The 56,917-nt window shown below is 63.9% G+C and carries 52 protein-coding genes (1 of these 52 cut by a window edge); 31 read left to right on the top strand and 21 right to left on the bottom strand.

Going from position 1 to position 56,917, the window contains the following annotated elements:
* The 4 genes from B0T39_RS04755 to B0T39_RS04740 all read right to left on the bottom strand — a co-directional run.
* Positions 1 to 465, bottom strand: partial view of a helix-turn-helix transcriptional regulator gene (locus B0T39_RS04755; protein ID WP_081545165.1) — the 5' portion only. It extends 255 nt beyond the left edge of the window; the window shows 465 of its 720 coding nt (coding positions 1-465); its start codon is at positions 463 to 465; the stop codon falls past the left edge of the window.
* Between the two features lie 11 nt (positions 466 to 476).
* Positions 477 to 902 (bottom strand): DUF2000 domain-containing protein, encoded by a 426-nt coding sequence (locus B0T39_RS04750; protein ID WP_081545044.1) that lies wholly within the window; start codon positions 900 to 902, stop codon positions 477 to 479.
* Positions 895 to 1,440: a GNAT family N-acetyltransferase gene (locus B0T39_RS04745; RefSeq protein WP_081545043.1), complete on the bottom strand. Its 546-nt coding sequence runs from the start codon at positions 1,438 to 1,440 to the stop codon at positions 895 to 897. Before B0T39_RS04745 ends, B0T39_RS04750 begins: the two co-directional genes overlap by 8 nt.
* A gap of 169 nt (positions 1,441 to 1,609) precedes the next feature.
* Positions 1,610 to 2,629, bottom strand: coding sequence for a threonine aldolase family protein (locus tag B0T39_RS04740; protein WP_081545042.1), 1,020 nt, complete (start codon positions 2,627 to 2,629; stop codon positions 1,610 to 1,612).
* Positions 2,630 to 2,878: 249 nt separating this feature from the next.
* Between B0T39_RS04740 and B0T39_RS04735 the strand changes: the two genes are divergently transcribed.
* Complete coding sequence (locus B0T39_RS04735; protein WP_141111088.1) at positions 2,879 to 4,141, top strand: hypothetical protein; 1,263 nt, start codon at positions 2,879 to 2,881, stop codon at positions 4,139 to 4,141.
* Positions 4,142 to 4,182: 41 nt separating this feature from the next.
* On the opposite strand, the gene B0T39_RS04730 is transcribed toward B0T39_RS04735, so the two are convergent.
* The 4 genes from B0T39_RS04730 to B0T39_RS04715 all read right to left on the bottom strand — a co-directional run bounded on the left by B0T39_RS04730 (position 4,183) and on the right by B0T39_RS04715 (position 8,295).
* Positions 4,183 to 5,127, bottom strand: coding sequence for an ornithine cyclodeaminase family protein (locus B0T39_RS04730; protein ID WP_081545040.1), 945 nt, complete (start codon positions 5,125 to 5,127; stop codon positions 4,183 to 4,185).
* Positions 5,124 to 6,086: a threonine/serine dehydratase gene (locus tag B0T39_RS04725; protein ID WP_081545039.1), complete on the bottom strand. Its 963-nt coding sequence runs from the start codon at positions 6,084 to 6,086 to the stop codon at positions 5,124 to 5,126. The genes B0T39_RS04730 and B0T39_RS04725 overlap by 4 nt, the downstream gene beginning before the upstream one ends.
* Positions 6,083 to 6,688 (bottom strand): helix-turn-helix transcriptional regulator, encoded by a 606-nt coding sequence (locus tag B0T39_RS04720; protein ID WP_081545038.1) that lies wholly within the window; start codon positions 6,686 to 6,688, stop codon positions 6,083 to 6,085. The genes B0T39_RS04725 and B0T39_RS04720 overlap by 4 nt, the downstream gene beginning before the upstream one ends.
* A gap of 167 nt (positions 6,689 to 6,855) precedes the next feature.
* A complete protein-coding gene (locus tag B0T39_RS04715) occupies positions 6,856 to 8,295 on the bottom strand; it encodes a PhoPQ-activated protein PqaA family protein (protein ID WP_081545037.1) in 1,440 nt (479 codons plus the stop codon).
* Between the two features lie 326 nt (positions 8,296 to 8,621).
* Between B0T39_RS04715 and B0T39_RS04710 the strand changes: the two genes are divergently transcribed.
* Both B0T39_RS04710 and B0T39_RS04705 read left to right on the top strand, forming a co-directional pair.
* A complete protein-coding gene (locus B0T39_RS04710; RefSeq protein ID WP_081545036.1) occupies positions 8,622 to 9,056 on the top strand; it encodes a hypothetical protein in 435 nt (144 codons plus the stop codon).
* Positions 9,057 to 9,711: 655 nt separating this feature from the next.
* Positions 9,712 to 10,560 carry a glycoside hydrolase family 16 protein gene (locus B0T39_RS04705; RefSeq protein WP_081545035.1) on the top strand — a complete coding sequence of 283 codons (849 nt, stop codon included), beginning with the start codon at positions 9,712 to 9,714 and terminating at the stop codon, positions 10,558 to 10,560.
* Between the two features lie 25 nt (positions 10,561 to 10,585).
* Here the strand turns inward: B0T39_RS04705 and B0T39_RS04700 are convergent, their stop codons facing one another.
* From B0T39_RS04700 to B0T39_RS04690, 3 genes are all read right to left on the bottom strand, one after another.
* The gene (locus B0T39_RS04700) at positions 10,586 to 10,849 is read right to left on the bottom strand and encodes a hypothetical protein (RefSeq protein ID WP_081545034.1); all 264 of its coding nucleotides are present in this window, start codon (positions 10,847 to 10,849) and stop codon (positions 10,586 to 10,588) included.
* Between the two features lie 306 nt (positions 10,850 to 11,155).
* The gene (locus B0T39_RS04695) at positions 11,156 to 11,785 is read right to left on the bottom strand and encodes a LysE family translocator (protein WP_081545033.1); all 630 of its coding nucleotides are present in this window, start codon (positions 11,783 to 11,785) and stop codon (positions 11,156 to 11,158) included.
* A 294-nt stretch (positions 11,786 to 12,079) separates the two neighbouring features.
* Complete coding sequence (locus tag B0T39_RS04690) at positions 12,080 to 12,526, bottom strand: GNAT family N-acetyltransferase (RefSeq protein ID WP_081545032.1); 447 nt, start codon at positions 12,524 to 12,526, stop codon at positions 12,080 to 12,082.
* Between the two features lie 199 nt (positions 12,527 to 12,725).
* Between B0T39_RS04690 and B0T39_RS04685 the strand changes: the two genes are divergently transcribed.
* The 9 genes from B0T39_RS04685 to B0T39_RS04645 all read left to right on the top strand — a co-directional run bounded on the left by B0T39_RS04685 (position 12,726) and on the right by B0T39_RS04645 (position 25,137).
* Positions 12,726 to 13,040, top strand: a complete 315-nt coding sequence (locus B0T39_RS04685; protein WP_081545031.1) for a DnaJ domain-containing protein — start codon at positions 12,726 to 12,728, stop codon at positions 13,038 to 13,040.
* A gap of 130 nt (positions 13,041 to 13,170) precedes the next feature.
* Positions 13,171 to 14,619: an alkaline phosphatase gene (locus B0T39_RS04680; protein WP_081545164.1), complete on the top strand. Its 1,449-nt coding sequence runs from the start codon at positions 13,171 to 13,173 to the stop codon at positions 14,617 to 14,619.
* A 42-nt stretch (positions 14,620 to 14,661) separates the two neighbouring features.
* Positions 14,662 to 16,023 carry an alkaline phosphatase gene (locus tag B0T39_RS04675; protein ID WP_254894489.1) on the top strand — a complete coding sequence of 454 codons (1,362 nt, stop codon included), beginning with the start codon at positions 14,662 to 14,664 and terminating at the stop codon, positions 16,021 to 16,023.
* 268 nt (positions 16,024 to 16,291) lie between these two features.
* Positions 16,292 to 16,957, top strand: coding sequence for a hypothetical protein (locus B0T39_RS04670; protein WP_081545029.1), 666 nt, complete (start codon positions 16,292 to 16,294; stop codon positions 16,955 to 16,957).
* Positions 16,958 to 17,217: 260 nt separating this feature from the next.
* A complete protein-coding gene (locus tag B0T39_RS04665) occupies positions 17,218 to 20,145 on the top strand; it encodes a type VI secretion system Vgr family protein (RefSeq protein ID WP_081545028.1) in 2,928 nt (975 codons plus the stop codon).
* Entirely contained in the window at positions 20,138 to 22,063 is a 1,926-nt protein-coding gene (locus tag B0T39_RS04660; RefSeq protein WP_081545027.1) for a phospholipase D-like domain-containing protein, read from the top strand. The genes B0T39_RS04665 and B0T39_RS04660 overlap by 8 nt, the downstream gene beginning before the upstream one ends.
* A 69-nt stretch (positions 22,064 to 22,132) precedes the next feature.
* A complete protein-coding gene (locus B0T39_RS04655; protein WP_081545026.1) occupies positions 22,133 to 23,089 on the top strand; it encodes an SEL1-like repeat protein in 957 nt (318 codons plus the stop codon).
* The gene (locus tag B0T39_RS04650; protein ID WP_081545025.1) at positions 23,073 to 24,113 is read left to right on the top strand and encodes an SEL1-like repeat protein; all 1,041 of its coding nucleotides are present in this window, start codon (positions 23,073 to 23,075) and stop codon (positions 24,111 to 24,113) included. Before B0T39_RS04655 ends, B0T39_RS04650 begins: the two co-directional genes overlap by 17 nt.
* Positions 24,114 to 24,120: 7 nt before the next feature.
* Positions 24,121 to 25,137 carry an SEL1-like repeat protein gene (locus tag B0T39_RS04645; protein WP_081545024.1) on the top strand — a complete coding sequence of 339 codons (1,017 nt, stop codon included), beginning with the start codon at positions 24,121 to 24,123 and terminating at the stop codon, positions 25,135 to 25,137.
* Between the two features lie 117 nt (positions 25,138 to 25,254).
* Here the strand turns inward: B0T39_RS04645 and B0T39_RS04640 are convergent, their stop codons facing one another.
* Positions 25,255 to 25,560 (bottom strand): hypothetical protein, encoded by a 306-nt coding sequence (locus B0T39_RS04640; RefSeq protein WP_081545023.1) that lies wholly within the window; start codon positions 25,558 to 25,560, stop codon positions 25,255 to 25,257.
* A 994-nt stretch (positions 25,561 to 26,554) separates the two neighbouring features.
* Between B0T39_RS04640 and B0T39_RS04635 the strand changes: the two genes are divergently transcribed.
* Positions 26,555 to 26,935, top strand: coding sequence for a DUF1484 family protein (locus tag B0T39_RS04635; protein ID WP_081545022.1), 381 nt, complete (start codon positions 26,555 to 26,557; stop codon positions 26,933 to 26,935).
* 17 nt (positions 26,936 to 26,952) lie between these two features.
* Positions 26,953 to 27,342, top strand: a complete 390-nt coding sequence (locus B0T39_RS04630) for a hypothetical protein (protein ID WP_081545021.1) — start codon at positions 26,953 to 26,955, stop codon at positions 27,340 to 27,342.
* Positions 27,343 to 27,497: 155 nt separating this feature from the next.
* On the opposite strand, the gene tssA is transcribed toward B0T39_RS04630, so the two are convergent.
* The 5 genes from tssA to B0T39_RS04605 are packed head-to-tail and all read right to left on the bottom strand — an operon-like array spanning position 27,498 to position 35,067.
* Positions 27,498 to 28,601, bottom strand: a complete 1,104-nt coding sequence (gene tssA, locus B0T39_RS04625) for a type VI secretion system protein TssA (RefSeq protein ID WP_081545020.1) — start codon at positions 28,599 to 28,601, stop codon at positions 27,498 to 27,500.
* Between the two features lie 31 nt (positions 28,602 to 28,632).
* Positions 28,633 to 32,484, bottom strand: a complete 3,852-nt coding sequence (locus B0T39_RS04620; RefSeq protein ID WP_081545019.1) for a type VI secretion protein IcmF/TssM N-terminal domain-containing protein — start codon at positions 32,482 to 32,484, stop codon at positions 28,633 to 28,635.
* Positions 32,481 to 33,245 carry a DotU family type IV/VI secretion system protein gene (locus tag B0T39_RS04615; RefSeq protein WP_081545018.1) on the bottom strand — a complete coding sequence of 255 codons (765 nt, stop codon included), beginning with the start codon at positions 33,243 to 33,245 and terminating at the stop codon, positions 32,481 to 32,483. The genes B0T39_RS04620 and B0T39_RS04615 overlap by 4 nt, the downstream gene beginning before the upstream one ends.
* Positions 33,235 to 34,581, bottom strand: a complete 1,347-nt coding sequence (gene tssK, locus B0T39_RS04610) for a type VI secretion system baseplate subunit TssK (RefSeq protein ID WP_254894496.1) — start codon at positions 34,579 to 34,581, stop codon at positions 33,235 to 33,237. Before tssK ends, B0T39_RS04615 begins: the two co-directional genes overlap by 11 nt.
* A 24-nt stretch (positions 34,582 to 34,605) precedes the next feature.
* The gene (locus B0T39_RS04605) at positions 34,606 to 35,067 is read right to left on the bottom strand and encodes a type VI secretion protein (RefSeq protein ID WP_141111086.1); all 462 of its coding nucleotides are present in this window, start codon (positions 35,065 to 35,067) and stop codon (positions 34,606 to 34,608) included.
* A 275-nt stretch (positions 35,068 to 35,342) separates the two neighbouring features.
* Here B0T39_RS04605 and tssB point away from each other — a divergent pair, with 275 nt between their 5' ends.
* From tssB to B0T39_RS04540, 15 genes are all read left to right on the top strand, one after another.
* Positions 35,343 to 35,888 carry a type VI secretion system contractile sheath small subunit gene (gene tssB / locus B0T39_RS04600; RefSeq protein WP_081545015.1) on the top strand — a complete coding sequence of 182 codons (546 nt, stop codon included), beginning with the start codon at positions 35,343 to 35,345 and terminating at the stop codon, positions 35,886 to 35,888.
* Positions 35,889 to 35,923: 35 nt separating this feature from the next.
* The gene (gene tssC / locus B0T39_RS04595) at positions 35,924 to 37,402 is read left to right on the top strand and encodes a type VI secretion system contractile sheath large subunit (protein ID WP_081545014.1); all 1,479 of its coding nucleotides are present in this window, start codon (positions 35,924 to 35,926) and stop codon (positions 37,400 to 37,402) included.
* Positions 37,403 to 37,467: 65 nt separating this feature from the next.
* Complete coding sequence (locus B0T39_RS04590) at positions 37,468 to 37,965, top strand: Hcp family type VI secretion system effector (protein ID WP_048409970.1); 498 nt, start codon at positions 37,468 to 37,470, stop codon at positions 37,963 to 37,965.
* Positions 37,966 to 37,968: 3 nt separating this feature from the next.
* A complete protein-coding gene (tssE, locus tag B0T39_RS04585) occupies positions 37,969 to 38,436 on the top strand; it encodes a type VI secretion system baseplate subunit TssE (protein WP_081545013.1) in 468 nt (155 codons plus the stop codon).
* Complete coding sequence (tssF, locus tag B0T39_RS04580; RefSeq protein ID WP_217806196.1) at positions 38,436 to 40,235, top strand: type VI secretion system baseplate subunit TssF; 1,800 nt, start codon at positions 38,436 to 38,438, stop codon at positions 40,233 to 40,235. The genes tssE and tssF overlap by 1 nt, the downstream gene beginning before the upstream one ends.
* The gene (gene tssG, locus B0T39_RS04575) at positions 40,199 to 41,248 is read left to right on the top strand and encodes a type VI secretion system baseplate subunit TssG (protein ID WP_081545011.1); all 1,050 of its coding nucleotides are present in this window, start codon (positions 40,199 to 40,201) and stop codon (positions 41,246 to 41,248) included. The genes tssF and tssG overlap by 37 nt, the downstream gene beginning before the upstream one ends.
* Positions 41,245 to 43,824 carry a type VI secretion system ATPase TssH gene (gene tssH, locus B0T39_RS04570; protein WP_081545010.1) on the top strand — a complete coding sequence of 860 codons (2,580 nt, stop codon included), beginning with the start codon at positions 41,245 to 41,247 and terminating at the stop codon, positions 43,822 to 43,824. Before tssG ends, tssH begins: the two co-directional genes overlap by 4 nt.
* A gap of 77 nt (positions 43,825 to 43,901) precedes the next feature.
* Positions 43,902 to 44,708 (top strand): hypothetical protein, encoded by an 807-nt coding sequence (locus B0T39_RS24815; protein WP_141111085.1) that lies wholly within the window; start codon positions 43,902 to 43,904, stop codon positions 44,706 to 44,708.
* Between the two features lie 264 nt (positions 44,709 to 44,972).
* Entirely contained in the window at positions 44,973 to 45,116 is a 144-nt protein-coding gene (locus tag B0T39_RS25560; protein WP_176219482.1) for a hypothetical protein, read from the top strand.
* Positions 45,117 to 45,238: 122 nt separating this feature from the next.
* The gene (locus B0T39_RS04565) at positions 45,239 to 46,186 is read left to right on the top strand and encodes a hypothetical protein (protein WP_141111084.1); all 948 of its coding nucleotides are present in this window, start codon (positions 45,239 to 45,241) and stop codon (positions 46,184 to 46,186) included.
* 37 nt (positions 46,187 to 46,223) lie between these two features.
* Positions 46,224 to 46,892 (top strand): endonuclease/exonuclease/phosphatase family protein, encoded by a 669-nt coding sequence (locus B0T39_RS04560; RefSeq protein ID WP_081545008.1) that lies wholly within the window; start codon positions 46,224 to 46,226, stop codon positions 46,890 to 46,892.
* A gap of 202 nt (positions 46,893 to 47,094) precedes the next feature.
* Complete coding sequence (locus B0T39_RS04555) at positions 47,095 to 48,144, top strand: hypothetical protein (protein WP_081545007.1); 1,050 nt, start codon at positions 47,095 to 47,097, stop codon at positions 48,142 to 48,144.
* A gap of 85 nt (positions 48,145 to 48,229) precedes the next feature.
* On the top strand, positions 48,230 to 48,811 hold the full coding sequence (locus tag B0T39_RS04550; protein ID WP_141111083.1) for a hypothetical protein: 582 nt from the start codon (positions 48,230 to 48,232) through the stop codon (positions 48,809 to 48,811).
* A 210-nt stretch (positions 48,812 to 49,021) separates the two neighbouring features.
* Entirely contained in the window at positions 49,022 to 51,028 is a 2,007-nt protein-coding gene (locus B0T39_RS04545; RefSeq protein ID WP_081545005.1) for a type VI secretion system Vgr family protein, read from the top strand.
* A 4-nt stretch (positions 51,029 to 51,032) separates the two neighbouring features.
* Positions 51,033 to 51,560, top strand: a complete 528-nt coding sequence (locus B0T39_RS04540; RefSeq protein WP_081545004.1) for a toxin-antitoxin system YwqK family antitoxin — start codon at positions 51,033 to 51,035, stop codon at positions 51,558 to 51,560.
* Positions 51,561 to 51,563: 3 nt separating this feature from the next.
* Here B0T39_RS04540 and B0T39_RS04535 read toward each other — a convergent pair whose 3' ends face one another.
* Entirely contained in the window at positions 51,564 to 52,205 is a 642-nt protein-coding gene (locus B0T39_RS04535; RefSeq protein WP_176219481.1) for a S24 family peptidase, read from the bottom strand.
* Positions 52,206 to 52,572: 367 nt separating this feature from the next.
* On the opposite strand from B0T39_RS04535, the gene B0T39_RS04530 reads away from it, so the two are divergent.
* Positions 52,573 to 52,914: a hypothetical protein gene (locus B0T39_RS04530; protein WP_043590140.1), complete on the top strand. Its 342-nt coding sequence runs from the start codon at positions 52,573 to 52,575 to the stop codon at positions 52,912 to 52,914.
* Between the two features lie 183 nt (positions 52,915 to 53,097).
* Here the strand turns inward: B0T39_RS04530 and B0T39_RS04525 are convergent, their stop codons facing one another.
* Both B0T39_RS04525 and B0T39_RS04520 read right to left on the bottom strand, forming a co-directional pair.
* The gene (locus B0T39_RS04525) at positions 53,098 to 54,051 is read right to left on the bottom strand and encodes a LysR family transcriptional regulator (protein ID WP_081545002.1); all 954 of its coding nucleotides are present in this window, start codon (positions 54,049 to 54,051) and stop codon (positions 53,098 to 53,100) included.
* 239 nt (positions 54,052 to 54,290) lie between these two features.
* Positions 54,291 to 55,382: an agmatine deiminase family protein gene (locus B0T39_RS04520; RefSeq protein WP_081545001.1), complete on the bottom strand. Its 1,092-nt coding sequence runs from the start codon at positions 55,380 to 55,382 to the stop codon at positions 54,291 to 54,293.
* 182 nt (positions 55,383 to 55,564) lie between these two features.
* Here B0T39_RS04520 and B0T39_RS04515 point away from each other — a divergent pair, with 182 nt between their 5' ends.
* Positions 55,565 to 56,389, top strand: a complete 825-nt coding sequence (locus B0T39_RS04515; RefSeq protein ID WP_081545000.1) for a substrate-binding periplasmic protein — start codon at positions 55,565 to 55,567, stop codon at positions 56,387 to 56,389.
* Positions 56,390 to 56,768: 379 nt separating this feature from the next.
* Here B0T39_RS04515 and B0T39_RS04510 read toward each other — a convergent pair.
* Positions 56,769 to 56,917: transposase (locus tag B0T39_RS04510; RefSeq protein ID WP_141111082.1), on the bottom strand; the 149-nt coding region annotated here is incomplete at its 5' end.

Below are 56,917 nucleotides of genomic sequence, written 5' to 3'. Positions count from 1 at the left end.
CCGTTGCGGCGGCGGCGCGCGGCCCACCAGCGCCTGCAGGCAGGCCAGCGCCGCTTCCAGCTGACTGCGGTCGCTGTTCAGGCACAGCGCGGCGAAGGGTTCGCCGGCGGCGGTCTTGAAAACGGCGCTGGCGGACAGCAGCCTCCGGCCGTCGCGGCTCAGCGTGTGGTAGCCGGACACCAGCGCCGGCTCGGCGCCGCCCTGACGCATGGCCTGTTCGATGGCGGCGAAGCCCCGATCCCCTGCCGGCCCCCCCAGGATGGCATCACCTAGCCGGCGGCCGGATACATGGCCGTTCTCGATGGCGACGATGGAACATTCCGGCCGGCTCAGATCATGCAACACCACCTCGGTGTGCGCGTCCACCATTCCGCCCGCCAGCTTGACCACGGCGCTCAGCGCGCGCAGCACCGCTTGTTTTTCCGCCAGGGACGGATCCGCCGTCCGCGCTTGCTCTTCTGCCATTTCGCCGCCCTTCAACGATAAAGGCTGAACTTGCGCGTCAGCGCGCCCAGCTCCGCCTCGGAGCCGCACAAGGCCACGCCCCAGTATTCCAGCGCGGTGGCCGGAGTGGCCGCGGTGCGCCGCAGTTGTTCTGCGCTGCCGCCCTCCCCCATGGTGTCGGTGAAATCCACGCAGGCCACGCCGGCCTCAGCCGCGGCCTGCCGCAGCTGGGCCAATTTGGCGGAGTTGTCAGCGCGCAGCACGATGAAGGGATCCGCCGAGATCGCCGGGTGCACGCCGCCGTCGGCGTCCACATAGTCCACGTGGCTTGTCGCCGCGTCCGCGCGCCGCAGCCGGCAAGCCAGGGCCAGCGCCAGATGGCCCAGCACATTCATCGCCCGGCCCGGCTCCAGCCGCTTATGGATCACCGCCACGTATTTGCGTGCCGTCTCACTCATCGCCGCCGCCCTCCGCCTCATGCTCGGCACGCAACAAGGCGTAATTGGCCAGCGACAGATAGCGGCCGTCTTTCCATTCGCACTCACGACTGACGCCTTCCAGGGTAAAGCCGACGCTCCGCAACAGTTTGCCGGAACCCAGATTGTCCACCTCCACTTGCGCGTAGACGCGGTTGAGCGGGAAGCGGCGATAAGCCAGCCTCAGGAAACCACGCAAGGCTTCCTGCATATAGCCGCGGCCCCAGTGTTCCGGCAGCAGCCAATAGCCCAGTTCGGCGCAATGGTGCTGCTCCGACCGGGAACTGATGCCCACCGCGCCCAGGAAGCGCCGGTCCTCCAGCGTTTCCAGCGCCAGCCACAAGCCGCTGCCGTCGGCTCGGATGTCGTCGAACCAGCGCATCTGCGCGCGGCAGTCCTCCTCGCTGGCGTATTGGATGCCGTAATGCTTGATCACCTCCGGGTGCGACAGCCCGTAAAACACATTGGGCAAATCCTCGGCGCGAAATTCACGCAGCGCGAGCCGTTCCAATTGCAACATTGTTTCCCCTTCATGCCAGCGGCCCAAGCGCGAATCTCTCCGGGCTTGGGCCGCTTAAATTCAACAATATGTTGAAATTTACATTTTTGGTTGAACTATTGCAAGCGCAGCGCTACGCCGTACACCGCGTCGCGCAAATCGGCCGGGAAGCCGCGATGTCGTCAGCCGATCACAGGCTGGCGCGTATGATGTCCGCCGCCCGCTCCAGCTCCCGCCGCGTCACCAGGCTGCTGCAAGTGAAACGCAGCAGGTTCGGCTTCCAGGCCAGCGCCAGCACGCCCCGCGCAGCCAAGCGCGCCGCAACGCCCTTGGCGTCCGCCGCCTCGATGAACACCATATTGGTCTCCACCGGGTATTTCAGCCGCGCCGCCTCGCCCAGCCTGCGCCCCAGCCATTCGGCATTATCGTTGTCCTGCTGCGTCACCCGCTGCCAGTGCCGCATCTTGTCCAGCGCCACGCCGGCCATCAAGCCGGATTGATGCAGGCAGCCGCCATGCCATTTTCGGAATACCCTGGCGGCTTCTATTTTTTCCGCCGGGCCGGCCAGGATGGAGCCGAACGGCGCGCCCACGCCCTTGGAGAAGCAAAAGTTCAACATGTCCGCCGGCCGCACGTAGCGCGCCGGCGGCATGTCCAGCCGGGTGCAGGCATTGAGTACACGCGCGCCGTCCAGGTACAGGCTCAGGCCCATTTCGTCGCACAGCGCGCGCATGCGCCTCATCTCGTCCACCGGATAGACAATGCCGCCGTAGCTGTTGATGCTGCTTTCTATCGCCACCACCTTGGGCGCCGCGTAGAGATTGGACCAGCGCGCCTTGGCCTGGATGGCGATACACGCATCGGCGGCGGTGAGAATGCCCTCCGCGCTATGGTAGGGGTTCAGCACCAGGCCGCTGTTGACGCTGACCGCCGAGGATTCGAAGAAGTTGATGTGATAGCCCACCTCTGTGACGACTTCGTCGCCGGGCGCGGCCAGACAGCGCAGCCCTACCTGATTGCTCATGGTGCCGGAGGGCATGAACAGCGCCGCCTCCTTGCCGAACAGCTCGGCGCAGTACGCCTCCAGCTCGCGTACATAGCGGTCTTCGCCGTAACAGTCGTCGCCTATCTTGGCGAAGTCCAGCGTCTCCACGTCGCTTTTGCAGATCCGCGTCAAGGTGTCGCTTCTCAAATCGATGATGTCCGGCATGTCTGGTCCCGTTCCTGAAGATAGGTTGGAGGAGGCGGCAAGGGAGGCGTCCGGCGAGCGGCGGCAAAGACATGCTTGCGCCTTGGCGTGCCAATGAAATGCGAGGCAAATGCTAGGGGCCGGACATCAATGATTCAACACGACTTTCGATAAGGTTGACGCTGCCCAAGCGGCTAGTTATTCGTACGGAGTGCGATTTTATGCTGGAGAACTAACATGGTAGCCACGCCGTCAATCAGCGAGGCCATCATGAGAAACCTGAAATATCACGGCTTGTGGATAGGCCTGTTGCTGCTGGACATCGCCGCGCTGTACGGGCTGTCGCTACTGATGACGCCGCCTTTCTCCCGTTCACAGCTTGTCAGCCATTTCGCGCTAGGCCTGTTGGCCACCGCACTGGTGGGCGCGCCGATGATCCGCTTTCTGGTCATAGGCTGGGGCGCCCGTTACGAGGAATTCCGCAACCGGCTCAACAACGGCGCGCTGATCTATTACCTGCGCCAATTCTGGCAGCCGCGAACCGACAAGCACCCGCAGTTGAACACCTGGCCGCTGCCGGAAAACGAAGAAGTGGAAGCCGCCGCCGAGCAACTGTTCGAGCAGATCTACCGCGAGCACTATGGCCGCGCCGCCTTTCTCACACCGATGGCGCTGATGCTGATCGCCACCCTGTGCATGAGCATGCTCTACCTGCTCGCCGCCAACGGACAGCTGGTCATGCCCTTCAGCACGCAGATCGTCTGCGCCGCCATCGCCGGCGCCTATCTGTTCGTGGTCAGCGATATGGTGCTGAGCGTGCGCAAGCGCAGCCTCAATGTGGCGGACGTATACTGGTACGCGCTGCGCATGATGCTGGCCATTCCCATCGGCGCGGCCGTCAGCGCCGCCGGGTCCGCCGAGGCCGCTTCCGCCGCGCAGACCGTGTCCGCCTTCGCCGTCGGCGCCTTTCCGATGGACACCCTGTTCAAGCTCTTGCGCCGGCTGGCGACGCTGAACCTGAACGCCAAGGAACAACCGCAGGAAAACGACCAGTTGATCCAGCTGGAAGGCGTCACCGCCAATATCTCCGCCACGCTGGCGGCCGAGGGCGTCAATTCCATAGAACAATTGGTGTGCCTAGACCCGGTGCTGCTCTCCATCCGCACCGGCTTTCCGTTCAAATTCGTGCTGAGGCTGGGCTCCCAGGCCATCGTCTGGCGGCACTTCGGCCAGCACGCCGCCGCCCTGTCCGCCATGGGGCTGGCGGACGCGCCCGCCATCGTCACCCTCAACGAGATGCTGAAAAAAGAAGCGGGCTCAGCGCTGCGCCAGCAGGCGGACAATGTGATTGCCGACATCGTCGCCCGGCTGCAAGCCAAAGACGGCGTCGCGCTCTCTGCCGACACCGTCAAATTCAACTTCCGCCAGATAGGCAAGGAAAACTACACCCGCTTTCTGATGGCGGCGCAAAAACAGGGCGGCCACGCCCGGCCGCCCTTGCGGCCGGTGCACGGTTTCCCGCACGCGGCCTGAGAACCTGTTCATAGTCTGCCGCGCATCGGCGATACGGCGTCTCAGGCCTGGGCCTCCAGCACGCATTTGGCGATCTGCGCGTCCTGCACCGCCAGTCCGGTCAGGTCCGCCAGCGTGATCTCGTCCTCGCTTTGCCGGCCCGGCCGCTCTCCGGCCAGCACCTGGCCCAGCTCCGCCAAGCGTTCGCGGTCCAGCAGGCCGGCGGCCAGCGCGTGCGACGCCTCGCCATAAGCCGCGCACTGCGCGACGGAGTCCACCACGATGCGGTCCGCGCCGGCCACCAGTTCCGCCGCCAGCTCCTGCTTGCCGGCGGCGTCCGCGCCCACCGCGGTGACATGGGTGCCGGGCCGCAACCAGCCGGCTTGCAGAATGGGCCGGGTGGACGGCGTGCAGCTGACGATCAGCCGGCAGGCGCGCGCCAGCGGCTCCGCGTCCAGCGTGGTCCGCAGCCGGTAGCCCAGCGGCTCGAACTCGGCGGCGAAAGCCGCCAACGCCGCCTCGGAGCGCCCCCACACCCACGCCTCGCGGCACGGCGTGACCGCCTGCAAGGCGCGCAATTGCAAGCGCGCCTGCAAACCGGTGCCGACAATGCCTATCGCCTCCACCCGGCGTGGGGCCAACACCCGCGCCGCCAGCCTCCCGGCCAGCGCGGTGCGCCAAGCGGTGAGCCAGCCCTCGTCCCGCAGCAGCGCCAGCGGCGCGCCGGTATGGGCGCAGAAGCACAGCACCAGGCCCTGATTGCTGGGCAGGCCTCGCTTGGAATTATCGTAAAAACCGGACGACACCTTGACCGCGAACAGGCTCTCGCCCTCCACATAGCCGGATTTCACGCAGCAATCGCCGTTGGCTGCGGCAAAGGCGAAATGCTGGACCGGCGGCAGTTGTGTACGCCCGGCGGAATAGGCGATGAAGCCCTGCCGCAGCAGCGCCTCCGCCCGCTCCAGATCCAGCCGCGCCAGGATTTCATCCTTGTTGAAGATTTTCATGACACCGCCTTCAAAAACTTATCCAGCACGATGTTGCGGCCGCACAGCACCACCGCCACCTTCTTGCCCTGATAGCTCGGCGCCAGTTGCAGCAAACCCGCCAGCGCCAACCCGGCCGCGCCCTCCACCATCCAGCGTTCGGTTTGCGCCAGCAGCCGCAGCGCCGCGCGGATGTCCGCCTCGCTCACCAGCGCGCCATGGCGGATCAAGGCCTGGCACAGCTCGAAGGTCACCGCGCCCGGCTCCAGCCCGCCGGCGGTGCCGTCGGACAGGGTGTCGCCCTCGTCCACCTCGACGATGCGGCCGGCCTGCAGGCTGGCGTGCAGGGTGGCCGCCGTCTCCGGCCAGCAACCCACCATTTCCGCGCCCGGCGCCAGCCGCCGCATGGCCGCGCCGATGCCGGAAATCAGACCGCCGCCGCCCACGGAGACGAAAACCGCGTCCAGCTCCGGGCATTGCTCCGCCAGCTCCATGCCCACCGTGCCCTGGCCGGCCACCACCTCCAGATCGTTGTAGGGCGACACAAAGGGCAGGCCCGCCTGCCGCGCCGCCTCGCCGGCGCTCAGCTCCGCCGCCAGCGCATCGCCGTCCACCAGCTTCAGCTCCGCGCCCAAAGCGCGGATGGCGTCCAGCTTCACCGCGGCGGCGGACGCCGGCGCGTACACCGTCACCGGCACACCCAACAAGCGGCCGGCCAGCGCCACCGCCTGACCGTGGTTGCCAGTGGACGCGGCGATCACCCCGTCCCGCCGCGCCGCCGGGTCCATCAGCCGCAGCTTGTTGCTGGCGCCGCGGAACTTGAACGAGCCGGTGCGCTGCAGATGCTCGCACTTCAGATACACCTCGCAACCGGTCAAGGCGGACAAGGCCGGGCTGTGCTCCAACGGCGTGACCGACACCTGCGGGCGAATGGCCAGATGGGCGGCGGCGATGTCCTCAAACAGGGAATCCAGTTTCATGCTTGCTCCTTCAACTCTTTCAAATGCTTGAAAACCGTGGCGCGGCCCATGCCCAGCACATTGGCCACATAGTTGGCGGCGTTCTTGCCGCGAAACGCGCCCTCGTGCAGCAACGCCTCCACCAGCTCGCGCTTATGCTCGCGGTTGAGGATGGACAGGCTGAGCTGGCGCTGTTGCAGCCAGCCGTGGATGAAGCGGTTTATGCGTTCCTGCCAGTCGTCCTCGAACAACAAAGCCGGCTGCGCCACCAGCTTGCTGCCGGACAGGAACAAGTCCAGCGCCGCCCGCGCGCCCTCGAACACCGAAATGTCCAGGTTCACGCACATCATTCCAAGCGCGGCCCCGGCGTCGTCGCGCACCACCACGCTGATGGAGCGCAGTTTGCGGCCGTCCCAGTTCAGTTTTTCGTAAGGGCCGATCACCGTCGCGTCCGGCGTGTTTTCCAGCTCGTCCAGGCCGGAATCGTCGCCCAGCTCGCGCTTGGAGAAATTGTTGGCGATATAGGCCACGGACTGGGTGGCCAGGTCGTGCAACACCACCTCGGCATAGGGATAGAACAAGGTGGCGATGGCGTCGGCGATGGACTGGTAACGGGACAGCATGGCGGCACTCGCATTGGATCAATGAATCCATCGTAGACTTTTCAATCCAGAATGTAAATAAAAAAGTCCATACTGGACTAAAAAATACAAATCATCGTAAAAATAAAAGCCGGCTCAGCCGGCTTCGGGATCAGGCGCAGGCGGCAAACCGCCCGCCCCAAGCGCGATCAGCGCCCCAATTGCAAACGCGGCGCGCCAAACGGCACCGGCTCGCCGTTGGGATAGGCGTGCGGCCACACCAAGGGCGGCGTGCTCCAGGCGAAGTCCTGTCCTTCGAACTCGATGAAATAAGCCTGCCAGCCCGGCTGCGAGGCGTCCGGCTTGAACTCGAAGCGGCAGCTGCCGCGGCGGCACTGGCCCTCTATCCCCTTGGGCTGATAACGAATGCCGGAGTTAAAGCGGAAATCCCGGCTCGCGGGGTTATGCGCCAGCCACAGCGTCGCCTTGCCCGCCTCGCGCTCCGCCACGCTGACGCGCAGCCTGCCGCTGGCCGGGTCCGCGTCCACCTGGGCCCGCGGCATGGGCTTGCCGGCCAGCCAGCGCCGCATGAACTGCCGCAAGGCCTTGCCGATCTGATCGCCCTTCACATAGTGCGACTGATTGGGCAGATAGCGCAGCTGGGTGGGGCCGGTGAAAGCCGGTAGATAGCTCCAGGCCGAATCCGGCACCGCGAAATCATCGCCGGAGGCGGAAATCATGTACTTGCTCAAACGCGCCATGTCGGCGCGGTAATTCACTACGTCCTCAAACCGCAACAGGGCGTCCAGGCCGGCCCCGCCCTGCAGCACGTCCTCGGTGATGCCGTTGCGCTGATAATCGCGCAACGCCACCGGCCACTGCTGGCCGTAGCTGTTGTAAACATGGGTGAAGTTGTCGCGCACATTCCAGAAATCCGCCACCACCGGCACGATGGCGCGCACCCGCTTGTCGTTCAGACCGGCCAGCCAAGTGGCCCAGCCGCGCTTGGACGCGCCGGCCACCACAAAACGCTCGCTGCCCGGCAGGCTGCGCTGCAAGGCGTCCATCGCCGCGCTCACCGCCTGCGTCATCGGCAGGTGCAGGGAGCTGAAACGCTCCGCCTGCGGCTGATCCACCGTCTTGCGCCAGGTATAGGCCACCAGCGCGTCTTCGCGGCCGGTGGGCTGCTCGTCCAACTGCAATTCCTGGTTGGGCACGAAATACAGCTCGGCTACCGGCACGCCCAGATCGCGCGCCAGCGCTTCCGCCGGCAAGCGGTCCGGCAGCTTGGGCGGCTGCGCGTGATTGCTGCCGCCGTTGACGTACAGCAACACCGGCGCGCCCGGCTTGCGATTCAAAGGCAGAGCCAGCTTGTACTGCTGCTCCCACAGCGGCGCGTTGCTGACAATGCCGCTGCCGGCTCCCGGCCATTGCTGCGACACCATCCGGTACATCCGCACCTCCACTCCGTCCTCCACCACAGAGCTGAGCAGCTCGGCCGGTTGCTGACTGGCCTTGGCCTGTTGCAAATAGTCGGCGACCACGGTGGAGGCGGGCTGAACCGGCAAGGACTTGGCCGGCACAACGGCGGGCCATGACAAGCACAACGCGGCGCAGGCGCGCAGCGCGAGGGGGAGAGGAATGTTCATCGGCGGAATGTATTAATTGTTAGAGAGTGGGTGCTCGATTCTGCAATGTTTAGGGTAAAGACTCAAGACGTTTTCTGGCGTCGATATGTCAGCCGATACGTGACACCGTCCCGTCCACCTCCAGCCAGAGCGATCCCGTCCTATGCCTTGCACTCGCTTGACCCGCACGCTTGCCCCAAGCAGAATAGCCCAGTGCCGGCTAAGCCCCGGCACTGGGCTTGGAACCCCAAACCACGTATGGCGACGCAAGCGCTTCTTGCATTCGTCGTCGCGCCGCCTTCAAACAGGCCGGCGCACGGTGTTCCAATCCCAATCAGGAGACAAACATGTCTCAAACCCTACCCCCGCGCTGTTTCTACCGGCTCAAGCCCCACGAAAACCAAGCCACTCAACTGCCCTTCGTCCGTTATCTTCCGCTGCGCGGCCAGCCCCACCACTGGCAGATGCCGCCCGCCGACGACTACGTGGACGCCTGCGCCTATGGCCGCGAATGCGCCGCCCATCTAGCCCAGTTTTTCAAGGACCAGCCTCATAGGCTGAATCAGGGCCTGCTCGGCAAGATCGCCCGCGATGTGGATTTCAACGACCCCGGCCACGCCCGTGGTTATTGGATGGGCTTTTTCAACTACGCCGAGCAATTGATGGCGCTGGGCGCCATGCGCTGCGATGTGTTTGCCCATGTGGACAGCGTGCACGCCTTGCATCAGGCGCAGACGCGGAAGTCCGAGCTGGAAGGCAAAGTGCCGTCCCGCCATAGCTAAACGGAGAAGGCGGCGGCGCGCCCCCAGCCCGCTGCCGCCCTCCCCGCGGTGCTCTATAAAGAAGCCATATCCTTAGAACGTGTTTACGATCTCGCGAGCAAGGGCGAGACAAGGCGAAAACGAGCGAAAAAGCGGAATGTACTCGTGGTACATGAGCATTTTGAGCTCGGTTTCAACGCCGTATCGCCGACGCGCAGTAGATCGTAAACAGGTTCTTAGAGCCCGGCCGCGCGGCCGGGCCTGCCCAAGCTCAGGCAAGCCTTGCGCGCCGGCTTGTTCGCCAAGGAAACCGCCTTCATCTGGGACAAATACCGGCTGCACGACTTGTTCCTGGAAACCCAGGCCTCCTGGCAGTAGCAAGCCGCACCCACGCGGAAAACCCCCTCCAACGCATCGCCGGGCCGCCTGTCCCAAAGCGCAGGCACGATTCATGACCAATGCATTAATCTTCAACGATAAATCGCGCCATGCCCTGTTGGCGCAATAACTTACAGCCGCCCGCTTTTAAAACTTCAAGCCGGGCCGATAAAGGCCCCTACTCTCCGACCGCGCGTCTGTTTCCGCGGCGCTTGGTAAAACTGCCAAGCGCCGCCGCGCTACGCCGCCCCCGCTTCCGGCTATGCTGAGCGCCGGACACACTCGCGCGAGGCAAGCGATGAAAAACAAGATAGCGGCCTGCGCCGCGGGCATGGCGTTGCTGGGCGGCAGCGCCGCGGCGGCCAATTGGCAATTGGCATGGCAGGACGAATTCAACGGCGCGGCGCTGGACAGCGCCAAGTGGCGGCTGGAGTCCGGCCCCGGCCCCTGGGGCCTGCACGAATTGCAGTATTACACCGCCGGGGACAATGTCACGGTGCGCGACGGCGCCTTGCATATCGCCGCGCGGCGGCAGGCTTACGGTGGCCGCGACTACACCTCCGCCCGCATGCGCAGCCAGGCCGCCTGGCGCTACGGCCGGATCGAGGCGCGCATCAAGCTGCCTTATGGCCAGGGCATGTTTCCGGCGTTCTGGATGCTGAACCAGCAATGGGATCAGCCCGCGCATTACGGCGAGATCGACATCCTGGAAATGGTGGGCAGCGAGGCCGGCGCGGAAAACGCCACCGTCTGGGGCAGCGCGCACCGGCCCAAACCCGGCGCGCCGGCCGGGACGGTGCAAACGGCGTCGGCCTCCTATGTCACGCCGGACCTGGGCTGGTTCAACGACCGTTTCCACGATTTCGCCGTGGAGTGGTCGCCGGCGGCGATCCGCTACTTCGTCGACGGCCGGCTCTATCAGACGGTGACGATGAAAACCGACGGCGGCGACGGCTGGCGCGCCTTGCAAGAACCGGCCTTCATCGTGCTGAATCTGGCGGTGGGCGGGGATTGGGCCGGCGCGCCGGACGCGTCCACGCGCTGGCCGCAGGAGATGGTGGTGGATTACGTGCGGGTGTACCGGGACGCCGCCGAGCCCGCCGCGCGCCGTCGGGCGCCGGCGTCGGCCGCTTCGCCGCTGCGCTGAAGCTCCCGATGCCAGTGCTGCGTCGTCATTCCTGGGGCGCGCGCTCCAACTGAGGCTGACGCAGCAACTGGCCCAGCAGTTCGCTGCGGGCGGCGATGTAATGATCGAAACGCCATTCGTTGATCAGTGCCACCGCCACGTCGAAATAGGTGCTGTCGATCTGGTAAAGGCTGTCGATGTCGAATGGCTGCTTTAGGTAGAGCGCCAGCGCCAATTCCTTCAACACCTGCGCCTGGTAGGGATTTTCACCGGAAACCATCATCCGGCCAATCTGCTTGGCGGCGTTCATCTGCTCTCTCCATCCCGGTGACCGCTCCCATTCGCGAGCAGGTTCATGGTTCGGTGTAGGCAGCGGGTTTCCACAATAAAACTGACAGAAAGAACACAAACACCGGCCTTCCTCTGTCACATGGCAGTCACACCAACGTTCTAAACTAAGGTGTTGGTCCGGAAATTCAGTCCTTCCAACTCCTTTGTATTTGGCGATTGTCCTCTTGCCGCCCCCAGGGGCGGCTTTTTGTCGCCCCCGGCAATAGACCCAAATAAAAAAACCCGCCAAATTCGGCGGGTTTTCCGTGGCGGTAAAACGACGCGCTCAGCTCATATCGCTACGGCGGTAGAGGCTGAGGCCGATGGCCAACACCGCCAACATGCCGGCGCAGCTGCGGTTGATCCAGCCCATCACGCGGGCGGAGAAGGTGCGCATCGCGTGACGACCGCCGTAGGCGTAGATGAACATCATCACGCAATCCACGCTGGCGGTGACCACGGCCAGAATCAGGTATTGCGGCACCGCCGGCTGGTCCTGGCGGATGAACTGCGGCAGGAAGGCCGTGAAAAACAGCAGGCCCTTGGGATTGGACAAGCCCACCACCAGGGAACGCAAAAACGTGCCGCGGCCGCTGGCCTCGCCGCTCTGGGCGCTGGCGGCCAGCGCCTGGGTGGGCGCGCGCCACATCATCCAGGCCAGGTAGACCAGATAGGCGGCGCCGCCCCATTTGACGATGGAAAACAATTGTTCAGACGCTTGCAACAACGCGCCCAGGCCGCAGCCCACGGCCGCGATCAGCAGCAGATCGGACAGCACCGCGCCGGCAAAGCCGTAACTGGCGATGCGCATGCCGTGACTGGCACCGTTGTTGAGCGCCAGCAACATGGACGGACCGGGGGTGATCATCACGGCGCTGACGGCGACGATGTACAGCAATAAGGTGGCGAAACTCATTCAAAACTCCAGGACGGCTATCATCTATGACTTGGCGCGGCCACCCGAAAACAGTCGACGACGAAGGCGCGCGCGAAACGCGGCGTCTTGGCATGAAACAGGGAACGGGGTGTTGCGGACAGGGGCGGCAAACAACGCAGAGCCGGCATCATAATATAAAAGCCGGCGCGGCTGTAGTGGCATATTGGCTTATGCTTATGCGCTTAAAGAAGAAGCGCTCCCTCTTTACCTGCCAGTCACGCGTATCCGGCACGCCCCCGGCTCTTCAGTCTCGTCGCCGGAGGCGCGCCTCGCTCAGCCCTCGCGCCGCTTCTCGTACAACAGGTCCCCGCCCTCGGCCGGGCCGGCCTGCCGCCAGCCCTGGCGCCGATAAAAACCGTTGGCGCGGATGGCCGCGTCGCCGTCGGTGGTCAGCCGGATCACCGGATGGCGTTGAAACAGCGCGGCCTCGGCCTGGCTCAGCAGTTGCCGGCCCAGGCCCAAGCCCTCGAACTCCGGCTTGATGAACAAGGCGAACACTTCGCCGGCGTCCAGGTCCGCCATGGCGAAGCCGGCCGGCTGGCCGTCCTGTTCCGCGATCCAGGCGCAGGGCGCGGCGGCGATGGTTTCGGCTATCGTCTCCGGCGTGATGCCCAGACCGGCCAGTTGCTCAATGGAAAGGTGGTTTTGCCGGACGCTGGTGCGGATGTCGAACAGCGCGGCGATGTCGGCGCGAACGGCCGGACGGATGGTGGAACGCATGCTTTTCCTTGCGAGCTGCGGCCCCCCGGATCGGCAGGCGGCTCTAAATTAAAGAACATAACCGGGCTGGGTGGGACCGCCCGCCGGCGGCATAGTTCACCCACCGTGGCCCCGCGCCGGGAACCCGCGGCCGGCCCGCCGCTCCATATTGCTATGCCGTCCGCAAGCGCGGGCGGCCCCCTACCAAGGAGCCGTGTTGATGCGATTGATTGCGCTGCTGTTGTTTGCCCTGTTGGCCTACTGGCTGATCCGCCGGGCGTTGAGTCCTTCTCGGCCGGAGGCGCCGCCGACCAACCCCATCTCCGATACCGAACGCGCCTGCCAAGTGCTGCAAATCGCCTGGCCCTGCTCCACGGAGGAGCTGAAAGCCGCTTACCGGGCGCGGATGGCGGAATACCATCCGGACAAGGTCAGCGCTCTGGGCCTGGAGCTGCGCGAACTGGCGGAACGCAAAAGCAAGGAAATCAACGCCGCCTATCAACGGCTGCTGCCCTTATGCGCCAAGCGACGCTAAGCGCGGCTCTCCAACGCTCAAGTCGTCCTTCCGGTTGACCACGCAACAAAATCTTCATCAAAACCTCTCCTGGCCGAAACATGCGCCCACTATGCTGGGCCGGTTTTTTTCATGCCCGGAACATAACATCATGCGCACCCTCAGCCTAACCCTGGCCGCGACGGCCGCCATCGGCCTGGCCGCCTGCGGCAGCAACGGCGGCCCCGCCAGCGGCTCCGCCAACAACAACCAGGGCCTACGTCCCGTCGCCAAGAACGTGATCTTCTTCCTGGGCGATGGCATGGGCATCAACACCACCACCGCCGCCCGCATCTACTCCGTGGGCGAAGACGGCGAACTGACCATGGACACGCTGCCGGAAAGCGGCTTCGTCAAAACCTTCTCCAACGACGCCCAGGTCACCGACAGCGCGCCGTCCATGTCCGCCTACATGACCGGCGTGAAGATGAACAACGAAGTCATCTCCATGTCCACCAACACCCAGGCCAAATCCCCCACCGCGGACTTCACCTCCAACTGCGGCAGCGGCAACGGCCAGCCGGTCAGCACCCTGCTGGAGCTGGCCAAGGCCGGCGGCAAGGCCACCGGCGTGGTCACCACCACCCGCGTCACCCACGCCACCCCGGCCGCCACTTACGCCCACGTCTGCCACCGCGACGCCGAATCCGACATCGCCGCCCAATTGGTGCCGGGCGGCGCGCTCTTCAACGCCAAGCTGCAAGACGGCGTGGACGTGGTCTTCGGCGGCGGCCGCCAGTTCTTCCTGCCCAAGGCCGCCGGCGGCAAGCGCGCCGACGGCCGCGACCTGGTGGCGGAGCTGAAAGCCAAGGGCTACGGCTACGCCGCGGACAAAACCGGCTTCAACGCGCTGGACCCGGCCAAGACCACCCGCGCCGTGGGCCTGTTCACCAGCAGCCATATGAGCTACGACCTGGACCGCGACGCCGCCAAGGAACCCAGCCTGGCCGAGATGACCGCCAAGGCCATCTCCATGCTGGCGGACCGCAAGGACAAGCAGGGCTTCTTCCTGATGGTGGAAGGCGGCCGCATCGACCACGCGCTGCATGAAACCACCGCCAAGAAAGCGCTGCAGGACACCGTGGCCTTCGACCAGGCGATCAAGACCGCTATCGACGCGATGAAACAGCGCGATCCGGACCTGAAAAACACCCTGATCGTGGTCACCGCGGACCACGACCACACCCTGGTGCTCAACGGCTACGCCCAGCGCACCGGCAAGACCACGCCCAGCAACCCGGGCGTGCTGGGCCTGGTGAAAAACTATAGCAACGGCAGCGTGGCCACCGACGCCGACGGCATGCCCTACTCCATCATCGGCTTCGGCAACGGCGAAAACCGCGTCAACGGCAACCGCAACGCCGCCACCGCGCTGACTGACGCCGCGGTCTCCGCCAACGACTACCACCAGGAAGCCGCGGTGCGCATGCCGGCCGGCGGCGAAACCCACGGCGGCACCGATGTCTTCATCGGCGCCATCGGCCAGGGTTCGGACGCCTTCCAGGGCTTCCTGGAGAACATCGACGTGTTTGGCCTGGTGAAGAAAGCCGCCGCCCTGTAACGCCGCACCCGACCCCGCGCAAACCAATACAAGAGAACCGCAATGAAACCGATGATGAAACCGCTGCTGAGCGTTGCCGCGCTGGCCGCCGCCCTGCACGCGCTCCCGGCCCAGGCCGCGGGCGAAGCCAAGAACGTGATCTTCTTCCTGGGCGACGGCATGGGCCCCACCACCGTCACCGCCTCGCGCATCTACAAATACGGTGAAGCCGGCAAGCTGAACATGGAACAGCTGTCCCGCACCGCCCGCGTCAAAACCTTCTCCAACGACGCGCAAACCACCGACAGCGCGCCGTCCATGTCCGCCTATATGACCGGCGTGAAGATGAACAACGAAGTCATCTCCATGTCCGCCGACACCCGCGCCATCGACCCCAACAGCAACGGCACCGGCAACTGCGGCGTCGGCAACGGCCAAGCGGCCACCACCCTGCTGGAGCTGGCCAAGGCCAAGGGCAAGGCCATAGGCGCGGTGACCACCACCCGCGTCACCCACGCCACCCCGGCCGCCACTTACGCCCACGTCTGCCACCGCGACGCCGAATCCGACATCGCCGCCCAGGCGGTGCCGGGCGGCGCCGGCTACAACGCCAAGCTGGGCGCCGGCCTGGACGTGCTGATGGGCGGCGGCGGCAAATTCTTCCTGCCCACCGCCGCCGGCGGCAAGCGCCCGGACGGCCGCAACCTGCTGACCGAAATGCAAGCCAAGGGCTACACCCTGGTCAGCAACGGCAGCGAGCTGGCCGCCTTCAACCCGCAATCCGGCAACAAGCTGCTGGGCATCTTCAACAAGGACCACATGGACTACGAGCTGGACCGGGTGAAGAACAATCTTAACCAGCCCAGCCTGGCCGACATGACCGCCAAGGCCATCGACACCCTGTCCCGCAACGGCAACGGCTATGTGCTGATGGTGGAAGGCGGCCGCATCGACCACGCGCTGCACGGCACCAACGCCAAGCGCGCGCTGGAGGACACCATCGCCTTCGACAACGCCATCAAGACCGCGCTGGCCAAGGTGGACCTCAACAACACCCTGATCGTGGTCACCGCGGACCACGACCACACCATGACCATCAACGGCTACGCCAAGCGCGGCAACCCCATCCACGACATCGTGCGCGGCTACGCCGACGGCAAGGAGTCCAAGGACGCGGACGGCGCCACCTACACCGCGCTGGTATTCGGCAACGGCCCCAACCGCAAAGCCACCCGCGTATCGGTGGACTCCGCCACCGCGATGGGCGACGACTACCAACAGGAAACCGGCATCCGCCTGTCCAGCGAAACCCACGGCGGCGGCGACGTGATGCTGATGTCCGGCGGCGCCGGCTCCAAGGGCTTCAAGGGCGTGATGGACAACACCAAGGTGTTTGGCCTGGTGAAAAGCGCGCTGGGCCTGTAAGAACCTGTTTACGATCTGCTGCGCGTCGTGGAGCGTTACACGGTGAGTACAAGCTCAAAATGCTCATGTACCACGCGTACATTCCGCTTTCTCAGCCGTTTTCGCCTTGTCTCGCTCTAGCTCGCGAAATCGTAAACAGGCTCTAAACCCCCGCCCCCGCGATGAGCTCCGCGCCGGCGCCGCTCCAGGCCCGGCGCGGCCGTCACGGATTCACTCCATTCGGCTTGCCCTCGGGCAAGCCTCCTTTTACGCATTAAGAAAGACCTCGATGAAAATCCTGCTGCCGCTGGCCTTGCTGGCCCTGTCCCCGGCCCTGCGCGCCGCCACGCCGGATCTGGTGGCCACCATCAGCTACGAAACCGTCACCATCGGCAACGACGGCGTGGAAAAAACCATACGCTATCGGGAAAAACTGACCCGCCAGGGCAAGCACGTCTGGCGCGAACGGCTGAACGCCCACGCCGGCGGACACGATCACGACCATGGCGCGGAAGACGGCCACGATCATATCGACTACGCCGCCGCCAGCCGCCACGTATGGCTGGACGCCAAAGGCCAGCCGCGGCTGGAGTTCGCCCTGCCGCAACAGCGGCTGCTGGTGCAAGTGGGTCAGCGCGAATGGGGCGACGTCGGCTTCGACGGCTCCTGGATCCTGGCCAGCCAGTTGGTGGACATCGCCAAGCTGAAAGGCTTTGCCGTCAGCGCAGGCGCGGACGGCAGCCGCTGGTATCGCAAGACCGCCAACGGCCACAGCAAGCAATTGCAGTGGAGCGCGCGCTGGGCGCTGCCGCTGCGGGTGGAGTCCCGCTCGCAGGACGGCCGCCATCGCGAGAGCATGCGCGTGGACATCCGCCCGCTGGCCGCCGGCCAGCCGCTGCCGTGGGCACAAACCAGCCGGCTGCGCGGCAAGGACTATATGGATACGCTGGACTGAGCAGCCCCTCTCGCCAAACCCGACGCGGCGGCGTAAGCCGCCGTGCGCCCCCGCCTGGAAAACGGCACAGCCCCCCAAACCACACCTGACAATAAGGTCAGGCAGCACCATTCAAGCAGCCAACATTTGATCCAGGCCCTTGTCACGTCATTGTCCTGATACTTAGAATCCCCTCGCTATCTAGTCTCTTGAGCCAAAAACACCCCTCAGACACCCTCCTGCGCGAGGGTACCTCTATTTTTGCGTCAGGAAAAAAGCCCATGGACCTCAGCACCCTGCTCGCCAGCTTCGCCTCCGCCTTCAACCAAAACCAGCGCCTGCTCACCCTCAGCCTGGGCGACGGCAGCGTGGCGGCCGAGCAATTGCTGCCGCTGAGCCTGGCCGGCGAGGAAGGCGTGTCCCGGCCCTACGCCTACCAGCTCACCTGTCTGTCGCCGGACGGGGCCATCGAACTCAAGACCCTGCTCGGTCTGCCGGCCCGCATCGGCATCCTCGACGCCGCCGGCGCGGAGTCCTTGCGTTGCGGCGTGGTGTCCAAAGTGGAGAGCCTGGGATCCGACGGCGGCTTCAGCCGCTACCAGCTCACCATCGAGCCGCCGTTCGCGCTGCTGCGTCATCGCATAAGCTCGCGGGTGTTCCAGGACCTGTCGGTGCCGGACATCGTCAAACAGATACTGGCCGAGCATCAGCAGGCCAATCCGGTGTTCGCCCGGGTGCAGACGCTGGACTTCAAGACCGGCCCAGCCTCGCCGCGCAGCTACTGCCTGCAATACCGAGAATCCGATTACGACTTCATCGTGCGGCTGCTGCACGAAGAGGGTTATGCCTGGCGTTTCGATCACCTCGATGGCGAGGTACCACAAGTGCGGTTGGTCGCCTTCGACGACCCCTACAGCCTGCCGCCGGCCGGCGTCGAGCGCGTGCGTTTCCACCGCAGCGACGCCACCGAGGCCGAGGACGGCCTGACCGAATGGAACGCCCAGCGCCAGATCGTCCCCGGCGCGGTGGCGCTGGCCAGCTTCGACTACCAACCCGTCAGCACCCAGCACAGCGGCGACGACAGCCGCATTGATCAAGGCCAGAACGGCAAGGCGCTGCAGTCTTCTTTGCACGACTACGACCCGCAATCGCTGTACTACGCCGGCGACGCCGACCAGCTTAGCCACTACGCCCAACTGCGCCAGCAGGCGCATGACCTCAAGGCCAAGCAATTCAGCGGCGGCGGCTCGGTGCGCGGCCTGGCCGCCGGCCAATGGTTCCGACTGGACGACCACCCCGCCCACGACGGCGACAGCAGCGAACAGCGCGAATTCGTCGTCACCCGCCAAACCCTGAGCGCGCGCAACAACCTGCCGGCGGACCTCAAAGCGCTGGCAAAAGCAGAGGACGCCCAGCCCTTCCGCGCCGAGTTCGACGCCCAACGCCGCGGCGTGCCGCTGACCCCGGCCTACGCCCACACCGAGCTGGCCAAGCCCAAATCCCGCGGCGTGCAGACCGCCACCGTGGTGGGGCCGCAAGGAGAGGAAGTCCACACCGACCAACACGGCCGCATCAAAGTGCAATTCCACTGGCAGCGGCCGGATGAACACCCGAGCATCGGCGCCAACCTGGACGACACATCCTCCTGCTGGCTGCGGGTGGTGATGCCCAGCGCCGGCGCCGGCTGGGGCCACCAATTCATTCCGCGCATCGGCCAGGAAGTGCTGGTCGACTTCATCGAAGGCGACATCGACCGCCCGGTGATCACCGGCGTGCTCTACAACGGCAGCCACCCGCCGCCGGACTTCAGCGGCGCCGGCGCCTTGCCGGCCAACAAAACCCTGTCCGGCATCAAATCCAAGGAACACCAGGGCGGCCAGTACAACGAACTGCTGTTCGACGACACCCCCGGCGAAGTCAGAACCAAACTATCGAGCGAACCGGGCAAAACCCAGCTCAACCAGGGCTTCCTGACCCACCCGCGCAGCAACGGCAAGGCCGAGCCGCGCGGCGACGGCTTCGAACTCAGAACCGACCAGCACGGCGCCATCCGCGCCGGCCACGGCCTGCTGCTGAGCACCGAAGCGCAGAACGGGGCGTCCGGCAAACAGCTGGCGCGCGAACAGGCGCAAAGCCAGCTGGACGCGGCCTTGGGTCTGAGCCAGAGCCTGGGCGACACCGCCACTGGCCAGCAGGCGGACACCATGGAAACCGGGCCGGAAGAAATCGGCGCGGACAACGCCAAAGCCGCCAAGAAAACCGAAGGCCACCTGCAACACCAAGCCGCCGCCTTGAAAGCCTGGGAAGCCGGCTCCAACACCGACAAAGACGGCAAGACCGCAAAAGACCAGGCCGGCCAACAACCGCTGATCGTGCTGTCCGCGCCCGCCGGCATCGCCAGCCTGAGCCAGCAAAGCCAGACCGTGGCGGCGGGCACCAATCTGGACCTGGTGGCGCAGCGCGACACCAACCAGACCAGCGGCCGGCGCTGGCTCCATAACGTGGGCCAGCACATCAGCCTGTTCGTCACCGGGGTGAAGGACAAGGTGGCGCTGAAGCTGATCGCCGCCAAGGGCAAGGTGCAGATGCAGGCGCAGAGCGATAGCATCGAGGTGACCGCGGACAAGGATGTGACGGTGACGTCCTGCAAGGAAAGAATCACCGTGGCCGCCAAACAGGAGATCCTGCTCAACGTCAGCGGCGGCGCTTACATCCGCATCGCCGGCGGCAATATCGAACTGCATTGCCCCGGCAAGGTGTCGGTGAAAGGCGCCAGCCACCAGATGAGCGGGCCGGACCGGATGAATATCGCGCACCCGGCCTTCCCCAAGCACCTGCCCAAGTCCCCGCTGACGGTCCAGATCGACCAGGCAGGGCAAGGCGTGAACAGCAGTTGGGCCGGCATGCCCTTCACTCTGTACGCCGACGGCGCGGAGATGAAAAAAGACGTGCTGGACGACAGCGGCCGCCTGCATATCGACCACATGGCGCCCAACCAGAAATACCGGATCGAAATGGCCAATGGGGTCAAATACGATATCCCGGTGCCCAATGAATACAGCAACCCCAGCCAGGGCGAACCGGCCAATCTGGGTTTCCACGGCCACCAGGCCGGCAGCGCCGACGACGCCGGGCGCACCTCGCTGCTTGAGTCGGCGCGGGAGGATTTCCTGAGCCTGGCGAAAGGGAAAGGACGCAATCATGGCTGATGCAGGCAAGAACAAACCGATCAAAGTCCCGGTTGCGCAAAACCAGACCATGCGCTGCACCATCACCCCGCCGTGGTTTGTCGACAAATCGGAATACAACGTGCTGACCGCCAGTTTTCAGTCGCTGGTCAATGGCGAGCGCGCCTTCCGCGCTGTGCATCAGGCGATTGAAGCGGCCAAGAAATCGGTCTGCATCATCTGCTGGGGTTTCCAACCGTCGATGTATTTCATCCGCGACGGCAAATCACCTTGCATTGGCGAACTGCTCAGGCAGAAAGCCAAACAGGGGGTGAAGGTCAAAGTCCTGGGCTGGCGCATGGGGCCGGCCGGCAGCAATCTGGCCCAGTACGGCCCGGAGAACAACCAGCCTGGCGGCGGATTGTTCAGCAGCAGCCCCACCGCCACGCCGGAGCAGAGAAAATACGATCATTATTGGTACGGCAACTCGCAACACCTGATCGCCAACCCGCGCTTTGTCGGACGCGACTTCAGCCTGACCGAGCGGGCGGAAATTCTTTACCGCTCGCTGTTTCAAGCCACCGACACCCAGCTGAGAAAAACCACCAGCGCGGTTCAGGCCGCCACTGTCACCCATCACCAGAAAATGGTGCTGGTGGACTACGAAGACCCGCAGCGCGCTGTCGGCTTCGTGATGGGCCACAATATGTTGGACGAGTACTGGGATAAGGACGCGCACAGCTGCAAACGCTATCCGCCGCACCTGGGGCCAAATGGACACGGCCCGCGCCAGGACATTTCCAGCCGCGTGACCGGCCCCATCGTCGGCGATCTGTTCGCCAACTTCTGGCAAGCCTGGAAGAAGGAAACTGGGGAAACGCTGCCCAAGCCCGACTTCCGCGACTACCCCGCGCGCCCGGACAGCCAGAACCTGCCCATCCAGGGGCAAATCCTGCGCACCCAGGCGCAATACAATGTCCGCGACATCGAAAAGCTCTATCTGCAGGCGGTCAACAACGCCAGCTCCATGATCTACATCGAGAACCAGTATTTCCGCTGGCCGCCCTTGGCGGACAAGATCAAGGCCGCCGCCCAGACGCAAACCCGCTGCGGCCGCGATCCCGGCAAGCACGACTCGCTTTATCTCTTTGTGGTGACCAACTCCAGCGACGAAGGCATGGGCGACGGCACCGTCAAAACCTATGAAATGTTGGACAGCCTAGGCCGGGCGGAAACCATTCCCAACGTCGCCCGACTGGAGCGCGCGCAAGACCTGCAAACCCAGATGAACCGGACCGAGGTTGAAATCCGGCAAACCCAGCTGGAACGCAATATGCAGCTGATACCCAATGGCTACGCCAACAAAGCCAAGATCCAGGCGTATCAACAGCAAAAGCAGGCCTTGGAAGCCAAGCAGGCAGCGCTGGAAGCTCGCAAGCGGCAACTGGCCGCGCAAAAAGCGGCGCTAGGGAAAGCCGACGCCCCCATCCTGCCGGAAGAACGGCCGGGCCTGAAAGTGCATGTCTGCACCCTGGTGGCGCCGGATTCGGAACCCACCACGCCGGACAGCAAACGCGTCAGGATGAAATACCCGATGAGCGCGGAATCCTATACCGTGCCCGGCCGGGACTGGACACCGGTCTACATTCACAGCAAGCTGATGATCGTCAACGATACCTTCATGACGCTGGGCAGCGCCAACATCAACACCCGCAGCATGCAGGTGGACAGCGAACTGAATATCGCCCACCACCGGCCGGAGATCACCCCGGTATTGCGGCGGCAGCTGTGGAATATTCATACCAAGGGGCGCGGGGCGCAAGATAAGCCTGCAGAAGCGTTTAAAGAATGGAAAGATATAATCCGGGAGAATAAAAATGCAAAAGAAAAATGGCAATCCCCGGTTGCCTCACTAATTGAATTTTATCGCTTCAGCGCAGAACGAACTAATAAGGACTAAGTTGTGCGATGTTTTTTTCTATTAACTTTATGTCTATTTACTGCCGCTTGCGGTAACAAGGAGCGTACAGTGCCCACACTTGATCAGGTAAAAGCCAACCTGGCCTTTAGCTGTGTCTATGAAAAGGACCACTTGCCAACACTAAACTCCGATGCAGAGCAGCTCTACCTCTATGCGCGCTATGTACAAAAGAATAATCTGCTGAAGGACGATGTCAGTATCTACCCAGTACTGGAACGTTATTACCGCATGGCTACGGCTTACGGTCATTACAAGGCCAATCTGGAGTTGCGCCAAATGATAGCCAAGGGCCAAGCCTGGAGTGCCGATCCGGTAAAAGAAACCCTGGACTTGACCGAGGAGCTGATACGCCAAGGCGTGCCGGGTGGCTACTACGATATGGCCCGCTATCTTGATGCTGGCTATGGTTTAAAGAAAGACCCCGAGTTGGCCTTGCGTTATTATCGTAAGTCTGCAGACATGGGTAGTCCAGAGGGGCAATACTATGTAGCTGAGAAATTGGCTCCGCTTGATAAAGCACCCAACGTCGCACGTCAAATGAGAGAGTGTGCCGCACTTCAAGGACACTCCGAATCTGCAGGTATGCTTGGAACCGACTACAGAAGCGATAAAAAATTCAAGGAAGCTGTTGAATCTTTCCAATTAGCTGTTAAAGCTGGCGATGAAACAGCTGCATACATCTTAAGTAAAGCATTTGTAGCACAGTCTGGTAGTCGTGAGGATCTCAATTTAAAAAATGACCATGATCGAAACCAGCGTTATAAAGAAATTAGTGACATACTAGGCCGCTACTCCTATCTCCACCCCACCGTGCCTGAGTTAGACCAAATCGTCCCGCTGCCTCCGGCCAAGTTGCCGCCCTGGGATGGCAAGATTCAGTGGCTGAAAGATCACGAAGCCAATATCGCCCCGCCCAAGCCCAGCGAAGAACTGATGGAAACGCTGGCCAAGGCCAAAGGGCTGGACCCTAAAACTGGCAGACCGCTGGGTGCCGACGCTTCCTAAACGCGCAACGCTCTGGGCGCTGCTGCTCCTGTTGGCCGCCTGCGGCAACAAGCAGCGCGCCGTGCCCACGCTGGAGGGGATTGAGGCCAAGCTGGCTTTTAGCTGCGTCCATGAGAAAGAGCATCTACCAAAACTCAACCCCGATGCAGAGCGCCTCTACCTCTATGCGCGCTATGTGCAGAAGGACAATCTGTTGAAGGATGACACCAGCGTTTATCCGGCACTGGAACGCTATTACCGTATTGCCACGGCATATGGCCATTACAAGGCTAACCTGGAGTTGCGCCAGATGATAGCCAAGGGCCAGGCCTGGAGCGCCGATCCGGTAAAAGAAACCCTGGACTTGACCGAGGAGCTGATACGCCAAGGCGTGCCGGGTGGCTACTACGATATGGCCCGCTATCTTGATGCTGGCTACGGGGTGAAAAAAGGCCCAGAACTAGCCTTGCGTTATTATCGAAAGTCGGCGGATATGGGGAGCCCTGATGGGCAGTTTTACGTTGCGGAAAAACTGGCACCCCTGGATAAAGCACCCGATATTGCACGTCAAATGAGAAAATGTGCCGGTGAGCAAGGGCATGGGCAAGCGGCTGACATGCTTGGTCGCAACCTGAAAGGAAAGAAGATATACACCCAAGCTATCGAGGCATTCCAATTTGGTGTAAAGGGTGGTGATGAAACATCCGCATACACACTTGAAAAGGCTTTTCAGACAACTGATACAAAAAATCAAATTCACTTTTTAAATATTGAAAAGGATCTTGAGCGCAGCCGCCGTTACAAAGAAATCGGAGACATCCTTGGCCGTTACTCTTACTTGCACCCCTCCGTACCCGAGCTAGACCAAATCGTCCCGCTGCCTCCAGCCAAGTTGCCGCCCTGGGATGGCAAGATTCAATGGCTGAAAGATCACGAAGCTAATATCGCCCCGCCCAAGCCCAGCGAAGAACTGATGGAAACGCTGGCCAAGGCCAAAGGGCTGGACCCTAAAACTGGCAGGCCGCTGGGTGCCGACGCTTCCTAAACGCGCAATGCTCTGGGCGCTGCTGCTCCTGTTGGCCGCCTGCGGCAACAAGCAGCGCGCCGTGCCCACGCTTGATGAGGTAAAAGCCAACCTGGCCTTTAGCTGTGCCCATGAGAAAGAGCATTTACCAAAACGTAATCCCGATGCAGAACAGCTCTATCGCTATGCGCGCTATGTGCAAAAGAATAATCTGCTGAAGGATGATGTCAGTATCTACCCAGTACTGGAACGCTATTACCGCATCGCCACCGCTTATGGTCATGACAAGGCCAATCTGGAGTTGCGCCAGATGATAGGCAGGGCACAAGCCTGGAGTGCCGACCCAGTAAAAGAAACCCTGGACCTGACCGAGGAACTGATACGCCTAGGCGTGCCGGGTGGCTACTACGATATGGCTCGCTATCTTGATGCAGGCTACGGGGTAAGAAAAGATTCGGAATTGGCTTTACGCTACTACCGAAAAGCGGCAGACCTTGGCAGTCCTGACGGGCAGTACTATGTAGCGGAAAAGTTAGCTCCTCTTGATAAGGTTCCAGAGGTCGCACGACAGATGCGTCGCTGTGCCGCCGAGCAAGGCCACGGTAGAGCCGCAACGATGTTAGCTGTCGATTTAAGGGATGATCAACGCTATACAGATGCACTTGCCGCTCTTCAACTTGGAGTTCAAGCAGGAGACGAAGGCGCTGCTTCGCGCCTTGAGCACGGTTTCTCTGGCCCCTCGAAAGATAATGAGCTGTATTTCATGGACTTGGCTAAAGATTCTGAACGTAGCAGTCGTTACAAAGAAATTGGCGCTATCCTCGGCCGCTATTCCTACCTCCACCCCTCTGTACCCGAGTTAGACGAAATCGTCCCGCTGCCTCCAGCCAAGCTACCGCCCTGGGACGGCAAGATTCAGTGGCTGAAAGATCACGAAGCCAATATCGCCCCGCCCAAGCCCAGCGAAGAACTGATGGAAACGCTGGCCAAGGCCAAAGGGCTGGACCCTAAAACTGGCAGACCGCTGGGTGCCGACGCTTCCTAGAACGCGCATTTTGGCTTTGCTTCTAGGAGCTGGCAAACCGCGGAACATCCGCGCATTAGGACTAGGTGCTGGCTCGCGAATACGAGCGCTCACAGCTTGCCCCCAAGCCACGCCCTATTAATGAGGCAGGATGGTAAAAAATCCATGAGGATTGATCAGCAAGATCAACACAGCGCCCAGGGCAAAGCACCTCCACCATTGATCAATCAATATCCGCACACTTAAAACAGCCGCCGTATAAAAGCCCAGCACGGTGAGAGCATAGGCAATGTAGCGATACATCATGCCATCCATCATGCAGGAACCATCACCGCATGAATAATCCATTCTCGGCAAAAAATAGGCGTAATACGAAAGCAGCAGCGTGATAAAAAACACGATAACCGCGCTCGTGGCATATTTTCTTTGAGTCTCTGTTTGCATTTAATTTCTCGACAAGAAGATTTGATCAAACCCATCCGGATGACTGGCCTAGCCACCAAGCGGCCAGATTCTAGCTCAGCCCCCCACCCACGGTAAAAATGGAATGCCCGTTTGACCAGATAGCCTGCCGTCTGTCTATTTCATTGCGGGTAATGGGTAGAGTGCGGACCTAAGCCTATCGCTTGGCAAGCATTGCGTTTGTCACAAGCGCCCATACTCTCACGGCCAAGAGGCAGCGTCCAGATAGGCTTACTCGATGAAAATCAGGACGGCGGGCAGAGTATACCGTGGGGCGATAGCCCCTTCTTTTGAGCTAGCACAACGCGCTATAACAAGGGGAGGGAATAACAGCAAAAGAAACAACCATGACAGGTTGTTCTCATAAAACAATGCGCTTTATCGAACAATATACTTATTAAAATATTTCACATTAAAATTATTCAACAAAAAACACCAATGGCCATCCTGCTGTAGTCGGCATAGGGGTGGGTGGGACTAGCCGGGTAGTTTATAGAGGGCTGAGTCGTGCTGCTCGGGCGGGCAATAATGACTCAGCCTGTGCTAGCTCGAAAGCCGCCATTGCCCCTCGTCTTCATTGCCTGCCTTGACGTCCTAGCTATTGGAGAAAGGCTGATCCAGCGTGAAATCTTTGCAAAGCGGATGGGCGCACTCAGCCAAGCACCAGGCAGACAAGCTCCCCACTCCACCTCCCCCAGCTTGACGCCCGCCGCCAGCCTGTTTAGGCTTTGCTCCGCGCCGTGCTCAATCACGCGGCGCAGGGTTTGCAAGCCCATAAATTAGTTCTATAGCAGACAAATCAGTTCGCTTTTGGCGCTGTTACGTCTGCTGCCACGCCGTACCCATTCGGGGCGGGCCGTGGCAGGGAGCCTCTCGGGGCTACCGGTCGTTATAGAACTAGCCGGTCTTGCAACCTTGTCATGTGCCTGCCCTAGCCTCGCCTGGGCAGGTTTCCAAAGCTGACATGGAGACCGTGATGACCTTCTCTACCTTTCCCCCCGCCATGCCGCCGCCCGCCTGTCCCCACTACGCAGGCCAAGCCGCCACGCCCGCCACTGTGCCGGTGATGGAGCAGCTGCACCTTTGTTCCCAGCGCTTGCCCGCCGCCGCCGGCGATGTGACGCTGCTGGGCGAATTGGGCCAGCAGTTGAACCATTGCTATATCGAACTGGACACCGCCCTGCTGCGCGGCGTGATGGACATGCGCGCCGCCCACACCGGGCTTTTAGCCTTGCTGACTTTGCTGGAACGACGCGACGAGCCGCTGCTGTTCAGCAGCGAAGAAGCCTTGGCCTTGCTGGAGCCGATACAGCAGCGCTTGAAACAAGGCTTGGATCACTTCAACCACCTGCTGTGATTCCGGGGAGCATTGCCATGATGAAACTGCTGATCCAGCACAACCAGGCCCTTAAGCGAGCCGCCCGTTTGATCATTGCTTATGAGATGCGGCTGGGGGTGATTTCTCTGGCGGACAAGAACCCACTCCACCCGGCCAACACCGAAGACATCCATCAGGAAATCAAGCAGGCGTTGACGGCTTTCCATCATTGGCGCAAATGGCGGGGCGAGAATGAGCCTGCCCGCGCCGTCCTGTTGCAGATGTGGGCGTCCGGGAAATGGACCAACCGCGACACCTGTGTGCGGCAGTGTTATCGCCTGGCGGGGTTCAACAATATGGTCACCGCCCGCCAGGCGCTGGTGGGCGCGCCGCCGCCGGAACCTTTAGCCATCCAGAGGCAACGCGCCATGTGGGCGAAGCCTTAGAGCCTGTTCAATGCCCGCTGCGCGTCGTGAAGGGAGACACGGCGAGTACACCTTCGAAATGCTCATGTACCGTATGTACAGTCCGCTTTTTCGCTCGTTTTCGCCTTGTCTCGTCATAGCTCGCAAGATCGTAAACACGTTTTTACTTAGCGGCTCTACGGCAACACCCCCAGCAGGGACCACAGCCGCCGCGCCTCGGCGTCGCTGTCTATCAGCTCCGCCAGCAATTCCCGCAACGGCTTGTCTCCCCACTCCACCGCGCGGTAGATCAGATAGGGCACCGGGCTGTGCGGTTCGGTGCGCGCCAGGTAGTCGGCGATGCCGCGCAGCTGACGGTAAGCGTCTTCCCGCCCCTGCGGCTCGCGCTGGGTGAACATCGGCGCGGCCGCAACGGGCGGCGGCGCGCTGTTGCCGGCTTCGACGGCGGCCGGCGGCGCGGCGGTTTCGGCGTGGTCGACGGCCGCGCTCTCCGGCTCCGGCAAGGCGCCGGGGTGCAGAACGGCCAGTTCCTGCAAGGCCTGCGCCGCCTGCTCCAGCGCCTGGTTCAGCGGCGCGTAGGACGGCGCGTCCGCGCCCATGCGTTCGTCGCACCAGGCCTGCAGCCGCGCCAGCCATTGCCGGCTGCGCGCCAGCGCGCCGCGGCTATCTTCCAGCACAGCCGGCGGCAGCGCGCGCACCCAGTCGTTCAGCTTCTGCTGCTCGTGGCGCGCCTGCTCGCGCTCCAGCTTGCCCTCGTCGCCGCCGGCCAGCAGCCGGCGGTTCAGGTCCTGCCATTGCCGCAGGGTCAGCGGCTGCCGCTCCTGCGGCGGCGGCGCGTCCAGCAGCGGCACTTGGGCCGCCAGCGTGGCGGCGTAGGTCTTGGCCAGCCATTCCAGCGGGCCGGTGCGAAAGCTCAGATCGCCTTGCTGCGGCAAGGGATGCAGGCTGTCCCAAAACTGTTCGCAACACTGCGCGCTCAGCGCCAGCGCCGCCTCCAGGCCGGGCAAGCCCAACAGGTGCAGCCAGGATTCGCCCAGCCAGGCGGCCACCATCAAATCCTTGCTGCGCTCGGCCAAGAGCGCGGAGGCGACGCGCTCCACGCCGGGCCAGTCCGCCCGCTTCAAATCGCTTTCCCAGATGCCGGCGGGCAGGCTGGGGTCGTCCTCGCGCCGCAGTTCGCGCAGTTGGTCGTATTCCGGCGCGTAGCGCAGCGATTCGCCGCCGGCGCTGTCCGCGGCGATGGGTTGCAACAGGGTATCCAGACGCAAGGTGGCGCTCATGGCCGTTTCCTCGTGGTGTTCAAAGCGCGCATCAGCTGCCCTCTATCGCGGCCAGCCGCGGGTTGGCGGCGGCGCGGAACGGCGACGGCGGCGCGGTGTAAGGCAGGCTGGCTACGGACAGGCCGCTCTTGCCGCCCGGCGCTTGCAGCGTCAGCCGCAAAAACATCTGCGCGTTGCCGCTGCCTTGCAGCGCCGGGTTGCCCACCGGCAGCGCCAGCATCAGGCCCACGTCGTTGAAACCGTCCGCGTTGTTGACCCGCAGCGGTGAGTTGTTCTCGCGCAGCAAACGCAGCAAACCCCATTGACCACCGTAGTTCCAGCTGGCCAGCCGGTCGAACACGGTCAACCCGCTTTGCGTTGAATCCTCCTCCGGCGCCTGCTGCGACTCCTTGGCCCAGCGCAGGGTCGCCGTCACCGGCTGACCGATGTTCCAGTGCAGGCGCTGGCCATCGCCGCCGGGGTAACGCAGGCGCTGGCCGCCGCTGGCCAGCGTCCATTCGATCACCTGGTCCGCCGCCTGTTCGTGTTCGCGGTCGGTGCGCCAGCGCACTTCCACGTCCACGCCCTGCCACGGCCCGCCGCCCTCGCGGGCGAACATAGGGCCCAGCCAGCCTCGCGCCGCCTTGGCCGCGTCCAGGAAGCGCCGCGCCGCCTGGGCCTGACCGGATTTGAGGTCCTGCAGGCCCGCGGCGGCCAATCCGCCGCTGTCGTCCATCAGCCGCATGAATTCCGCCACCCGCTCCGGCGCGGCGTCCGGCGCGCCCAGCTTGGCGGCGAAGGGAAAGCGGTTGGCCAGATATTGATTGAAGAAGGCGCTCAGCTTCTGGTAGGCGGCCGCCCCCGCCTGGGTCCGCAACGCGCCGCAGCGGTCGCTGGCCAGGCTGACCAGGGTCTGGGCGCGGTCGGAGAAGACGTTGCCGGCGGCCGGCAGTTCCACCTGGTCCAGCACCGCGCGGCAATTAGCCACGTCCATCTCGTTGAAATCCTTGACGATCATGGTTTCCAGCACTGCCGGCGCGCTGTTTGCGGCTTTTTCCTTGTAGTGGCGCAGTTCGATCGCGGCGTTTTGCCAACGTTGCTGCAACTGCTGATCGCTGACCGACATCGAGGACTTGTGCGAGGCCAGCCAGCTCAGCGCCGGCGCCTGGGCCTGGGTCAGATTGCCCACCAGCTCCAGCTGAGCGCCCAGGTATTGCTGCAGCTCGCGCGCGCCGCCGGCGCGGAAGGCGCGGGCGCCGGCGTTGCGCGAACCGTCCCACCAGCGGAAGCTGCCCTGCAGCGGCTGATACACCCCTAGCCCTTGCAGGCTGCGTTCCGCGTGGCGCAAAGATTGCAGCGCGCGCCGGTCCATCTCGCGCAGCACCCTGTCGCGGAAAGCGGGTTGGGCCAGTTCGTCCAACGCCGCCAACACCGGGGTGGCCGCCTTGGCCTGTGCGTCGAAGGCGTTGCCCTCATCAATGGAGCCGCCGTTCAGGCCAACCGACGGCTCGGCGCGGCGGCCGCTCAGGGCGGCCCACATCGCCCGCGCCGCGCTGTCCTGCAAGGCGCGCTCCAGGCCCTTGCGGTAGGCCGGCGGCATCTGGCCGGCGCTGCCGGCCACGTATTTCTGGTAGCCGTCGTAATGGCGTAGCGACGCCGCCATCGCCTCCGCGTCCATATTCGCCAGCCCGCCCGCCGTCGGGCCGCTCTCGCCTTGCGCCCGCGCGCTGGCGACGAAGTCCTGTTTCAAGAGCGAGGCCAGGGTCACGTTCAGCTTGAGCACCTGGTCCTGCAGCTCCAGTCCGCCGGACGGCCCTTGCGCCAGCAGCGCCGAAGTCGCCCCCACGCCGCCCAGCCAGCGCTTGCGGAACTCCTGGCGCGCCACCGCGGAGTAGTCCGCCACCCGCGCCACCGCGTCGCGGCCTATCAGGCTGGATCGGCGCGCGCCGTCCAGCATCGCGCTGTAGCCGGGCACCAGGTCCTGGCCGGCGGCGCGGCTCCAGGCGCTGTTGGTGGCGTTGACCAAGCTTTGCAGCAGGCCGATGTGACCGGCCACGCTGTCCAGTTCCGGCAAGGAGTTGCCCTGACCAGACTCCAGCATCAGCAGCTGTTTCTGCAATTGCTGGGCGGTGAGGTCGAAGGTCTGGTTGGTGTAGAGCTGGCCGAGCCAGGCTTGCATTAGCGCGCTGAAGTGATCGCCTACTTGCGGGCGGATCTTGGCAAGGTCGATGGGCGCGGCCACCAGTTGATCGCTGGACAGCAGGATGCGGCGCAGATTGTCGCGCTGGGCGTTCTGCGGCGCGCGCAGGCTGAGGCCGAACAGGCCGTTGGCCAGCTCCGCCGCCTCGTCCAGCGTGGTGTTGCCGTCGTTCACCGCGTGGTTGAACTGGTTGACGCGCTGTTCCAGCTTGACCGCGTCGCCGGTCAATTGCCGCGCCAGCAAGTAGGCCGGCCATTTTTCCGGCGCGGCGGTATCGTCGCTGACGCTGTCCACGCCGGCTTCGCCCAGCCGCCGCAGTTGTTCGGCGTCGCGTAGCAGCCGCTGTTGCAAGGGCAGCATCACCGAGCGGCGCAACGCGTATTCGATGGTTTCGTCGATGCGGCCGTCCACCGGGGACATCAGCGAGGTGGGCAGCAGCAAGGTGCCGAAACGGCGCGACGGCGCGTCCTTGAGCGCGCGCCAGAAGGCGGCGACGCTTTGCCGCGCCGCGGCGTCGTTGCCCAGCTCCGGCCGCGGCCCGCCGCGGTCCAACTGCAGAATGCGTAGTTGGCGGCCCAGGGCGTCGGCGTCGTCGGTGGCCGCGTGCCAGTACCAACTGATACCGGCCAGCCACAGGGCGGCGAACAAGCCCATGCCGAGCAGGGTCCAGCGATGCCAGCGCTGGCGCAGCCGCAAGATGCGCGGCACCGGCTGGGCCAGGCCCTGCTCCGCCAGCACGCGCTGACGCAGTAGCCGGCCGGCGAACAGAGGCAGCGCCGGCGGCGCGGCGGTGTCTTCCAGATCGCCTTCCGGCGCGGCCTGGGCGCCGGTGAAATAGATGCCGCGCAATTGCGGCGCCTCGCCCAGCGCGTTGCCGCGGAACACCGGGTCGCACAAGGCTTGCAAATTGGCCCGCACCGCCTCGAAGCTGCGCGGCAGCAGGTACAAATCCGTGGACATCCCGCCTTGCAGGGCGCCGAATTCGGCGATGGTTTCGCTCAGCGTCAGCCGCAGCCGCGTCAAGGCCTGTTCTATCCAGTCGGATTGATAGGCGGCGCTGGCGGCGTAGGGCGAGGACCAGCCCAGCATCGCGTCGCGCGCTTCGCGCGGCAGCGCCTGCGCCAGCTCCAGGAAACCCGGCGCCTGCTCGGTTTCGGTCACCACCAGATAGATGGGCAGGCTCAGGCCCAGCCGTCTTTGCAGATCGGCAAACTTCTTGGCGGCGGCCAGGCCGGCGCTCACCGCCAGGTGCTCGCTCCACAGCTGGCTGGCGGACACGGTCCAGATCAGCGCGTCCAGCGGCCGAGCGGCGCGGCTGCGCAACAGCACGCCCAAGAGCCGCCGCCAGGCGGACAGCGGCGCCAACGCGCCTTCCGGATGGCTGAACATATCGTCCGGGATCACCAGCACCGCGCCGTCCCCGCCGTACCACCAGCGGCCGAACCAATTGGCCTCGCCCTCGCTTTTCAGCTGCAGCGAGGCGCACAGCGCCTCCACATTGCGCACCCGGTCTCCCACCGCCAGCACCCAGGGGGTCTGGTAGCGGTCTTCCGCGCCGATCTCGCGCTCGAAACGGCGCACCGAGCCGCGGAAGCTGCGCCGCGCCGGATCGGCCTCGCGCCGCAACCACCAGATCAACGCCGCCAAGGCCAACAGGATCAACAGGGTCAGCAATACAATGCCCACTATGGTCTGTATCGTCATTTGCTTTGCCCGTCCCCGTCCGCCCCGCGGTACAGCATGGGCTCCACTCTCGATACGATGTCATGCCAAAACGCGTGCCCCACCACCGACATGCCCACCAGGATGGCCGCCACGCCCAGCGCCAGCCGGAAGCCGTCCGGCAGCATGCGCCGCACCGTCAGCCGCAGCGGCGGCACATTGCTGCTGCGCTCCAGCGCCGGCGCCAGGCCGCGGAGGTCGGCGTCGCGCTGGTAGGCGAAGGCGAACAGCTCGCGCCGCCATTCCTCGTGCTGGGCCAGGCCGCCCGGCCCGCGCAGCCGGCCGTAAAAGCCCAGGGTCAGCGTTTGCAGGCAGACGTTGGCCAGGTCGCGCCCGGCCGGGTCGCGCTCGCGCAAGACCCGCTCTATCAACGCCGGCACCTTGTCGCCGGCGGCGCGGCTGCCGAACAGCCGCTGCTCCAGCGGCGTGGCCTGCCACAGGCTCTGCCCCGGCCAGTCCTCGAACAGCAGGCGCTCGTCTATCAGGGCGACAAACAGATACTGCAAGGCCTCAATCTGGCTTTGCCCGGCCGCGCCCACGCGCGCGCCGGCGGCGCGGCTCAAGCGCCGCGCCAGCAGCCCGCCCTGCTCGGCCGCCAGTTCGGCGGCGGTTTCGGCTTTGTGGCCGCCGCCGGCCAATTCCCGGAATACTTGCAGCCATTCGGCGTAGGCGTCTTCAAAAGTGGCGCTCAGCGGCGCTTGCGCCAGCGCCCCCAGCGGCTGGGACAGCGCGCTATCCAGCATGGCGTTCTCCATCGGCCTCGTCGCGCGGATCGGCGACGAAAAGCAGCGCCTCCCACGGCTCCAGCGCCGCGCCGCCGGCCGGCAGCGTCATCCGCAGCGGCAGCTCCGGATGCAGCCAGTCCCCGCTGGCCAGCAAGGCGAACAGCCGGGTGTCGTCGCCCACGCTGTACGCCACTTGCTCCGCGCGGTCCAAGGGCTGGAAGGACAAGCCGCGCATGCGCTGGCGCGCCAGCGTGGCCACGTGCGGTTCCGAGGCGATGATGGCCTGGCCCAGCCATTGCTGGGCGGCGGAGTCCGGCGCGCCGCCGGGCATGCGCAGACCAACGATCAAGCGCCCGCTATCGCGCGCGGCCTCCGGCAGCGAAATCCAGAAGCCTTCCTCGTCGCGGTTGAACGGCAGGCTGCGATAGCCTGCGCGCACCCGGTCTAGCGCGGCGGACAGCCAGTTCAGCAGCGGCTCGTAGCTGGCCAGCAATTCCTGGTAATTGAAAGCGGGGAACACCGGCGCGCCGGCGCCCGGGTCCAGCGCGGTCAGCGAGCCGGCCATGCCGGCCAGCAAGCCGAACAGGGCGGCGGGATGGGCGGCGCGGCTGCCCAGCGCGGCCTCCACTTCCGGCAGCCGCGCCCACAGCGCCGCCAGTTGGCGGCGGATTTCGTCGATATCGTCGTCCTTGCCGGCTTCCTTGGCCTGGCGCAGACGTCCGCTCAGGAACACGCACTTCTCGCGCGCCTTGGCGCACAACGCCGCCACCTTGCGCCCCAGCAAGCTGTCCGGCAGCAGCCGCGGCGACGGCGGCGCGTAGGCGCGGCGGGAAAAGCCGCCGCCCTGCTGGGCGATGCGCAACAGCGGCAAGCAGATCATGTCGGCGCGTTCGGCCTCGGTGACCAGGCGGATGTCCGGCCGCCACAGCGTCAGGCTGGCCGGGTTCTCCCCGCTGCTCAAATCCGGCACCGCCTCGCTGTTTTCCGAGCGGAAACGCCCGGCGGCCGGGTCCAGCCGGCCGGCGCGCCACAAGGGCGGCAGCGCCAGATAGACCGTCACTGTGCGGCCCGGCGCCTCCGCCGCGGCGGCCGTCACGTCGCAGCTGAGCGCCACGCCGTCGCCGGCGTCGAAGCGCAGCGGCAGGCCGTCCGGCAACACCGCCTCCAGCGCGGATACCCGCGCCACGCCGCCGGCCAGCGCCGCCTCGTCCAGCTCCAGCTCCAACACCCCCCAATACAGCGGCTGGGCCGCCGCCGCCAGCGCCGCGGACACTCCGTCCGCCCTCAGCGCCTGCCATTGAAAATGCTGGGGCAGCAACTGCATCCCCTCGTACCAACACACTGCCTGTGGCACTGCTTTCAAACCGTTCTCCCCCCGCTACGGCTCCATCAGCCGCATATTCTTGCTTTCAAAACGCAGCCAGACCTTCTTGCGCGTATCCAGGCTCAGCCGGTGCATGCCCGGCCCGGTGTAGCCGGCGTACACCAGCAGGCCGGCCGCGGATTCGCCGCGTATCGGCACATCCTCGGTTTCCAGGTGCTGGCCCGGCACCAGCTCCAGCTCCCACACCTTGAGATCCGCCGGGTAGTCGCGCAGCAACTGCTCGCGCTGTTCAAACCACTTGGCCGCCGGCAGCCCCAGCAACAGCTTGTGCAGCTCCGGGTCCTTAACCGCGACGAAATCCACCGCCAGCGGCGTGTCGTCGTTGGCCATGCTGACCACGTCCAGCGTGGCCGTCTGCAATTTGACCGAAGGGCCGAAGCCCAGCGACGAGCAGCCCCCCACGCCCAGCGCCAAACAGCAGAACAGCCCGGCCAGATACCCGTTGCGCATCCGCATCACCCCAACGCCGTTATCCATTGCAAATAATATTGGCAAAAAAACGCCGACAGTTCTATAGGAATTGTTAAGCCATGGTCATTGAAAAATGCAATTTGCAAGCATTTGTCAGCAAAAAGGACTTCCATGCAGCGGCTTTAGCCGGCTTCAATGGAAAAGAGCGACCAGGCCCGGCCGGGCAACAATGGTCTGACAATCATGCAATCACGCCAAAGCGGATCGGATACGCGGCCCGCCGCCGGCGTCGTTAGCTTCCCAACCGATCGAGGTCTGTTATGGCAGAGAGCACACAGCACAAGCTGGACCGGATTCGTCCGCCGCGCGTGCAAATCACGTATGACGTGGAAATCGGCAACGCCCTGGAAAAACGGGAGCTGCCGCTAGTGGTAGGCATCATGGCGGACCTGGCCGGCAAGCAGGAGCAGCCGCTGCCCAAGCTGAGCGAGCGCCGCTTCGTGGAGATAGACCGCGACAACTTCAACGCCGTGCTGGCCTCGCTGACGCCGCGCGTCACCGCCCAAGTGGACAACGCGCTGTCCGACGACGGCAGCAAGCTCAACGTGGAGCTGAAGTTCAATCACTTCGACGACTTCGACCCGGTCAACATCGTCAAGCAAGTCACCCCGCTGCGCCGGCTGTACGAGGCGCGCCAAAAACTGCGCGACCTGCTGACCAAGCTGGACGGCAACGACGAATTGGACAAGCTCTTGCAGGACGTGGTGGCCAACACCGAGGAACTGCAAAAGATCAAGAGCGCCCGCCCGGAAGCCCCGGCCGCCGCGGAAGCCGCGCCGGCGCCGGACGCGCCGCCGGCCGCCTGACGCCCCGCCCGACCCCCTGATACCGGAGACATCTCATGGCTAAGACCCAAGCCGAAGCGCCCAGCGGCGACGCCGCCTCGCTGTCGCTGCTGGACCGCATCATCCAGGAAGGCCGCATGGCCCACGACGACATCCAGCAGGAGTACGCCAAGGACCTGCTGTCCGAATTCGCCACCCAGGTGTTGGACGAAGGCATGGCCATCGACAAAGACACCGTGGCCATGATCAACCACCGCATCGCCATCATCGACCAATTGCTGAGCAAGCAGCTCAACAACATCCTGCACCACCCGGACGTGCAGAAGATGGAAGCCTCCTGGCGCGGCCTGCACTTCCTGGTGATGAACACCGAAACCAGCAGCCGCCTGAAGCTGCGCCTGCTCAACGCCACCAAGGACGAGCTGCAGAACGACCTGGAAAAGGCGGTGGAATTCGACCAGAGCGCGCTGTTCAAGAAGATTTACGAGGAAGAATACGGCACCTTCGGCGGCCACCCCATCAGCCTGCTGATCGGCGATTACGAGTTTGGCCGCCATCCGCAGGACGTGGCGCTGCTGGAGAAACTGTCCAATGTGGCCGCCGCCGCGCACGCGCCGCTGATCTCCGCCGCCAGTCCGCGCCTGTTCGACATGAGCAGCTTCACCGAACTAGCGGTGCCGCGCGACCTGTCCAAGGCCTTTGAAAGCGCCGAGCTGATCAAGTGGCGCTCCTTCCGCGCCAGTGAAGACTCCCGCTACGTCAGCCTGGTGCTGCCGCACATCCTGCTGCGCCTGCCCTACGGCCCGGACACCAAGCCCACCGAAGGCATGAACTACGTGGAAGACGTCAACGGCACCGACCACGGCAAATACCTGTGGGGCAACGCCGCCTACGCGCTGGGCCAGCGCATCACCGACGCCTTCGCCAAATACGGCTGGTGCGCGGCCATCCGCGGCGTGGAAGGCGGCGGCGCGGTGGAAGGCCTGCCGGCCCACACCTTCGGCACCGTTTCCGGCGACATCGCGCTCAAATGCCCCACCGAGATCGCCATCACCGACCGCCGCGAGAAAGAACTGGACGGCCTGGGCTTCATCGCGCTGTGTCACAAGAAAAACACCGATCTGGCGGTGTTCTTCGGCGGCCAGAGCGCCAACCAGCCCAAGGTCTACAACACCAACGCCGCCAACGCCAACGCCCGCATCTCCGCGATGCTGCCCTATGTGCTGGCCGCCTCGCGCTTCGCCCACTACATCAAGGTGATCATGCGCGACAAGATCGGCAGCTTCCTGACCCGCGACAACGTGGAAACCTATCTGAACAACTGGATAGCGGACTACGTGCTGGTCAACGACAACGCGCCGCAGGAAGTGAAGGCCCAGTACCCGCTGCGCGAAGCGCGGGTGGACGTGACCGAAGTGCCGGGCAAGCCCGGCGCCTACCGCGCCACCGTCTTCCTGCGCCCGCACTTCCAGCTGGAAGAACTGACCGCGTCCATCCGCCTGGTGGCGGAGCTGCCGCCGCCGGCCGCCGCCTGACGCCACACCGAGGGCCCGCCGCGCGGCGGGCCCTATACGTCTGATAACACGGAGAACACATAGCAATGGACGCCATCATTCTGGACCTGGGCAGCGACATCAAGGGCGAGTGCAAGCTGGAAGGCTACACCGACAAGATCGAAGTGCTGTCCTACAGCCACAACGTGGCCATGCAGGTGACCAACGACGTCAGCAACACCGAACGCACCTCCGGCAAGCCGCATATCGGCGAATTCAGCCTGACCAAGTTCACCGACAAATCCACGCCGGAACTCAACGCCTACTGCTGCCAGGGCAAGAACATCCCCGAGGTCAAGATCACCATAGGCCGCAACGCGGCGGACAGCAGCGGCAAGGTGCTGCCCTACATCGTCTACACCCTGACCAACGCCATCCTGTCCAATGTCAGCGTCAGCGGCGGCACCGGCGGCAAGCCGGTGGAAAACCTCTCGCTCAACTTCACCAAGATCAAGTGGGAGCTGACCACCCAGAAAGACACCGGCGCCAAGGACGGCAACGCCGCCGCGGTGTGGGACCTGGCCGCCAACAAGTACTCCAAGTAAACCATGCGCCAGCCCGCCCAGTTCCGCCCGGGTCTGTTCGAACTCCTGGCCGACGCCGAACCGCGGCAGCGGCTGGAGGCCGAGCCGCTGCGGCGGGTGGACCGCCGCCGGCTGCAGGAATCGGTGCGGGCGGAACTGGCGCGGCTGCTGTCCAGCCGCCGCGCCGAACAGCCCTACCTGCCCGAACTCAGCGTCATCGACTACGGCGTGGCGGACTGGAGCGCGCTGCACCCTGAACGCGCCGAAGACCGCCAGCGCCTGGCTCGCGAGATCCGCCAGGCGATACGCAGCTTCGAACCCCGGCTGGCCGCGCCGCGCGTCAGCGTGGACACCGTGCCGGGCCGCGGCCTGCTTCTCAGCGTGCGCATAGACGGAGAACTCCAGGCCGAGGGCAGCCGCTGGCCGGCCGCCTTCGTCGCCGAGCTGGACCCGTCCGGCGCGCGGCTCACCGCCTGCGAGGACGCCGGCTGATGGAATCGCTGGACCCGCGCCTGCTGGACTACTACCAACGCGAACTCGCCTACCTGCGCCACGCCGGCGGCGAATTCGCCCAACGCTACCCCAAGGTGGCCCACCGCCTGCAACTGAGCGACGGCGAATGCCCGGACCCGCAAGTGGAACGGCTGCTGGAAGGCTTCGCCCTGCTCTGCGCTCGCCTGCAACGCCGGCTGGACGACGACTACTCCGAACTCACCGACGCGCTGCTGGAGCAGCTCTACCCGCACGCGCTGCGGCCCATGCCTTCCTGCGCCATCGCCCGCTTCGAGCCGGACCCGGACAAGGGCAAGCTGGACGCCGGCTACCGCATCGAGCGCGGCACCCCGCTGTTCGTGGCCACCACCGCCGGCGACAGCCTGCGTTTCCGCACCAGCGCCGCCGTCACCCTGTGGCCGCTGCGGCTCGCCGCCGCCAGCCTGCTGACCGAGGACGAAGCCCAGGCCGCCAGCGGCCTGGCCCAGGCGCGCGCCGCTCTGGTGCTGCGGCTGGAAAAACTGGGGCCGGAACCGCTAGGCGCGCTGCCGCTGAACAGCCTGCGCATCCACCTGGCCGGCTCCCCGCTCAACGCCGCCGCGCTCTACGACCTGCTGTCCGCCCACAGCCTGCAAATCAGCTGCCGGCTGCCGGAGCGGCCCGGCCTCGCGCCCTCCATCCGCCCCGGCGCGCTGCCGCGCGCCTGCGGCTTCGGCGCCGACGAAGCGCTGCTGCCGGCCGAGGATGGCGTGCACCCGGCGCACGCGCTGCTGGCGGAATACTTCGCCTGCCCGGAAAAATTCGCCTTCTTCGACCTGCCGCTCAGCCTGCCGCGCCAGGCGGAGCGGCAGCTGGAAATCGTCATCGCCTTCGAACGTGCGCCAGTTGGCCGCCTGGGCATCCAGCACGGCGACATCGCGCTGGGCTGCGCGCCGGTAATCAATCTGTTTCCGCACACCTCGGAGCCGCTGCGCCCGGACGGCAGCCGCAGTGAATACCTGCTGGTGGCGGACGCCCACCGCGACCAGAGCGTGGAAATCCACTCCATCCGCCAGCTGCGCGCCGCCGGCCCGGACGGCGCGCGCCGCATCGCCCCCTACTTCGCCTGCAGCCACGGCGAGGGCGGCGACGGCCGCTACTGGCACGCGCGCCGTGTGCGCGGCCTCAACCGCCTGCGCCCCGGCAGCGACATGCTGCTCACCCTGGTGGACGCCGATTTCGACCCGCTGGCCGCCAGCGAGCTCAGCCTCACCGCCGAGCTGCTGTGCACCAACCGCCACCTGGCCGAGCAACTGCCGGCCGGCGCGCCGCTGATGTTCGAACTGCCCGGCCCGGTGGGCCAGGCGCGGCTGTTGCGCCCGCCGCGGCCGCAAACCGAAGCCGCGCTGGACGGCGCCTCGCGCTGGAAACTGGTGTCCCAGCTCAGCCTCAACCACCTGTCGCTGAGCGAAGGCCCGCAGGCGCTGGCCGCGCTGCGCGAAATGCTGGCGCTGCATAATCTGGGCGAACAGCCGGCCGCGCGCCGCCAGATCGAAGGCATCGTCGCGCTCGGCAGCGAACGCATCGTCGACCACGTCGGCGCCGACGCCTGGCGCGGCTGGCGCAACGGCCTGCTGCTGACGCTGGAGCTGGACCCGGCCTGCTTCGCCGGCGGCAGCCGCGTGCTGTTCGCCGCCGTGCTCGCCCACTTCTTCGCCCTCTACGCCCACGCCAACCGCTTCGTGCGCACTCGACTCGTCCACCAGCAACAGGAGATCCAGACATGGCAGCCGCCGCCCGGCCCCAGCCTGGTTCTGTAGCCGAGCGGCTGCTGACGCGGCCGCAGGGCTTTGAATTCGCCCAGGCGGTGATGCTGCTGGAACGGCTGACGCCGCAGGCCGCGCCGCTGGGCCAGGGCGCGGACCCGGCGCGCGAGGCGCTGCGGCTGCGCGGCCCGCTACTGCCCGCCTTCGCCGCCAGCGAACTGAGCGCGCTGGAACCGGGCGCGCTGGGCGGCGACGCGCGGGACGGCCAGCCGGCGCTCGATGTCGAATCCTTCGGCCTGGGCGGCCCGGACGGCCCGCTGCCCTACGCCTACCAGGAATGGCTGCAACAACGCCGCCAGGACAAAGACCACGCACCGGCGGAATTCCTGCAACTGTTCCAGCACCGGTTGCTGGCCCTGCTCTACCGCGCCCAGCGCAAATACCGGCTGGCGCCCAACTTCGCCGCGCCGCGGCTCAGCCCGGCGCGGCCGCTGCTGCTCAGCCTGTGCGGCCTGCTGCCCGCCGGCCTGCAACAACGCCAGGCGGTGCCGGACGCCGCGCTGCTGGCCCGCGCCGCCCTGCTGGCGGACCGCCGCCGCTCGCTGGCCGGCTTCGCCGCCTTGGCCAGCCGCCACCTGGCCGCGCCGGTGCAAGCCAGCCCCTACGCCGGCGGCTGGCGCGAGATCCCGCCGGCCAGCCGCACCAGCATCGGCCCCAATGGCCTCAACGCCGCGCTGGGCCAGGGAGCGCTGGCCGGCCGCCGCGCCTGGGACGAACACGCCGGCATCCGCCTGACCGTGGGCCCGCTGGACCCGGCCGGCTACCGCGCCTTCCTGCCCGGCGGCGAACGCCACCGCGCGCTGGCCGCGCTGGCGGAGTTCTACTTCGGTCCGGACCTGGACATCCAGCTCAGCCTGCTGTGGCAAGCGCCGGCCGCCGCGCTCAAGCTGCAAGCCCGCGCCGCGCCGCGGCTGAGCTGGGACAGCTGGCTGGGCGGCCCCGGCGGAGCGCGGCGGCTGGACACCCGGCTGCAACGGCCGCCCCCGGCCGGCGAGGAGCCGGCATGAGCGCCGAACTGTCCGAACTGGTGGCCCGCCTCAACCCCAGCTGCCGCAAGGCGCTGGAGCTGGCCGCCCAACGCTGCCTGCAGCAAAGCCACTACTACGTGGAAATCGAACACGTGCTGCTGGAGCTGCTGGAGCTGCCCAACGGCGACCTGCCGCTGCTGCTGCCCAAGCTGGGCCTGAGCACGGACCAACTGAGCGCGGAGCTGCGCCGCAGCCTGGACCAGTTCAAGCGCGGCGAAACCCGCGCCCCGGCCTTCTCCAGCCACACCGTGGCCTGGCTCAAGGAAGCGCTGCTGCTGGCCACGCTGCGCCAGCAGGCCAGCATCCGCTCCGGCCTGCTGCTGCTCACCCTGCTGGAGCGCGACGAACTGCGCAATCTGCTGCTGATCGGCGCGCCCTGCCTGCTGCGCGCGCCGCGCCAGCCCCTGAGCGAACAACTGGACGCCTGGGCCGCCGCCTCGCGCGAAGCCCCGTCCGCCGCCGCGGCGGAACCGGCCGGCGCGCTGGCGCGCTTCACCCACGACCTGGTGGCCGACGCCCGCGCCGGCCGCATCGACCCCATCGTCGGCCGCGACGGCGAAATCCGCCAATGCCTGGACATCCTGCTGCGCCGCCGCCAGAACAACCCCATCCTGGTGGGCGCGCCCGGCGTGGGCAAAACCGCAGTGGCGGAAGGCCTGGCGCTGCGCATCGCCCACGAGGAAGTGCCGCCGGCGCTGGCCGGCGTCGGCCTGCTGGCGCTGGACCTGGGCCTGCTGCAAGCCGGCGCCGGGCTCAAGGGCGAATTCGAACAAAGGCTGCAAAGCGTGATGGACGACATCCGCGCCGCCGCCCGGCCCATCATCCTGTTCATCGACGAAGCCCACACCCTAGTGGGCGCCGGCGCGGCCGAGGGCCACAGCGACGCCGCCAACCTGCTCAAGCCGGCGCTGGCGCGCGGCGAACTGCGCACCGTGGCCGCCACCACCTGGCAGGAATACAAGAAATACTTCGAACGCGACCCGGCGCTGGCGCGGCGCTTCCAGCCGGTGCAAGTGGAAGAGCCGGACGAAGACAGCGCCGTGGCCATGCTGCGCGGCGTCGCCGCCCGGCTGGAACAACACCACGGCGTGCGCATCCTGGACGCCGCCATCCACGACGCGGTCAAGCTGTCCCACCGCTACATCTCCGGCCGCCAGCTGCCGGACAAGGCCATCAGCGTGCTGGACACCGCCTGCGCCCGCGTGGCGCTGGCCCAGCACGACCAGCCGCCGCAGCTGGAAAACCTGCGCCACCGCCAGGCCATGCTGGACGAGGAACTGGAGCGGCTGCTGAACGAACAGGCCACCGGCCTGGACCACGCCGCCCGCATCTCCGCGCTGCGCCAAGACAGCGCGCGCCAGCTGCAAGCCATGCGCGAACTGACCGTGCGCTGGCAGGACGAATTGCGCGCGGTGCGCGAAATCCTGCGCACCCGCCAGCAGCTGATGGACTTCCTGGCCAACGAACCCGAGCTGCCCGCCGGCGAACCGCCGCTGTTGCTGGAAGAAGCCGAAGACGGGACCGCGACCGCCGACGAGGACGAAGCCGCGGACCCGGCGCTGCGGCTGGCGGAACAACTGGCGCGGCTGGAAGCCGGCCTGGACGCGCTGCGCCAGGACGACCCGCTGGTGCCGGAACATGTGGACTCCAAGGCGGTGGCCGCCGTCATCGCCGGCTGGACCGGCATACCGGTGGGCAAGATGCTGGCCGACGAAGCCTACGCCATCCGCACCCTGGCCCAGCGCATGGGCCAGCGCGTGATCGGCCAGCCGGCCGCGCTGGGCAAGATCGCCCAACGCATCCAGGCCTACCGCGCCGGCCTCACCGACCCCGGCAAACCGGTGGGCGTCTTCCTCTTGCTGGGTCCCACCGGCGTGGGCAAGACCGAAACCGCCTACGCGCTGGCCGACGCGCTCTACGGCGGCGAACGCAATCTGATCGTGGTCAACCTGGCGGAATACCAGGAAGCCCATAGCGTCAGCCAACTCAAGGGCGCGCCGCCCGGCTATGTCGGCTACGGCCAGGGCGGCGTGCTGACCGAGGCGGTGCGGCGCAAGCCCTACAGCGTGGTGCTGCTGGACGAAATCGAGAAAGCCCACCCGGACGTGCTGGAAGCCTTCTACAACGTGTTCGACAAGGGCGTCATGGAAGACGGCACCGGCCTGGTGGTGGACTTCAACAACACCATCATCCTGGCCACCAGCAATGTGGGGGCCGAGCTATTACAAACCACTCCAGGCGAGCAGCTCGCCACCCAGCAGTTCGACGAACGCCTGCGCAAAACGCTGTTGCAAACCTTCCGCCCCGCCTTTCTCGCCCGCATGACCGTGGTGCCCTACCCGCCGCTGGCGGAACGCACATTGGAAAACATCGTGATCAACAAACTGGAAAAACTACAAGCCCGCTATAAGGCGGCGACAGGGAAACAATTCGACTTCGACCCGGCCATTGTGAAAGCGGTATTGGCTAAATGTAGCTCTGCCGGCGCTCGGGATATCGAGAATGTATTGATGGCGCAGGTGACGGGGAAGTTGGCGGAGTGGGTGTTGGAGTAACTACGCATTCAAATAGAAAACGCAAAGTTTCCCTAGCCGAACGAATGCAAAAATAGACATACAAAAGGAGCGCGAAAATGCTTAATGCACTAAACACAATCAATCAGAACAAATATGCTTCCTGCAACTTCGCCAAAGCACACAAAATCTACTACATCAGTGAAAGTGGACAAAAAACGGAAATTCCTTCCTTAACCATAAAGACTGTAACCTCTCCCATCACCCATCAGAGCTTTGGATTCCAAGTTGGTGGAATACAGCATTTTGGAGCTTATGAGCAACAAAGTGGCAAATCTGTTTCAATACCCGACTGGAATGAGTTACAACGTCAAGCAGGCATTCTAGATAGCTTAACGACCACATTGTCTCGCAGCAACTACAGAAACATAATTGACCTGCCAGCATGGCAACAAATATATAAACCCACTATTACCTCAAGACAAAGATGGAACTGGCAGACCAATTCAGTTGAAACCGTGAACTCCAATGATCTCTACGCCTGTCGGCATTGCGGAGTCATACTTGAGAAAGAGCAAATAGAAATTGACCATCAGCGCTCAAAAACCATTGGCAAAGATCAGCTTCCAGAAAAAAATCTTTGGGGTGCAACTTTAAAACTTTTTCGCTACGCAGGCTTGACCAATGATGGTGCCACTGGATACAAGGCTAAAAAGTTTGGCTTACTAGGGCTATCAAACTCTGCACTAGACAAATATCAACTAAATGAAAATGGAATATTCATATTTTCGCTACTCTTAAGCTCGAAAAGTGATTTTGAAATACAAAGTGCAGCTGAAACAGCTATCCCGAACCTCCGCCCATTATGCGGCGGATGCAACAAGCGAGACGGTGAACCTCATAGTGGCTTACCTTGGAACAAATAGCCCAACCGAGCTCTAAGAATCTCTCAAAAGATAACCGACATCTGCTATTTGAACTCTCCATTAGCTGAGCGAAATTCTTGATGCCCCGCCCCACTGACACCAATACCGGCCTCTCCCTCCGCGCCTCCGCCCTGACGGATCTTTATCCCCAGACGCTTTCGGGGGACAAGGCGTTGAACGAGCTGGGCAGCCTGGCTCTCAACGGTGATAGCGCCACCGCGCTGACATTGAGCAGTGCCAATGAACGCAATCCATTAAACCCCCATGCCCCGCCCCTCCGACAAAACCACCCCTCTCTCGCTCAGCGCCTCCGCGCTGAAAACGCTGTACCCAGACAGTCTGTCCGGCGACGAGGCGCTGAACGCGCTGGTCAGTTTCACCCTGGCCGGCTTCAGCGACGCGCGCTGACGCTGGACAAAGCTCTTCTACCCTAGCTAGCAAATTAGCAGAGTAAATTTAGAACCGATGTGATGGTTTAAGCAGCACCCGGCAGAGTATCAACACATTGGAAGCAAACACAGGGAGGCCGCATGATTACCGTTATGACCCTCAGTGGTGGCTCGGGCACCATGTTTTGCAGTTGCAAGAATGGGGACTGCCAAGACCACAGCCTCATTTCCATTACCACTCAAAACCATGAGGTCTATCAGTTTCAATACTCCGCCGGCCATCAAAAAATGCATCTCAGAACCACCAAGGATGAGATCACCCGGTTTTGGACCAATACCCGAGGCAAGGGCATCAGGGTCCGGCATGTGATTTACATCCCCAGCAAGAATGAAGTGGCGCACATTCTAAGAAGCAAGCCGCCGGAAATTAGCATCACGCCAACAATCGCCAGCGGCAGGCCGCCGCCAAGCCATCAAAGCATGGATGCGGTGCCTCCCCCCAGCATGACCATGCGCCACAGCGATGAAGTTTCCATTCATATTGGTGGCAGCCATGGCGATGAAAAGGCCGTCTCGCACAAGCCGCTATTAAAAAAAACGCCGACTGCGCTGGGCTTGGATCAAGACAGAATGATCCAATTCATGACAGAGAATAATGGGAAAAACCTGGGCAACTGTGCGGAGGTGGTGGCGGCGGTGCTTGAGGCCGGCCTCACCGACGCGCGGGATAGGCCGCTGACCACCGGCTGCACTCTGCCCTTATGCGCTTGCATCTGCTGCTGCCATTCGCCCACCTCGGTGAGCAAGCTGGCCTTTAACATCCAGAAAAACACCCTGGCGCAACTCAGCGAACAAGGCCTGCTTAATGGTGATTTGCTGGGCTACGCTCCCAATAGAATCTCCAGAACCGGGAAAAGTCAGTTTGACGAATTCGACTTATTCGATATCGATTTTGACCTGCTGTCTTATTATCAGAGCGATGACAATTGCTGCACCTCCCTGATTAAAATCATCTGGGACACTTTATCCATGTGCACCTTCAGCACCTACTCCAAAGCGCAAAACGGGGACCAAGAAAAGCAGCACTAACACCGCAGCGTTAAATTAGATCGGCCAAGGAGCAAAGATGCGCGTAGCCAGCTTCAATCTGGAAAAAAATGGCGAATCCTCGCCGCTGGATAAAAAGGCACAGGTCGAGACCTTCATCCACCAATGCTGTTCCAACGACAACTGGGACGTTGACGTGGTGTTTCTGTGCGAAGTGCACTCCGCCAGGCTGGACGACTATTACGGTTATTTACGCGGCGTGTATCAAAACTATGATGTCCACGCCTTTGCCGGCGGCCACTCCAACGGCTACATGGTGATGACCAGAAAAGGGCCGCATCTCGAAGTTGTCAGCCAGGGGCACTTGAAAGGCCTGAACCGGGACCTGATCGCGGTTTGGGCCGAAGCCGTCAACGGCTACACCGGCTTTCTGTTTCTGGCTCACTTCAAATCCGGCCAGGGCGGGTTGACCAAGAGCCAGCTGCGGGACTGCACCAGCCTGGGCGGGCACTGGGTGGCCACCGGCGATCTGAACCTGGACTACACCCGTGTAGAGGAACTGGACACCCCGGGCGTCGCCTATGAATGCTGGCAAGGACAGGCCACCCACGCCAAAGGCGGCATCCTGGATTGGGTGCTGGCCTCGGTCGACGTCAAAGTCGCGCCTTTCGACATCAGCGGCTGGGCGGACGCGTTCGACATGAGCGGCCCGGACCATCGTCCCATCGTCTTCGACGTCCTCAGCTGAGCGCCGCTGCCGCGAGAACCCCCATGCCCCGCCCCTCCGACAAAACCAGCCCGCTCTCGCTCAGCGTCCCGGCACAGAATAAGAGAACCGATCTAGGCAAGACTAGGCAAAGCCGGAGCAGTGCGCAACGAGGCGCAACCGATGCTCGCCCCATTCCGAAACACCCAAAACTGTATGCGCGGCATTCATCAAGGAGAGAGAGATGCCCAAAATCACCGTGACTGACCAGGCTCTCATCACGCAAATCATGAAATACTGCATGCACAGCACAGAGAATTACTTGTACATCCCGGATATCCTGCACGAAAACAGACCTATCATGCAGGCCCTATTCTCCCCTAAAGCTTTTCCACTCAACGCGTTTGAGCTGATTTTCGCCGCCTACCGCCAGCGATCACAGCTCACCACCCCTGCCCCTATCAATAAGACCCCTATAGTATGGATATGGAAAATTGAGCAAATAGAAAATGTAAAATTCCAGGCTGACTACCAAGCCAGAGCCAGGGAAATAAAAAGAGAAATCCAGCTAAGACCCAACGAATTTCACCAAGCCCCCGCCCATCTAAAGTTTAAAGACACTACACTGAGCGGACCATTTGGCGCGGCTGACGCGGCAATGAATGAATACTATCTCTTCTCAGGGCACAAGAGTCCGATTATTGACGAAATTGCCAACAATGGATTTCGCAACGACCTTTCAAAATACCACTCAGGGTTTACCCCTCTAAAATTTAAACCAAAAGGATTTGGGGCCTTGGGTAGAGGCTCTTACTTCACCGATATCTTCTACAAAGCGGCCACCTATTCGCCCTGCCCTTGCTGTGGAAGCATTCTGGTTTGCCCCACACACTGCAAAGTCCACGATCCGATCCGAGATATAGACCAGATTCCAACACGCAGACTGCTCATCAGCAAAGTCCTGCTGGGTATCTCGCGGTCAACAATAGCCCCTGATGAATTCAGACACATCAATAACAATGATCAAGTTTCCAGCCAAAGCGGCAGCCCAACGCTCATCAATAGAATGGTCACATCGGGGCAAACGCCACCCAGCACTGCCCCAAGCGCACACTCCAATATCGGCCTGAAAACAGGCCAGCCAGGCGCATCGCTTACCACCCTCTTCTTTGATAAAAAAATATTCGATTCCGACGAATACTGCATTGCCAACGCGGATCAGGCACTACCTTGCTACATCATTCATTTCACGGTCTTCCCCAGGCTGGATCAACCTCAGTCTGCTCGTTTATAAACCATGCCCCCATTACCACGCTATTGGCTTGGCTAATTATTCGATAAGGCAATACGAAGCAAGCCCACCTTTGAGGAGCATAGCGATGAGTCTTAGATTGAGATTTGAATTGCTGAAGAGCTTGGTGAATATCACATCGATAGAAGGCGACGGCAAGTTTCCCGGCAATGCCAACAGCAGCTGCACCGGTCAGGTACTGACCTGGTTTCGCGTCTTGAGCGGCAATTTGAAAAGCGGCACCGGGCTCAGCGAATCGCTATTAAGCCCGCAGCAACAGGCCACCCAATTACACTTTGAACAGCTGAATAACGGCAACACCAGAATACTGGCGTCGATAGCGGAGAAAACCGTCAATATGCGCGGACAAAACTCCGCGGAAAACATAAAAGACAAAACCCCATGGTCAGGCAAATACAAGCTCTACATCATCGCCAGTTCCAAAGGCAGCGGCCATGCGCTGGGCGTCTACTTTCCCTGGAAGGGCAGAGTCCAGTTTTACGACCCCAACCTGCTAGTGTGCGAAATGAAGAAAGACGACGACATTTACCCTTTATTATCGCAATGGGTCAGGATGTACGACGGGCTGGACGCGCCGGACTCGATATGGGGGCACGAAGACCTGTACGTCATTCCCGAATCCAAATTAGAAACCGCCTATATCGTATGACGCGGCAATCGCAAGCATCGATGCGCGCCAACCCCCGAGCCAGGTCAGAGGCAAAACAATGAAACACCGCACCCCATTCACCACTTCAAGCCGGCCTTGCCAGCGGCAAGCCACCCTATTGGCCATCTTGCGGCCAAAAACGCCCAGGCAGGAGAATAGTCAATCCCGCCGCGCCGCCCATTCTCTATTTTCCAATATTTGAGAACCACCATGCCCCGCCCCTCCGACAAAACCACCCCGCTCTCGCTCAGCGCCCCGGCGCTGAAAGCGCTGTACCCGGACAGCCTCTCCGGCGACGAGGCGCTGAACGCGCTGGGCAGCTTCACCCTGGCCGGCTTCAGCGACAGCGCGCTGACGCTGGACAAGGCGGTGGCCTCCCACCTGACGCTGAGCCTGCGCCGCGACGATAAGACCCGGCCCGTAGACGGCCTGTGCGCAGCGATTCGCCAGCTGCCGGGCGACGCCACCGCGGACCGCTACAGCGTGACACTGCGGCCCTGGCTGTGGTGGCTGAGCCTGGCCGGCAACAACCGCATCTTCCAGAACCAGAGCGTGCCGGACATTGTGAAAGCGGTGTTCGCCGGCCACGGCTTCAGCGACTACCAACTGAAGCTGGACGCCACCTACCCCAAGCGCGAGTACTGCGTGCAGTTTGGCGAAAGCGATCTCAATTTTGTGATGCGGCTGCTGGAAGACGCCGGCATCTTCTGGTTCTTCACCCACGCCGACGGCAAGCACACCCTGGTGCTGGCGGACGGCAACAGCCATTTCCCGGACTGCCCCAATAGCGCCAAGATCCCCTACCTGGGCCAGGACCTGGGCGGGCGCGAGCTGGAAGGCGTGCGCAGCGCCGGCATCAGCCGCCAGGCGGTGGCCGGCGGCTACCGCGCCGGCGATTACGAATTCACCACCGCCAGCGCCTCGCTGTACGCGCAGGCGCTGGCCAAGTCAGACCTGCCCAATCTCTACCAATACCCGGGCGGCTACGCCAAGAAGGCCGACGGCGACGCGCTGGCCAAGCAGCGCAGCGACGGCCTGCGCGCCGAGGAAGTGGAGCTGGTGGGCGACAGCGATTGTCGCTGGCTGATTCCCGGCCACTGCTTCACCCTGAGCGGCCACCCGGACCCGGCCTGCAATATCGCCTGGGTAATAACCCGCGTCAGCCACGAGGCCGGCCAGCAGCATTACCGCAACCGCTTCGCCGCCATTCCCAAGACCACCCCCTACCGCCCGCCGCGGCTCACCCCCAAGCCGGTGATGCACCCGCAGGTGGCCAAGGTGGTGGGCAAGGCCGGCGAGGAGATCTGGACCGATAAATACGGCCGCGTCAAAGTGCAATTCCCCTGGGACCGCGACGGCAAGGACGACGAATCCAGCTCCTGCTGGCTGCGGGTGATGCAGCCGTGGAGCGGCAAGGGCTTTGGCATGCAGTTCATCCCGCGCATCGGCCAGGAAGTGATTGTCAGCTTCATCGACGGCGACCCGGACAAGCCGCTAGTCAGCGGCTGCGTCTACAACGGCGACAACGCGCTGCCCTACGAACTGCCGGCCAAGCAGGCGCAGTCCGGCCTCAAGACCAACTCGACAAAAGGCGGCGGCGGCTTCAACGAATTGCGCTTCGACGACAGCAAGGACAAGGAGGAAGTGTTCTTCCAGGCCCAGAAGAACTACACCGTGAAAGTGCTCAACGACGCAGCCGCCGATGTGGGCCACGACGAAACCCTGGTGGTGAAGAACGAGCGCAAGCGCAGCGTCACCGAGGGCAACGACAGCCTCAGCGTGGACAAGGGCAACCGCACCGTGGAAGTGAAAACCGGCAATGAAACCCTTAACGTCAAGGGCAAGCGCACGGTCAAGGTGGAGGGCGACCAGAGCCACAGCACCGGCGGCAATCACGAACACAAGGTCAGCGGCAACTACACGCTGACCGTGGACGGCAACCTCACCATCAAGGTCAGCGGCACCCTCACCCTGCAAAGCGGCGGCGCCTTCAGCGCCAAGAGCGACGCCGCCTACACCGCCCAGGCCGGCACCAGCCTGACCAACAAGGCCGGCACCGGGCTCATCAACCAGGCGGGCACCGAGCTGACCAATAAAGCCGGCACCACCCTGACCAACGACGCCGGGGTGTCGCTGACCAATAAGGCCAGCGCCAGCCAGACCGTGGACGGCGGCGGCATGCTCACCCTCAAGGGCGGGCTGATCCAGCAGAACTGATGCGATGGCGGAACCGATAGACCTCCAGCAAGACCAGCAGCGCTTCGTCGGCCAACTGGCCGACGGCAAGCTGCAAGGCCCGGCGCGCATCGAGCAGGCCGGCGCGCCGCTGGCGCGCTTCCACTACCAGGACGGCCAGCTGCACGGCCCAGCCACCCTGCTGCACCCCGGCGGCCAGCCCTCCGCCCAGCTGCATTACCAGCGCGGCCAGCTGCACGGCGCCGCGCAGTATTGGTCGCCGGAGGGCACGCTGCAACGCCAGGCCCATTACCGCCACGGCCTGCCGCACGGCGAAACCCGCACCCTGTTTCCCAACGGCCGGCCGGCGGAGCTGGCGGTGTACCGCAATGGCCTCAAGCACGGCCTGCAACAGCGCTACCACCCCAACGGCGCGCTGGCGGAACGGCAGAACTTCATCGAGGGCAAACCGCTGGGGCCGCCGGAACGCTTCGCCGACGACGGCCGGCCGCTGAACGCCGACGGCAAGCCGATGGCGCGCTGGCGCTGGTGGTGGCAAAAGATGATGGGGTGAGCGCTACACCTGCCGCCCCAGCCACACCACCCGTCCCAACACCGAGAAATCCGCCGGCGGCGCGGCCAAGTCCACCTCGAACGGCGGATAAGCCTCATTGGCGCTGGACAGCCCCAGCTTGCCGCCCGGCAGCCTCTGCGCCCGGCGCACCACCACCTCGCCGTCCAGCTCCAGCGCGTACAAGCCGCTGCCCGGCTGCGTTTCCGCCCGGTTGACCAGGGCCAGATCGCCGTCGTTCAACACGCCGGCCATCGCGTCGCCGGCCACCGCCACCACCGCCAGTTGCTCGGCCGGCAGCTTGAGCCGGGACGCCAACCAGCCCTGCGCCAGCGGCAAGGCCGCGCCGGCGCCGTAACACGGCACCTCCACATGCGCGCCCTGCGGCGCATAGCGCTCCACCGTCTCGCCGGCCCGCGGACCGGCCTCGCCCGGCAAGGCCTCGCCCTCACCGAACAGCAGCCAATCCGCCCGCACGCCGGTCAAACGCGAAAACTTGGCCACCAGCACGGCGGACGGTTTGCGCGTGCCGCCTTCGTAGTTCTGCAGCGACACCAGCGAGATGCCCAGTTTCTGCGCGGTGACATCGCGCGCTTCTTTCAGCACCGTATCGCGGATAAACCTCAGTCGTTTGCCAAGAGATTCCACTACCCACCCCCTCAGATTCAACAACGGACCAAGCTGATAGACGGAAAAACAACATTCGCGGTCCATGCAATGCATTGACTTTATTGAATATATTTATTTTCCCGCATGACGGACCACGCTCGCATTTGCAATTAACCTCAATCGTGGTCAGATGTTTCCATGCCGATGACAAAAAGCGGCCGACGCCGTCAAGGCTGAGCCGGCCAAGGCCCGGCGGCCATCCGCCAGGTCGCGCTTGCGTCAAGGCCAAACCAGGCGCCGACACGATTCGTGCATTCTAAGCCCGCCCTCTGGAAAGCGCGAATCCCGCCGGTCCAGCCCCGGCCGGAGCGCCGACCGCGCCCGCTGGCCCCCTTTAGGAGCAGCCATGCCGATACGCAACCTCCTCGCCCGATTCGCCAAACCGCCGCCGGCCAAACCGCCCGCCCGCCTGATCAAGACCGTCCAGCAATTGCACGCGCAGCGCAGCGACAACCCCGCCCTCGCCGCCATCGACCTTGAGCTGGCCTATCTGTCCCGCTGCTGCGAACACTACGACGACATCGCCGACGAGCTGCGCCAATGCTGCGAGGCGCTGAGCGCGCTGCTGCTGATGCTGCGCCACACGGAAAACGCGCAACTGCGCGGCAAGGCGCTGTGGGCTTTGCTGGAACCCCTGCAACAACGTTTGCAGTTGGCCGCGGCCAAGCTGGAGGCGGTGACGTCCTGAGAACCTGTTTACGATCCGCTGCGCGTCGGAGCTACGGCGTTGAAAACCAGCGAAAAAGCGGAGTGATCGATAAGCGGATAAGCATGTCGAAGCGGCCCTGATCGTATGACGCCTCGCAACGCGCCGCAGATCAAGAACAGACAAGCGGCGGCCGCTGTCATGCGGCGCCGCCGCCAAACCGCTTCACTCGCCGGCGGCGCCCTCTTCCCGCAGCCAATCGAACATACGCGCCATCGCCGCGCTGCGCAGCGCGTCCCGCGGCCGGGACAACCACCATTGCGCGCCCGGCTGGCGCGGGTAGCCGGCCAGTTCGCGCAGCCGGCCTTCTGCCAGCGCTTCTTCCAAGGCCATCGACGGCAGGCAAGCGATGCCGTGGCCGCGCAAGGCCGCGTCCAGCGCCAGCTGCGGCGCATCGTAGGCGGCGGCGATGCCGAAGCGCGGCAGCATGGACTGCATCGCGGCGGCAGCCGCCTCCGGCATGCTCGCTTTTTCCAGGCAGATCAAACGCGCCAGCTGCGGATGACGCTCGGCCGGCAGCGCCGCCAGCCGTTCCGCCAAGGCCGGCGCGGCGACGAAACGCCAATCCTCGCGCAGCCAGGCCGCGTCTTCCCAGCCGGCCATCGCCAGCGGCTGCCGGCCGATGACGATGTCGACGTCGATCTCATCGGCCTGGCCCGGCTCTTCGTCGGTGGACAACAGCGGCACGATGTCGGGGTGGGCTGCGCGCAGGCGGTCCAAGCGCCCCTGCAGCCAGCCGTGCAGCAAAAAAGCCGGCCCCACCAACACCACCAGGCCCGGGTCCGTGTAGACCGCGATGCGGTCCAAGCCGCGACGCAGCGTGTCCAACGCGCGGCGCACGCTCTGCTGCAGCATTTCGCCGGCAAAGGTCAGTTCGATGCCGCGACCCACGCGCTGGAACAAGGGCTGGCCGACAAAGGCTTCCAACTGTTGAATCTGGTGGCTGACCGCGGACTGCGACAGGTTCAGCGCTTCAGCGGCGCGGGAGACGCTGCCCAGGCGCGCGGCGGTTTCGAAACCGGTCAGCAGCCGCAGCGACGGCAGGCGGCCAAGCGCGCCCGTTGCCTGGTCTTCCCACTCGCCCGCCTTCGGCCCGCCGCTTTTACTGCCTCTATCCATCCGGATATGTCCTCCTGGTTTCCGGCCTGGGCCGGCGTGGAGGCGATGTTGCCTGCTACGCCGCCCGATTAGAACATGTTTACGATCCCGCGAGCTGAGAACCTGTTCAACGTCCCGCAAGCAAGAAGGGAGAGATAAGGCGTGGCGGCTTCGAAATGCTCATATACCACTTGTACATTCCGCTTTTTCAGCCGTTTTCGCCTTGTCTCGCCCTTGCTCGCAAGAGCATAGACAGGTTCTCAGGCCGGTTGTTGTTGGGTGGCGCAATGAATGCCGCCGCCGCCAGCCGCGATGCCGTCGATGTTCAACTGCACCACCTCTCGCTGCGGGAACAACTCGCGCAGCGCCGCGCCCGCGTTGCGGTCGGCCTTGGCGTCGCCGAACTCCGGCGCGATCACCGCGCCGTTGCAGACATAGAAATTGATGTAGCCGGCCGCCATCTCATGGCCCTCGTACTCGGGCCGCACCCGCTCGGGTCCCGGCAGGACCACCACCTCCAGCTGGCGGCCGCGCGCGTCGCGCGCCTGGCGCAGCAAGGTCAGGTGGCGACGGGTCACCGCGTAATCGTAGGACTGCGGATCCGTGTCCAGGCCGGCCACCACTACGCCGGGGCGGGCGAAACGGGCGTAGAAATCGGTATGGCCGTCGGTGATGTCGCGGCCGGCGATGCCGGGCAGCCAGATCACCTTGTTCACGCCCAGCAGCCGGCGCAGTTCGCGCTCGCAGCGCGCCTTGCTCCAGCCGGGGTTGCGATTGGGGTTGAGCACGCAGCTCTCCGTAATGATGGCCGTGCCCTCGCCGTCCACTTCGATGCCGCCGCCCTCCAGCACCAATGAGGTTCTCACGGCCGGCGCGCCGCTCTTGGCCGCCACCGCGGCGGCCACTTTGGCATCTCGACGATGCGCCTGCTTGCCGCCCCAGCCGTTGAAGTTGAAATCCACCGCCGCCGGCGCCCCGCCTTCGCCCTTGACGAAGACCGGGCCGCTGTCGCGTATCCACAGATCGTCCAGCGGCTGCTCCACCAGTTCCACCTTGGGTCCGCACAGCTTGGCCGCCAGCGCCATATCCTCGGCGCGCGTCAGCATGCGCACCGGCTCGTGGGCGGCGATGGCCTGGGCCACTCGCGCCAGATCCCGCCGCACCACCGGCAGCAGGCCCGTGCCCCACACCTCCAGGCTGGGACCGAAGGCCATCCAGGTGGCGGCGTGGCCTTCGCCCTCGTCCGGCATGCGGTAGCCGGCCGCGCTCGGCTCCGCGCTCCAAGCGCGGGCGGCCATCACGCTGCCCGCCGTCAACAGGCTTGTGCCCAGGAAATGTCGTCTAGTGCTCATCGCCGCGTCTCCAAGACCGGTTTCCAGCCACATGGCTGCGGTCAGCATTGTGCAAGCGGACATACATTTGAAAAAGCGATGAATTTTTCGGGAACCTATCTATTTCTATCATACATTTGTCTCCACCGCGCGCAGGCGATGGAAATGACATAAGCTGAAAACGAACTACAGGAGGGACCGTCATGCGTCTAGCGCTCTGCCTCATCATCGCCGCCATCGCGGCCCAGGCCTTCCCGGCGCGGGCGCGCGAGCCCGAGCTGGTGATGGGCTACCGCACCAATGAGCGGCGTCCCTATATCGAGGACGAGAGCGACGAGGGCATCTATAAAGCCCTGTACAGCCGCGCCTGCCAGCGCATCGGCTGCGCGCTGAAAGTGGTGCGCCTGCCAAAAAAGCGGGTACTGCAAGCGCTGACGCAAGGCGAGGTGGATTTCTACCCCGGCTACACCTATAGCGCGGAGCGCGAACCCATCGTCCTGTTCGTGGCCAACGGCCTGCGCGAGCGTCACGTCATCATTACCCGCGCCAAACACCCGCCCCTACGCGGCTACGCCGAACTGAACAATAGCGTGGAGCTGCGCAGCCTGGGCAACCCGGACCTGATTCCCCCGCCGTGGCAAGCGCGCATCAAGGTGCTGCAAGTGCCGGAGCTGGACGTCGAACGCGCCTTCCGCCTGATCAGCGCCGGCAAGGCGGATTTCTACATCTACGACGAACTCACGCTGCGCTTCTACTGGGAGCGGCTGCGGCCGGCCGGGCTGACGCTGCACCCGTCGCTGGAGCCCTGGCAAGCCATGCATATGGGCTTTTCCAAGCATTCGCGCTTTTACCGCGCGCTGCCCAACCCGGATTACCGCGCCGACCAGCCGCTGAGCCCGGACAACTACCCGCAGCGGCTGGACCCTGCCTCTCTGGCCGGCAAGCTGAGCGCGGCCTTGCTGGCAATGAAACAGTCCGGCGAAACCGAACGCATCGTTGAGCATTTTCTCCAGACGCCGGCCCGGTAAATGGAAAGCCGCCGGCTCCCCCCATAAACAAAAACCCCGACGCCGCCATACGGCGCGTCAGGGGTCCCTGCAGTTGACTTTAAGAGCCTGTTTACGATCTCGCGAGCAAGGGAGAGACAAGGCGAAAACGGCTGAGAAAGCGGAATGTACATATACGGTACATGAGCATTTCGAAGATGGTTTCAACGCCGTATCGCCGCGGCGCAGCAGATCGTGAACAGGTTCTAAGAGCCTATTCAAAGTCTCGCGAGCTAGGGCGAGACAAGGCGAAAACAAGCGAAAAAGCGGAATGTACAAGTGGTACATGAGCATTTTGAGCTTGTTTTTAACGCCGTATCGCCGAAGCGCAGCAGACTATGAACAGGTTCTAAGAGCCTGTTCACGATCTTTTGAGCAGCAGAACGAGGAAGGCTAAATGGATGAACTGCAAGCTGGTATTGAGTTTCCGCTCGCAGTTCTTCCATAACCGTCGGCATTTCTCAAGCCAAGCAAATGAGCGCTCCACCACCCAACGTTGAGGCATCACCG

Source organism: Chromobacterium haemolyticum (assembly GCF_002081825.1).
Lineage (GTDB): Bacteria > Pseudomonadota > Gammaproteobacteria > Burkholderiales > Chromobacteriaceae > Chromobacterium > Chromobacterium fluminis.
Note: the sequence above shows the minus strand (reverse complement) of the source record. Positions and strands in the feature narration are given on the sequence as shown.

Coding starts and splice junctions, on each gene's coding strand:
- B0T39_RS25560 (WP_176219482.1), top strand. CDS start 44,973: ATGCCCCGCCCCTCCGACAAAACCACCCCTCTCTCGCTCAGCGCCTCC.
- tssC (WP_081545014.1), top strand. CDS start 35,924: ATGGCTAAGACCCAAGCCGAAGCGCCCAGCGGCGACGCCGCCTCGCTG.
- B0T39_RS04545 (WP_081545005.1), top strand. CDS start 49,022: ATGCCCCGCCCCTCCGACAAAACCACCCCGCTCTCGCTCAGCGCCCCG.
- B0T39_RS04640 (WP_081545023.1), bottom strand. CDS start 25,560: ATGCAAACAGAGACTCAAAGAAAATATGCCACGAGCGCGGTTATCGTG.
- B0T39_RS04590 (WP_048409970.1), top strand. CDS start 37,468: ATGGACGCCATCATTCTGGACCTGGGCAGCGACATCAAGGGCGAGTGC.
- B0T39_RS04560 (WP_081545008.1), top strand. CDS start 46,224: ATGCGCGTAGCCAGCTTCAATCTGGAAAAAAATGGCGAATCCTCGCCG.
- B0T39_RS04740 (WP_081545042.1), bottom strand. CDS start 2,629: ATGCCGGACATCATCGATTTGAGAAGCGACACCTTGACGCGGATCTGC.
- B0T39_RS04750 (WP_081545044.1), bottom strand. CDS start 902: ATGAGTGAGACGGCACGCAAATACGTGGCGGTGATCCATAAGCGGCTG.
- B0T39_RS04665 (WP_081545028.1), top strand. CDS start 17,218: ATGGACCTCAGCACCCTGCTCGCCAGCTTCGCCTCCGCCTTCAACCAA.
- B0T39_RS04735 (WP_141111088.1), top strand. CDS start 2,879: ATGAGAAACCTGAAATATCACGGCTTGTGGATAGGCCTGTTGCTGCTG.
- B0T39_RS04670 (WP_081545029.1), top strand. CDS start 16,292: ATGAAAATCCTGCTGCCGCTGGCCTTGCTGGCCCTGTCCCCGGCCCTG.
- B0T39_RS04660 (WP_081545027.1), top strand. CDS start 20,138: ATGGCTGATGCAGGCAAGAACAAACCGATCAAAGTCCCGGTTGCGCAA.
- B0T39_RS04540 (WP_081545004.1), top strand. CDS start 51,033: ATGGCGGAACCGATAGACCTCCAGCAAGACCAGCAGCGCTTCGTCGGC.
- B0T39_RS04685 (WP_081545031.1), top strand. CDS start 12,726: ATGCGATTGATTGCGCTGCTGTTGTTTGCCCTGTTGGCCTACTGGCTG.
- B0T39_RS04515 (WP_081545000.1), top strand. CDS start 55,565: ATGCGTCTAGCGCTCTGCCTCATCATCGCCGCCATCGCGGCCCAGGCC.
- B0T39_RS04630 (WP_081545021.1), top strand. CDS start 26,953: ATGATGAAACTGCTGATCCAGCACAACCAGGCCCTTAAGCGAGCCGCC.
- B0T39_RS04605 (WP_141111086.1), bottom strand. CDS start 35,067: ATGCGGATGCGCAACGGGTATCTGGCCGGGCTGTTCTGCTGTTTGGCG.
- B0T39_RS04705 (WP_081545035.1), top strand. CDS start 9,712: ATGAAAAACAAGATAGCGGCCTGCGCCGCGGGCATGGCGTTGCTGGGC.
- tssF (WP_217806196.1), top strand. CDS start 38,436: ATGGAATCGCTGGACCCGCGCCTGCTGGACTACTACCAACGCGAACTC.
- B0T39_RS04620 (WP_081545019.1), bottom strand. CDS start 32,484: ATGACGATACAGACCATAGTGGGCATTGTATTGCTGACCCTGTTGATC.
- tssG (WP_081545011.1), top strand. CDS start 40,199: ATGGCAGCCGCCGCCCGGCCCCAGCCTGGTTCTGTAGCCGAGCGGCTG.
- tssB (WP_081545015.1), top strand. CDS start 35,343: ATGGCAGAGAGCACACAGCACAAGCTGGACCGGATTCGTCCGCCGCGC.
- B0T39_RS04700 (WP_081545034.1), bottom strand. CDS start 10,849: ATGAACGCCGCCAAGCAGATTGGCCGGATGATGGTTTCCGGTGAAAAT.
- B0T39_RS04550 (WP_141111083.1), top strand. CDS start 48,230: ATGAGTCTTAGATTGAGATTTGAATTGCTGAAGAGCTTGGTGAATATC.
- tssE (WP_081545013.1), top strand. CDS start 37,969: ATGCGCCAGCCCGCCCAGTTCCGCCCGGGTCTGTTCGAACTCCTGGCC.
- B0T39_RS04675 (WP_254894489.1), top strand. CDS start 14,662: ATGAAACCGATGATGAAACCGCTGCTGAGCGTTGCCGCGCTGGCCGCC.
- B0T39_RS24815 (WP_141111085.1), top strand. CDS start 43,902: ATGCTTAATGCACTAAACACAATCAATCAGAACAAATATGCTTCCTGC.
- B0T39_RS04695 (WP_081545033.1), bottom strand. CDS start 11,785: ATGAGTTTCGCCACCTTATTGCTGTACATCGTCGCCGTCAGCGCCGTG.
- B0T39_RS04725 (WP_081545039.1), bottom strand. CDS start 6,086: ATGAAACTGGATTCCCTGTTTGAGGACATCGCCGCCGCCCATCTGGCC.
- B0T39_RS04645 (WP_081545024.1), top strand. CDS start 24,121: ATGCTCTGGGCGCTGCTGCTCCTGTTGGCCGCCTGCGGCAACAAGCAG.
- tssH (WP_081545010.1), top strand. CDS start 41,245: ATGAGCGCCGAACTGTCCGAACTGGTGGCCCGCCTCAACCCCAGCTGC.
- B0T39_RS04520 (WP_081545001.1), bottom strand. CDS start 55,382: ATGAGCACTAGACGACATTTCCTGGGCACAAGCCTGTTGACGGCGGGC.
- B0T39_RS04745 (WP_081545043.1), bottom strand. CDS start 1,440: ATGTTGCAATTGGAACGGCTCGCGCTGCGTGAATTTCGCGCCGAGGAT.
- B0T39_RS04555 (WP_081545007.1), top strand. CDS start 47,095: ATGCCCAAAATCACCGTGACTGACCAGGCTCTCATCACGCAAATCATG.
- B0T39_RS04680 (WP_081545164.1), top strand. CDS start 13,171: ATGCGCACCCTCAGCCTAACCCTGGCCGCGACGGCCGCCATCGGCCTG.
- tssA (WP_081545020.1), bottom strand. CDS start 28,601: ATGAGCGCCACCTTGCGTCTGGATACCCTGTTGCAACCCATCGCCGCG.
- B0T39_RS04615 (WP_081545018.1), bottom strand. CDS start 33,245: ATGCTGGATAGCGCGCTGTCCCAGCCGCTGGGGGCGCTGGCGCAAGCG.
- B0T39_RS04730 (WP_081545040.1), bottom strand. CDS start 5,127: ATGAAAATCTTCAACAAGGATGAAATCCTGGCGCGGCTGGATCTGGAG.
- B0T39_RS04710 (WP_081545036.1), top strand. CDS start 8,622: ATGTCTCAAACCCTACCCCCGCGCTGTTTCTACCGGCTCAAGCCCCAC.
- B0T39_RS04720 (WP_081545038.1), bottom strand. CDS start 6,688: ATGCTGTCCCGTTACCAGTCCATCGCCGACGCCATCGCCACCTTGTTC.
- B0T39_RS04690 (WP_081545032.1), bottom strand. CDS start 12,526: ATGCGTTCCACCATCCGTCCGGCCGTTCGCGCCGACATCGCCGCGCTG.
- B0T39_RS04715 (WP_081545037.1), bottom strand. CDS start 8,295: ATGAACATTCCTCTCCCCCTCGCGCTGCGCGCCTGCGCCGCGTTGTGC.
- B0T39_RS04635 (WP_081545022.1), top strand. CDS start 26,555: ATGACCTTCTCTACCTTTCCCCCCGCCATGCCGCCGCCCGCCTGTCCC.
- B0T39_RS04530 (WP_043590140.1), top strand. CDS start 52,573: ATGCCGATACGCAACCTCCTCGCCCGATTCGCCAAACCGCCGCCGGCC.
- B0T39_RS04565 (WP_141111084.1), top strand. CDS start 45,239: ATGATTACCGTTATGACCCTCAGTGGTGGCTCGGGCACCATGTTTTGC.
- B0T39_RS04525 (WP_081545002.1), bottom strand. CDS start 54,051: ATGGATAGAGGCAGTAAAAGCGGCGGGCCGAAGGCGGGCGAGTGGGAA.